Consider the following 56,454-nt stretch of genomic DNA (forward strand, 5'->3'; position numbering starts at 1 on the left):
ACGCCACCGCGCTTCACCTTGCTGTCGACGCGGCGGGCCCGCGCCGCGCGGCTCGGCTTTGTGGCGACGCGCTTCTTCGGGACATGCAGCGCGCTGCGCACCAGTTCCGCGAGGCGCTCGCGGGCGTCGTCCCGGTTGCGCTCCTGGGTGCGAAAGCGGTCGGCCTTGATCACGAGCACACCGTCGTCGGTGATGCGGCGGCCGGCGAGGCGCACGAGGCGATCGCGTACGGCGAGCGGCAGGCTGCCCGAGTGGCGCACATCGAAACGCAGTTCGACCGCCGTCGAGACCTTGTTTACGTTCTGCCCACCGGGGCCGGAGGCGCGGACGAAGCGCTCTTCCAGCTCGCGGTCGTCGATCGACAGGTCGTCGGTTATTTCCAGCATGGTGAGATGGCTTCTCAAAGGGAGCGGTGCCAAAACCGGCCGCTTCGGTCTACCAGAGTTTCTGCTGCTGTGCAGGGGGAACGTCATGCCGGTCACATGCGGGCCTGGGTTGGGCCGCCTGTTCCAGCCGAAACTGACAAGCGGCCGCGGGTGGCTTTGTCATGAACGAACGACATTGGCACCCTTCGCACGGAGCTTTCCCCATGCTCGACACGTTCGATCTCATCATTAACGGCTTCGTGGCCGTGGTTCTGCTGCCCATCGTTCTGGGCTCGCTGTTCACCGGCTCGAAGCCTCCGGAGCACAGCTTTTTCAGCAAGTACTACCGCGCGGACAAGCATCTCATGCTGGTCAGCAACGTGTTCCTGCTCGCCCTTTGCGCGACCGCCGCCGTGAAACTGGCGCTGCATTTCGGCGTGATCGATGCCTCGCAAGAGGTGACGATTTCCAATTGGCTCAGCATTCCGTTCCTGAGCCTCCTGGTCCTCTTCCTAGCCATGCTGATCCGCGCCGTGCTGCGCGTGCGCCGTGGCGAAGCACGGTAGAGCGGGCCTGTTCTTCACTGAATGATCTAGGACACCAGGATCGTTTCAACGCAGGCGTCGGCGCCCTCCTGCCAAGGCGGCAAAGCAAGGCCGAATGCGCGCTCGAACTTCGCGCAATCGAGCGCTGAGTTGTGGGGGCGCGGCGCGGGGGTCGGATAGGCGGCGGTGGCGATGGGCTCGACCGGTGCGCTAGCCCGACCGAGCTTGCTGGCTTTCTCCAGGATCTCGCAGGCAAACCGATGCCAGGACGTGACGCCCGCGCCCGCCGCATGATAGGTGCCCCACATGCCATCTCCGAAGCGCCGTGACGTAATCTGGTGCGCAACGTCAAGGATGGCGGAGGCAAGATGCGGCGCGAAGGTCGGGTTGCCGTGCTGATCGCTGACGACGCGCAACGCTTCGCCTGACGCGGCCGCCCCCAGGATCTTGGTCGCAAAGTTCCGTCCGGTAGCGCTGAACACCCAGCCGGTGCGAATGATAACGTGGTGCGGATTGGCTTCGATCACCGCGCGTTCGCCCTCGAGCTTCGAGCGCCCATAGACGGTTTGCGGGTTCGGCGCATCGCTCTCGGAATAGGGCGCCTCCTTCGCGCCATCGAATACGTAGTGGGTCGAGAGATGGATGACCGGCACGTTGCGGCGCGCGGCGGCGCGCGCGAGAAGCCTCGCGCCATCCTGATTGAGCGCGAACGCGCCGTCAGGGTCGGTCTCGGCCTGGTCAACGGCCGTATAGGCGGCGGTGTTGATGACGATATCCGGCGAGAGATCGCCGAACGCACGCTCAACCGAGCGGGGGTCGCGCACGTCGAGCGCCGGGCGCCCGGCGGCGAGCGCCTTGACATGGGGCGAGGACGGCGCGGCTTCGATCAAGGCGCGGGCAACCTGTCCGTGCCATCCGGCAATCAATAGTCGCATGACTTCCAGAAGCCTCAGCATGACGGCGACGTGATGGCATTCTAGAGCGTTTGCAGATCCGATTGAAACTCGGGTTGCACTTCTATCGAATTTTCTTAAGTCGAACCGGCGTCCGAAAGGCGAAGCTCGAGCGCCGCGAGCGTCGAACGCGCGCCGTCGATATCTTTCCGGGCGAGGCCCTTGGCGATCTTCTCCGCCCACGGGCGCTGCCGCCTCATCGCGGACGCGTAGGCCGCTTTTCCGTGCGGCGTCAGCAGTACCAGCTTGGCGCGCTGATGGTGAGGATTGCTGCCGAACGCGACGAACCCGTCGTTCGCCATCTCATTCACCAGCCTTTGCACCGCTTGCCGCGTGAGGCCCATATTGCGGGCGATGTGGGCGACGGGAAGCGGCGCAGGCGACATGGCGATCGCGCCGAGCACCTGCCATCGCGCGCTCGTCAACCCGAGGTCTGAAACCAAGCCGTCGCCGACCGCGAGCAAGCTGCCGTTCACGCGAAAAATCTGGAGGATCAGCGCGGTCATCGCATCCGCGGTGGAGATGTCTGGCTCTGATGTCATTTGACAAACAGTAGTCGTCTCGACAATATATTGTCAATATTGCAATGCGTGGAGATGCGTATCATGTTGATCGGTCAGCTTGCGCTGGTGCTCGCCGCCGCGTTTGCAGATGCAGCGTTCTACATCAACTTTTCCGAGCAGCCGGCCCGGCTCAAGCTCGACGACAGGGGCCTGCTCGCACAATGGAAACCGAGCTATGCGCGCGGTTTCGCGATGCAGGCGAGCCTCGCGGTTGTTTCAGGTGTTCTTGGAGCGCTTGCGGCCTGGCAGAGCGGCGATTGGCGCTGGATGGTCGGGGCCGTGCTGATCCTGGCGAACTGGCCCTATACGCTCATCGGCATCATGCCGACGAATGGCGTGCTGAATGGCATCCCAGAAAACGAGGCTGGCAGCGCCTCACGCGGCCTGATCGAGAAATGGGGACGGCTGCATGCTGTGCGCACCGCACTCGGCGTGGCCGCTACGATCGCCTATCTCTGGGCGATGAACTGAGGTCCGCTCGTTCTCATGCCGCTGCCGGCATGACCGACGTTTGCCGACCTGCTTCAGCCGTAGACAGCCAGTCTGACAGTGTTGTTGCCGTCAGAAACCATGCCCGGAGCGGCTTGCGGCTCGCGTACGATGCGCGGCTGCATCTGGAGCGTGCCGGCAAGTGCGCTCCCGATGACGCTCTGGTCGATCCCATATTCCAGGCTCTCGTGTGCGAGATCGTGGGCATACTTCAAAAGTGCCTCGTGGATCACGCCGTTGAAAGCCTCAACGAATGCGGCGCGGGCGCGGCTGCTCGCGACAAAGCTGTCCGAGGCTGAAAGATCGATCGTGTACTCCGATCCGGAGAGGCGCGTGGTGCCAAGGATCAGATTGCGGACAGCGCGCAACTCACGCTCGTACTCGAACGCAAGGTCCTTTTTCATCGCCATAAAGACAGCAAGCTTGCCCATTGGAAGTCCCCGAGTTTTCTGCTCCCGTATGCAGAACCCTCAGGTTATTCGCTTTATAAGAGGTTAACGACGTGGGCGGATTAAACTTTTTCTCTTATGAATCCGCTGTTTATTAAACGATATCATTCATGGCGCAGCGCTTCGATGGGGTCCAGGCGGGCCGCCCGCCGAGCCGGGAAGTAGCCGAACACGACGCCGACGAGGGCCGCGAACGCGAATGCCAGGATAACAATCCCGGAACTGACGATGAACGGCACGCCCAGCGCCGTCGTCGCCAGAAACGCGAGGCCGAGCCCCAGCAACACGCCGATGATGCCGCCGAATATCGACAGCGAAACGGCCTCGATCAGGAATTGCATCAGCACCTGGCTTTCGAGCGCCCCGATCGCGAGGCGAATGCCGATCTCGCGCGTCCGCTCCGTGACAGAAACCAGCATGATGTTCATGATGCCGATGCCGCCGACCAGGAGCGAGACCGCGGCGACCGCGCCAAGGAGGCCGGTCAGCATGGCCGTCGTGCCCGCCGTCGCCTGCATGATCTGCTTCATGTCGTGAACCGAGAAATCATCCTCCTTGCCGGGGGCGATCTTACGGCGCTCGCGGAGCAGCCATTCGATGTCGCGCTGAATCTTTGCGGTTTCGCCGCCGTTGCGCGCGGATACGAAGATGCGGCTGATGTTGGTGTTGCCGGCCAGGCGACGGTGCAGCGTGCGGATCGGCATGACGATGGTATCGTCCTGGTCGCTGCCGAAGCTCGACTGCCCCTTGGCCTCGAGGATGCCGATCACCTCGCACGAGACGCTGCCGACGCGGATGCTTTTTCCGACCGAGGCCTCGCGGCCGAACAGCTTCGAGCGGACCGTCTCACCGATGATGCAAGCTGCGCGGCCACCGCGCATCTCGCTATCCAGGAAGGTGCGCCCGGCGCTCAGCCCCCAATCCTGAGTGATGAAATAGTCGTTGCTGGTGCCGAGGACAGTGGTGCTGCGGTTCTCGGTTCCGTAGATCACCGTCGCCGTCTTCTGCGCGAGAGGCGCGACGGCGCGGGCGCCGAGGAGCTGCGATTTCATCGCCTCCACGTCGCGATAGTTGAAGGGCTTGGCTTCCGAGCTGGCGCGGCCGGGTCCGAACTGGCCCGGATTGACCGACAGGAGGTTGGTGCCGAGCTTGGCGAGGTCGGCGGTTACTTTGGCGGTGGTGCCGTTGCCGATGGTCACCATGGCGATAACAGCCCCTACGCCGATGACGATGCCGAGAACGGTCAGGACAGAGCGCAGCGCATTGCGGCTGATGGCCTGAACGGCGAGCTTCACCGTTTCGAAAAACATCAAGCCGCCTCCCGGTTCAGGACGTCGCTTTCGATATTGCCGTCGACGAAGCGGATGACGCGACGTGCATAGGCTGCGATGTCCGCTTCGTGCGTGACCATGACGACGGATATGCCCTGATCGCGGTTGAGGCTGGTGATCAGCTCCATAATCTCGCGGCTGGTCTTGGTATCGAGGTTTCCGGTCGGCTCGTCGGCGAGCAGCACACGCGGGTTCGTCACGATGGCGCGCGCGATGGCGACGCGCTGCTGCTGACCGCCCGACAGCTCCGACGAGCCATGATCGACACGCCCGCCAAGCCCCACGCGCTCCAATGCCTTGATGGCGAGCTTGCGACGCTCGGCGGGCTGGAGGCCGCGATAGATCAGAGGCAACTCGACGTTCTCGACCGCCGTCGTGCGCGGCAGAAGGTTGAAGCCCTGGAACACGAAGCCGAGGAAGTGGCGTCTGAGCCGCGTGCGCTGGTTGCGCGACAAAGCGCCGGTATCAACGCCCTGAAACAGATATTGTCCGGACGTCGGGACATCGAGACACCCGACGATATTCATCGTCGTCGACTTGCCGGAACCGGACGGGCCCATGATCGCTACGAACTCGCCCTGCTCGATAACGAGATCAACCCCTGCCAACGCGTGCACAGTCGCGTCGCCCCGCCCGTAGCTCTTGGTGACGGCGCGAAACTCGATCAGCGGCGTGCGCGGCATGGCCTTTTGCATCGGAAGATCCCGTCACTGAGCCGCTGTCGTCTCGTCGACGACGATGGCATCGCCGTCCTTCAGCTCGCCGCCCACGATGGCGGTCAGCTTGCCGTCGCTCGCGCCAATCTCGACGGGAACCGATTGCGGCGCCCCGTCGCGCAGCAGCCAGATGGTGCGTTGCGAACCGGTTTCCTGGCGTGCACTCGGCGCGCGGAAACGCGGCGGACCCGGCATCAACCGGCGCAACAGGCTCGGCTGCTCGGCTGGCGCGGCGCTCGCCTGCGGCGCGTAGCGAAGGGCCGCATTCGGAACCAAAAGCGTGTCCTTGACCTCGGTCACCGTGATTTCCGCCGTGGCGGTCATACCGGGCCGAAGCAGCAGCTCCGAGTTGTCGACGCCGAGGATCGCCTTGTAGGTGACGACGCCGGAAACCACCTCGGACGCAAACCGCAAGTCCTGGATCGCGGCGGGGAACTTGCGCTCCGGGAACGCATCGACGCCGAATTCGGCAGTCTGGCCGATCTTGACCTTGCCGACATCCGCCTCGTCCACGTCGACCTGAAGCTCCATCTTGGTGAGGTCTTCGGCGATCGAGAATAGGACAGGGGCCTGAAGAGACGAGGCCACTGTCTGGCCCGGCTCGACGGCTCGCGACAGCACCACGCCGCGAATGGGCGAGACGATCTGCGCCTTCGAATAGTTGGTTTCGTTGAGCTTGAGATCGGCCTGGGATACGCCCAGATCGGCGCGCGCGCTGTCGGCGCCGGCCAACGCCCGATCATAAGCCGCCTGCGCGGTATCAAGATCCTGGAGAGAGGTGAAGCTTTTGGTGGCGAGCGCCTTCTTGCGTTCGAGATCGGCCTTCTTCTCGACAACCGTGGCTTCGGCGTCGCGGATCTTGGCTTCGCTGGCCACCACCTTGGCGCGCGAGCTGTCGAGCGTGGCCTTGAGCTTGTCTGGATCGAGCTCGACCAGAAGATCACCGACCTCGACCTTCGAGTTGTAGTCGACGAGGACGCGGCGCACCGTGCCGGACAGCTCGCTCGAGATATCGACCTGGTTTGTCGGCTGGACCGATCCCGTTGCTGTGACGAGCACCGTCAGGTTGCCGCGTGTCGCGGGCTGGGTGATGTAGCGCGTGTGCTCGCCCGAACCTGAAGACATCAGATACCAAGCGGCGAGCAGCACAACGAGAACGCCCGTGCCGCCCCAGATCCACGGTCCGCGCGATTTCGGTTCTGCTTCGAGCCCTAAGGCGTCCGAGAGGGCATCCCCGCCAGATTCCACGCTGCGTGACGGCGTCTTCGCCGCGGCGGTGTCTTGCCGTGAAATCGCGGCTGAAGCCGAGTTCATGCGTTTACCCTGATTTTCATGCCGGCACGTTGCGCGCGCCAGCAACCCCGTCGATCGGTGCGGCTTCGAAAGACGTTTCCGTTGGTCGAAACCCACGCCCCGATACATGCCTATTCAACGGCCGGGAGCCCCTTGATCCGTCGCGCGCGCGTGCTCATCACGAACGCGCATTTCTCCTGCTTCTACAGGCAAATGCGCCATCTTTTGTGATGCTGAAACACTTCTTTACACGATGCGACAAACCGTGACGGAAGCACCGCCCGATTCAGGCGCGACCTTTCCACCAAGCCGTCCTATCGCGGATGATCTCGCGGGCGGCATTGTGGCCCGGAACGCCAGTAACGCCCCCGCCAGGGTGGGCGCCTGACGCGCAAAGATAGAGGCCCGGTAGCGGCATCCGATAATCGGCATGGCCGAGCGTGGGACGCAGGGAGAACAGTTGGTCGAGGCTCAAGGCGCCGTGGAAGATGTCGCCGTCGATCAGCCCGAAGCGCTGTTCGAGATCAAGCGGCGAGAGGGTCTGACGGGCGAGCACGCTGGCCTTGAAGTTCGGAGCGCAGCGCGTCACCGTTTCGATGACGAGATCTGCGAATGCCTCCTTTTCCTTGGGGTCGGCCCAGGAGCGCGGCGCCGGCAAGTGCGGGGCCACGTGCTGCACGAAGAGGCTCGCCACGTGCCGGCCCTTCGGAGCCAGCGTTTCGTCCAGCATCGACGGAATCAGAATTTCGACGACCGGCTCTTTCGACCAGCCGTCGCTTCGCGCATCGAGGTAAGCGCGTTCGAGATAGTCGAGGGTGGGGCCGATCACGATGCCGGACGCCAGATGATCGGTGCCATCGCGGTTCGGCTTGGAGGTGAAGTCCGGCAATTCTGAAAGTGCCACATTCATGCGGAACGTGCCGGAGCCCGATTTCAAGTTTGCAAGCCGCGTGTGAAGGGCGCTGTCGATGGCGCCTGCAGGCACCAGGCTCGAGAACAGGAGCTTCGGCGGAACGGCTGCAGCGACCGCACGGGCCTGCACCACCTCGCCGGATGCGAGCACCACGCCGGACGCGCGCCCGTTCGCAACCGCAACCTCGCGTACCTCTACATTATTGCGAATCTCGACGCCCTTCTCGCGGGCCGCGCCGGCGATAGCGGCGGTGATCGCACCCATGCCGCCGATCGCGTGCCCCCAGACGCCCGGCTTTCCGTTCACCTCGCCGAAGCAGTGGTGGAGCAGCACGTAAGCGGTTCCGGGCGTGGACGGCGCCGCGTAGGTGCCGACGATGCCGTCGAACGCGAAGGCGGCCTTGACCGTCTCGTTCTCGAACCAGCGCGAGAGGAAGTCGGTGGCGCTTTCGGTGAAGAGCGCGGCGAGATCGCGCTGCGTTTCGAGCGGCAGCTTCATCACGGATCGCGAGAGGCGCGCGCCTTTCCAAAGTTCCAGCAGACCGCCGCCCGCATTCGGCGGGGTTTCGAGAATAAGCTGTTTCAGAACGGCGGCAGCGCGATCGAGCGCGGCGTCGTACTCTGGAAGACGCGCGGCGTCACGCTCGGAGAATGCCGCGATGGCGCGCTGGCGTGCGGGCAGGCCATACGGCATGACGAGGGCGCGTCTCTCGTCGACGGGCCAGAAGTTGGCGACGGGCCGCTCGACGATTTTCAGTCCGTGGCGATGCAGCTCCAGCTCACGGATGATCTTCGGGTTGAGCAGGCTCACCGTGTAGGCCGCGACCGAGTTGCGGAAGCCGGGGTGGAATTCCTCGGTGTAGGCTGCGCCGCCGACGTGCGCGTTCTTCTCCAGCACCACGACCTTGAGGCCTGCGGCTGCGAGATAGGCAGCGGCGGTGAGACCGTTATGCCCGGCCCCTATGATCGCGACGTCATACACGCTCGGCGGTCCTCTCGAAGGCAGATGTCGCCAAGAGGACTACAACCGGCTCAGCCCCACGTACAGCGCAGTTCGCTGCAAGTCCGGCTGCGCGTGCCGCCGATGCTGCAGTTGGTCCGCACGGTCCGGCAGACGCGGCACGTGTAGGACGAAAGGCAGCCCCGGTAGCTGCCGCCTTTCTGGAACTGACACGTGACGATGGTCTGGCAATCGCGGCCGGGGTTGATCGTACCGCCGGGTCCTTCCTGGGCCAGGCTTGAGCCGGCAAGCAGCAGGGTTGCGCCGATGAGGAGCGCCAAGCCCGTGGTGGCATTACGCATATTCGCCATGGCAGTTGCCTCATGGCTGTTTCATCCACGCCGCCAACTTTCTGCCACTTTTCCGGATCCGGCAACGAACTATCGGCGCAAGGTTAAGGACGGCCGCCGGAGTGCGCTTGCCTTGGACCTTAAACATATCCGATATATGCGTTTTTCCAGATTGCATCGCGGAGAGGCGCACATGAATTTTCCCCGTTTGCTTGGTTTGGCGATCGGCATCCTTGTCATGCCCGGGCTGCTCCTGACCGCCCCCGCGCAAGCCGAAGAAAGCTCCTCTCTCACCGAGAAAATGAATGCCTATGTCGGGTGCCTCAACCGCCTTTCGGAGCGGGCCTACGATTCCCGGGAGCGCTACTTCAGCTGGGTCGGCAAGAAAGGCCCGACCGGCAAAGAGCGGATCATCTACGGCACCTACACCATCTACGACACCGCCGATTGCAAGAGCGGCGTCGAGGCGGCGAATACGCTCGAGCCGCGCAACGCCGAACTCGAAGCGGCCGCTTCGGCGTATGTGGAAGCCGTGGTGGCGCTGGAGCCGCTCCTGAAGGATGCGGACGACTACTATTCCCAGGAGAATTACAAAGACGACAAGATGGCCAAGGGCAAAGCGCTGCATCCTCAGCTGGTGTCCGCCTGGACCGCGTTTGCGGACGCCGACACCAAACTTCGGGCCGGCATCGACGTCGTGCAGGACATGCTGGCCGCCGAAGCGCTTGCCGAGATCGAAAGCACCGAGGGCCGCAAGGGGCGCTATCATATCCAGGCGCTGATGATGCACGCCAAGCGTTTGATGCGGGCACAAAGCGCGGACAAGACCGATCTCGCCAAGATCACCCAGACGCTCGGAGAGTACGAGACCACGACCAAAGCAACCGAAGCGTACGCCGACGCCAACAAAGACAGCAAAATCGGATCAAGCTTTGTGAATGCCGCGAAGTCGTACCTGGTCACCGCGAAGCAGCTGATGCGCCGCGTGCGCGACAAGGTGCCTTACGACACCGGCGAACAGATGATCCTCAATTCCGGCGGCGGCGCATGGATGGTCGAGGGCTCACCGGCCCGGCTCATGCACGACTACAACCAGCTCGTCGAAAGCTACAATCGCGGCGCAAGCTTCTGACGCTGCGCCGCGGAGAGACATGACGAGGACCGTTGCTGCTGCCTACTCGGCTGCCAGCTTCTTGTCGGGCTGGACCAACGACATGTAGTCGTTGAGCAGCGTTTCCGTGATGTGGGCCGGCTTGAACTTGAAGTCGCCGATCTCGGAAACCGGCGTCACCTCGGCAGCGGTGCCGGTGATGAAGCATTCCGAGAACGAGGACAGCTCGTCCGGCAGGATCGCGCGCTCGCGGACCTCGAAGCCACGCTTCTTCGCAAGCGCGATGACGGTGCGGCGGGTGATGCCGTCCAGGAAGCAATCGGCTTCCGGCGTGTGGATGACGCCATCCTTGACGAAGAAGATGTTGGCGCCGGTGCACTCGGCAACGCGGCCGCGATAGTCGAGCATCAGCGCATCGGCGTACCCGGCGCGCTCGGCGCGGTGCTTCTCGACGGTGCAGATCATGTAGAGGCCGGCGGCCTTGGCCTTGGTCGGCGCGGTGGCCGGATCGGGGCGGCGATACTTGGCAAAGCCGATGCGGATACCCTTAAGGCGCTGCTCCATCGGGAAGTAGGAGCCCCAATCCCAGGCGGCGATCGCCAGGTGGATCTTGGTCTGCTGCGCCGAGACGCCCATTTGCTCGCTGCCGCGCCAGGCAATCGGGCGCACATAGCAATTGACGAGCTTGTTGGCGGCAATCGTATCACGGCAGGCCTGGTCGATCTCGGCCACGCTTTGGGTGATTTCGAACTCGAGGATGCGGGCGCTCTCGACGAGGCGCTCGGAATGCTCGGTCAGCTTGAAGATCTCGCCGCCGTAGGCGCGTTCGCCCTCGAACACCGCGCTGCCGTAATGGAGTGCGTGGGTGAGAATATGGATATTCGCTTCCCGCCAAGGGACAAGCTTGCCATCCAGCCAGATCAAACCGTCGCGATCGTGGTAGGGAACGATCTCAGCCATGGTGAGGTCCTATTCGGCTCCGCAGTTGGGGTCGGCAATCGGCTTGTTCCGGGCGCCCGTTCAACTTACGAGCTTGCCGGACAAGTCCTGTCACGTCTCGTTCGCAATCCGCGTCGAGGGTCGCAGAATACGGAGCCTTCAACCCCGTTCCGGCACGTGACGGCCGCTTGAAAATGCTTGCCAGGAGTAGCAATGAGCTTCAAATATGTCAACATGGCTGACATAACTCGCGCTCCCTCAGGAAACCGGCCCCAAGGTCCGACGCGTGACGAAACGCTCGGCGAGGCCGCCAACGAGAGCGAACGGCGCAATCTCATCGCCCACGTCGAGCTTTTTTTCTTCGCCTACCGCGATTTCACGGGCGACCCGGACGCCGTGCTGAGCCAATACGGCTTCGGGCGCGCGCACCATCGCGTTCTTCATTTCGTCCACCGCAACCCCGGCCTCAGAGTTGCCAACCTTCTCGAGATCCTAAAGATTACCAAGCAGTCGCTCGCGCGCGTGCTGAAGCAGCTCATCGGGGAGGGCTTCATCACGCAGAAGGCGGGAGCAGAAGACCGCAGAGAGAGATTGCTCTACGCTACACTCAAGGGGGCGCGGCTGGCCGACAGGCTGACTACCCTGCAGGTGGCCCGCATCGAGGCTGCGCTCGCGGCAGCAGGCCCCGAAGCGCAGGCCGCGACCAAGACGTTTTTGCTCGCCATGATTTCCGAAGAAGACCGCGCGCAAGTCGAAGCCTTGGTCCGCGTCGCGGAGGCAAGCGAAAAGCCCAGCGAGGAGGATCGCTCATGACCTCGTTATCCGATCGACGCGCGGAACCGCTGCCGGATGACGCGCCGCACGTGCTGATCGTCGACGACGACCACAAGATCCGGGATCTGCTCGCGCGCTATCTCTATACGCAGGGCTTTCGCGTGACGACGGCGCAGGATGCCGAAACGGCGCAGGCCTCGTTGCGGGGGCTCGATTTCGATATCGTGCTGCTCGACGTCATGATGCCCGGCATCAGCGGCCTCGACCTCGCGCGCCAAATCAAAAGCGAGCGCGACATTCCGATCTGCATGCTGACGGCGCGCGCCGAAGCCGAGCATCGCATCGAAGGGCTCGAGATCGGCGTTGACGATTACGTTCCGAAGCCGTTCGAGCCGCGCGAGCTGCTGCTCAGGCTGCGCAACATCCTGAAGCGCGGACAAAGCACACAGACGCCTGCGCCGCCGCAATCGGACGAGGTGCGGATGGGAACGCTGGTGTTCCACATCGCGCGCGGCGAGCTCAAGCGCAACAACGAGACCGTGAAACTCACCGAACGCGAGCGCGACCTGCTGCGCCAGTTCGCGCAGAAGCAGGGAACACCGATCCAGCGGTACGAGCTGGCTACCGACGAGACGACGGGCAACGATCGCGCAATCGACGTCCAGATCAACCGCCTGCGCCGCAAAATCGAAACCGATCCCTCGAACCCGGTCTATCTCCAGACCGTGCGCGGCAAGGGCTACATCCTTTATACGGACTAGGTCGTGGACCTTTCAGGCCCTTTCAACACGGCATCCGGCCACGCCAGCAAAGCGCTTCGATGGCTCACCGAGAGAAGCGCGCCGGCTCTTTCGTATCTCAAGGCCTTTCATCAAGGTTTTGTCGGCCTTCTCGCGGAGTTGATGCCGAAGGGCCTTTACGCACGTGCGCTCATCATCATCATTGCGCCGATCGTCGTGCTCGAAGGCGTGATCGCTTTCGTGTTCATGGAGCGGCACTGGCAGAACGTAACGCGGCGCCTCTCCGAGACCACGGCCCGGGACATCGCCGCGCTGATCGATATCTATGAGGGCTCGCCGCCCGGGAAGTACGACGACATCATCCGCATCGCCCGCGACCGGCTCAATCTTTCGATGCAGATCCTGCCACCCGGCGATCTGCCGGAAGCGCGGCAGAAGCCGTTCTTCGATCTGCTCGATCGCGCGCTTTCGAAAGAGATTTCGCGACAGGTCCAGCGGCCGTTCTGGATCGACACGGTCGGGCAATCTCGGCACGTGGAAATCCGCGTGCAACACGCCGATTCCATCCTTCGCTTCCTGGCGATTCGAACCCAGACCTACGCCTCCAACTCGCACATCTTCCTGCTGTGGATGGTGGGCTCGTCGGTGATCCTGCTCACGGTCGCGATCCTGTTCCTGCGCAACCAGATCCGGCCGATCCTGCGGTTGTCCGAAGCCGTGGACGCCTTCGGCAAGGGGCGTCCGGTGCCGGAAGATTTCCAGCCGCGCGGCGCCCGTGAAGTGCGCCAGGCCGCGGCGGCGTTCCTCGAAATGCGCAACCGCATTCGTCAGCACGTGGAGCAGCGCACGACGATGCTGGCCGGCGTCAGCCACGATCTCCGCACCGTGCTCACGCGCTTCAAGCTCGAGCTTGCGTTCATGGGCGAAGGCCCCGACGTGCAATCGCTCAAGGCCGACGTCGACGAGATGCAGCACATGCTCGAGGACTACCTCGCGTTTGCGCGCGGCGACGGCGGCGAGGAAGCAACTCCGACCAACCTTACCGAGCTGCTCGAAGATATTTTGGAGGAGTCGCAGGTCTACGGCACCTCCATCGAACTCAAGCTGCGCAAGCGCCGTGGCGACGTGATCCTGCCGCTCAAGCGGCAAGCCTTCAAACGGGCAATCACCAATCTGGTGTCGAACGCGGTGCGGTATGGCGACCAGATCGTGATCCGCGCCGCGACCGAAGGCCAATGGCTGCGGATCGAAGTGGACGACAACGGGCCCGGCATCCCGGCCTCCGAGCGCGCCAACGTATTCAAGCCGTTTTATCGGATTGATCGGTCGCGCAACCAGGATGACGGCAACAGCGGCCTTGGCCTCGCCATCGCGCGCGACATCGCGAAAAGCCACGGCGGCGACATCACGCTCGGCGAAAGCTCGATGGGCGGGCTTCGGGCGATCATCTCGGTTCCGCTCTAGGCGGCGCGTGCTTCACCAAAGCATGCAAGCGCTGTAGACTTGCGTGGCGGCCGTCGCCGCTCACGGACGCACGCCGGATGGACCAGGAAGACCTTTTTCGCCGCCTCGCCGTCGCGCTCGCCATCGGGTTGCTGGTCGGACTGGAGCGCGGCTGGCAAACCCGGACCGAGGCCGATCACCAGCGCACCGCTGGGCTGCGCACCTTCGCGCTGACGGGACTTATGGGCGGCATCTGCGGGCTGCTCTCGGTCGCAAGCTCGCCGATCGTGCTTGCGACCGGTTTGCTGGCCCTGACCGGCGCGCTCGCATCATTCAGCTTTCTCGAAGCGACCACGGAGAAAAACTTCAGCGTCACCGGCGTGGTGGCGGGCATGCTGACTTTCCTGCTCGGTGCCTACGCTGTGCTCGGCAATGAAACGGTGGCTGTGGCGGCTGCCGTCGCGATGGCCATCCTGCTGGCGTTGCGCGAGACGTTGCACACCTGGGTTCGAAACCTGACGTGGCCCGAAATGCGCAGCGTTCTGATGCTGCTCGCCATGTCGTTCCTGCTGCTGCCGATCCTTCCCAACCGGACGATCGATCCGTGGGAGGTGCTCAATCCCGCCGAAATCTGGCTGCTCGCGGTGTTGATCGCGGCGATTTCGTTTGCGGGCTACGTTGCCATCCGCATTCTCGGTGACCGCAAGGGCGTGGCGGTCGCCGCCGTCGCCGGGGGCCTCACTTCCTCGACCGCGACCACGCTCTCGTTCGCGCGCCTCGCCCGAGATCATCCGGAAAGCAGCAAACTGCTGGCGGGCGGCGTGCTGCTGGCCGGTGCCACGATGCTGGCGCGCATCCTGGTGCTGGCAGGCCTCATCAAACCGGCGCTGCTCGCGCATCTGCTCTGGCCTGTTGCGGCCGCCGGAGTTGTGCTGCTCGGAAGCGCCGCCTTCTTCCTGCGGGCAGAGACGAACGGCACCGCGCAGCAATCATCCTTGCAGCTTCGAAATCCGTTCGACCTCGGCACCGTGCTGAAGCTCGCGGGCCTGATTGCCGTGATCATGGTGGTGGCCAAGGTCATGGCGGATCAGGCCAGCACCGCTGGCCTCTATCTGCTCGCGGCCATCTCCGGGATCGCCGACGTCGATGCCTTGACGCTGTCGATGGCGCGCTTTGCCGGCGCGCAGGTTGGCCTCGCGGAAGCCGGCAACGCGATCCTCGTGGCTGCGGGCGTTAACACCCTGGTCAAGGCGGGGATGGCGGCCACGGTCGGCGGACGCCAGCTGGGCACCCTAGTCGGAGGCGTGAGCGCGGCGTCTCTTGCTGCGTTGGCTGCGCTTGTGGGCCTGCGCTAACGCGAAGCGGCCTTACCCGACGCGCCCGTCACTCCGTTGATTTGCCTCGGGGTTTGAGCCTTTACCCGCTCACGGGATGGTGAATTTCGTTACCGCGCGCTCTTCTGTAACGTTATTTCATGCCGTTCCCCAGCGCGGAGCGCTCCCCAATTCGACATTTCGAGAGGAGAGGTTTCATGACCTCAAAGACCGCCGTGAAAACCGCACTTATCGCCGCAATTCTCGGGGCATTTACGCTTCCGGCGATGGCCGCCGAGCCGGTTTCGCATGACGTGCCGGACGTCGCGCCCTGCACCAAGACCGTCAACGCGATGGGCGCCAGCATGGGCCATACGCCCGACGTCGCGCCAGACGGGCGCCCGATCTATCGCTTCGTGCTCCGGACCAACGGGCTCGACTACGACGTGGTTTGCGACGCGAAAACCGGCGTGGTTGGCGATGTGTCTCCGCGCACGACACATTGACGGCTGCCCGGCAACAGCGCGATCTCCACCTAAAATCCGATATATTTCAGCGCGCTACGGAAACGTGGCGCGCTTTCCTTTTGCTCAGTCCGGCCAAATCCGCGGCTACACAACTGCGTGATTGGGAAAAATGCCGCGTTGCACGAACTGTTACAGTATAGCATAACTTGCCTTGTGAGGCTGATGCTGCACTTGCAGCGGCGTCGATGCCCAAACACCCGGAAGGCGGGACCGCCACCCGCTTTACGGCTTGGCACTCAATGAGGGCGTGCGCGACCTGACAAGCTATCCTCCTTGCTCCGTTAGGTCCCCGCTACATCGATGCCAGAACGAAACCCGGTCGCCGGAGCGCTTTGCTCAACCGGGTCTCTAAGAGGTCACGTAGCCGCGGGCGTGTGCGATCTGACACGCCATGATCAGTTCGCCAGCTCGCGGCTGCGACCTTCTCCCGCCAAAACAGCCTTCGTCAAAAGCTCCGAGAGGCCATCCTCGCCCATCAGCACGGCTAGCGCCGCGGCTGTGGTTCCGCCCGGCGACGTCACGTTCTGGCGCAATACGCTCGCGTCCGCTTCCGACCTGTGAAGCAATTCTCCCGCGCCCGACACCGTCGCGCGCGCCAGCTGACGCGCGAGCGCAGCATCGAGCCCAGCCGCAACGGCGGCTTTCTCCAGGCATTCCGCGAGCAGGAACACATAGGCCGGTCCCGAGCCCGACACAGCTGTTACGGCGTCCATCAGGGCTTCGTCGTGCACCCAGGCAACCTCGCCGACCGCGGCCATCAAGGCCTCGCAAAGCGCACGCTGCACCGGCGTTACATGAGCATTTGCGGCGCAGACCGTGATGCCGCGCCCAATGGCGGCCGGCGTGTTCGGCATGGCGCGCACGACGGCGACGCCCTTGGCGAGATACTTCTCAAATCCCTTGAGGGTGCGGCCGGCGGCGATCGAGATGGTGAGCGTCTCAGGGCCCGCGAGGGCGGCGACAGGCGGGAACACCTTGTCCATCACCTGCGGCTTGACGGCGACCAGGATCACGCCGGGCGGTTCCGGGAGCGCGTCAATGCCGGGGACGGCTTCGATGCCGTGTCTGGCGAGAAGAGCGGCCACCTCGGCCGGCGGACCTGGATCCTGGACGCGAATGCGCTGCGGATCGAGACCACGCGCGATCAATCCCTCGATGAGGGCACCGCCCATTTTGCCTGCTCCGACAAGAAGGAGCGGGCCCTTGAATGTAAATGCCATTTTTTCCACCGGATCGCAGAGGTCCCCGCAGAGACCTGATGCGATTCCGGTCTGTGGCGGGTCAGGCCTGGCCCTCGGTCTGGAACATGGTCGAGACAAGAGCTTCCCGGCTCTCCTTACCCGCCCAGACGACGAACTGGAAGGCCTGATAGTAGCGTTCGCAGGCCTCGAGCGCGGCCTTCAGGATGGCTTCGCACTGCCCCGGCGTTACCGCAGCGCCATTGAGCAGCATCGCATGGCGGAACATCACCAAGCCTTCCTGCGTCCAGAGATCGAAATGGCCGAGCCAGAGCTGCTCGTTGATCTGTGCGATCAGGCGGTACATTTCGTTTAAGCGGTTCTCGGGCACGCGAAAATCGAAGGCGCAGGCCAGATGGAGGGCTTCGAGGTCGTCACGCCAGTTGAGCGAGACGTGATAGTCGGTCCAGTTGCCGCCGACGACCAGGGTGAGTTCGTCGTCGCCGGTGCGATCGGTCGCCCAATCATAAGTGACGGCTAGCTGCTCCACGAGATCGATCGGGTGGATCACACGCTGCTTGCCGTGTTCGGACGATGCCATTCTGGCTCCTTAAAACCTGCTCGGAGGTACCTTGCCTGCGACGAAGTCGCCTGCGGTACTTGTCGTTGTCGACACTCGATGCTGGGCGGATGACGGGATTGCGGCAAAACGAAACTTGTCCTCGGATGCTTCCGCTTTTCAACAAATGGCGGAAACGTCCTAAGCCCTGGTGATCCCCCTCCTCGATCATCCTCTTCGTCTGTCGGCGTGCGCCGGAACGAAGCACTTTTGTTGCCGCAGACGAAAACAGAGGGGAGCGCGAGTCGCAAGCCGATGGCTCGCTTGTCCACGAGCAATGTGGGCCAATTCGTGTCAAAACGATGCAAACGCAGCGTTTGCGCAACTCGCTGAAGACAAATGTCGAAAACGCCCGCTTCCGATGTGGAAACGTCTTCGTTGCACTCGACAAAAACACGCGAAGCAGGGGTGGAGAACGGACGAAGTCGCCTTAGGGTCCGTACTCCATTTGGATGAGCGTACGGACGCTAGCGCGGCGTGCCGCCTTCCAACGCGGCGATGCGCGCTTCGAGCGACGCGATGAGAGCGGCCAAGCGCTCGTTCTCGCCACGGGCCTTCTCGGCCATCGCCTTCGCCGCCTCGAACTCCTCGCGCTTCACGACGTCCATGTTTTCCAGAATGCGCTCGGCCTGGGCACGCATGACCCCCTCCACCTCGCGGCGGACCCCTTGGGCCGCTCCTGCGGCGTCCGTCATCAGCTTCGCGACTTCATCGAGCAGGCGGTTCGAGGTCTGGGTCATCCGTCATTCCTTTGTGCTTACCGCGCGCATCCGGACCAGGAGTGCTCTCGTTCCGCGCAGGCGGCGCGGCCTGGGCCACGCTTCTCTGTCATGTGGTGGAACTATGGTGGCTCGCCGGCCTCGGATCAAGCGGGGCACGGAGGCGCGGGGTCCGGCGCTTGACTTGCCTCATCTTACCCGGCAGCGTCCGCCCCGAAATGAGGCCGCCGGCAGGGGGCTGCGCGGCAATGGAGGCGAGTGTCACTGTCGCCTGCCAGTTGCCCGCTGCCTGTTGCCCCTAAATTCGTCCAGGCAAGAGCCATGATCCCTGTCGCCATTCCTTTTCCTGATTTCGATCCCGTCGCGCTGTCGGTCGGGCCGTTGAGCATCAAGTGGTATGGCCTCGCCTACCTGGTCGGGCTCATTCTCGGGTGGATCTATATCCGCCGTCTGCTGCGCCAGCCGCAGCTCTGGAAGAACGGCGTGCCGCCGTTCAGCGTGCAAAAGGTCGACGACCTGCTGCTCTATATCACCCTCGGCGTCGTGCTAGGCGGCAGGCTCGGGTACGTGTTTCTCTATGAACCGAGCGCCTATCTCGCGTCTCCACTCGACATCTTCGCGGTGTGGAAAGGTGGCATGAGCTTCCACGGCGCCTTCGTCGGATGTGCGCTCGCGATGTGGCTATTCGCGTACAACCACGGTGTCAGCCTGCTCAGCACGACCGATCTCGTGACGGCGGCGGTGCCAATCGGATTGTTCTTCGGGCGGCTCGCCAACTTCATCAACGGGGAGCTGTTCGGACGCATTACCGACGTGCCATGGGGCATGATCTTTCCGCACGCGCGCGCGCTTCACCCCGACGTCGAACCCGCCACACGCCATCCGAGCCAGCTCTATGAAGCCGCCCTCGAGGGGCTGGTGCTGTTCATAATCCTGCGCATTCTCACCCATTGGTTCGGTGCGCTGAAATCTCCTGGCCTGGTGACGGGCGTATTTCTCACGGGCTATGCGCTCGGGCGCTCGTTCTCGGAAGTGTTCCGCGAGCCGCACGCGGTGCACTTCTTCAATATCGGGCCGTTCACGGCGGGGCAGGTCTATTCGCTGCCGATGCTGCTCGGCGGGCTCTACCTCATCTGGCTCGCACGCCAGCAGGCCGCTGCCGCCAGACCATGACGACCGAAAGCGGGGGACGCCCCGCAGACACCCCCCTCGCGGCAAAACTCAAGGACCGCATTCGCCGCGACGGGCCGATCAGCGTCGCAGACTATATGTCGGCCTGCCTCGACGATCCCGAGCACGGCTACTATCGCCGGCAAACGGCTATCGGGGCGGCCGGGGATTTCGTGACGGCGCCGGAGATCAGCCAGACGTTCGGCGAATTGATCGGGCTCTGGTGCGCCGTCGTCTGGCAGCAAATGGGCTCGCCGGCCGCGCTCAACTTGGTGGAGCTCGGGCCGGGGCGCGGAACGCTGATGCACGACGCGCTGCGCGCAAGCCGTATCGTGCCGGGCTTTCGCGAGGCGCTCACCATCCATCTGGTCGACAGCAACGCGACGCTGCGAGATCTCCAGCGGACGACGCTAGCCGACTGTGGCGTGCCGGTTCAGTTTCGCGACCACGTGCCGGATGCGCTGCCGCCCCATCCGACGATCGTGATCGCCAACGAGTTTCTCGATACGCTGCCGATCGAGCAGTTCGAATTTTCAGGCTCGGCGTGGCACCGCCGACTGGTCGGGCTTGTCGACGGAGATCAGCTGCGCTTCGAAACCGACAGTACGCCGAGCGCCGCGCCACCTTCTCTGCCCCTGGCCCTTGCGGCGCGCTCGGGAGACATTCTCGAAACCTGCGGCGGGCATCGAGCCCTCGCGGACACGCTTCTGAAGCTGCGCGCGGAGCCGGCTCCACTCGCGGCGCTCTTCATCGACTACGGTCATGCGGCAACCGGCTTCGGCGACACCCTGCAGGGCGTTGCGGACCAGAAGCACGTCTCGCCATTCCACAGGCCGGGAGAAACGGATCTCTCGGCGCAGGTCGACTTTCAGAGCTTCACGGAAGCCTGCCGAGCTTCGGGGCTCGCAACCGACGGCCCGCTGCCGCAGGGCGAATTCCTCGGGCGGCTCGGCATCATCGAACGCGCCTCGCGGCTGATGGCGGCCAATCCGGCCAAAGCAGGCGCAATCGAGGCGGGCGTCGCGCGGCTGCTGGCTCCGAACGGCATGGGCTCCCGCTTCCTGGCGCTCGGCGTGCGTTCGGCGGACGTTGCGCCATTGCCGGGTTTTGCTTGAGGCTGGACGCCAGGCTCACCGGTAGGCTGTTCATGTTCAATGTTCTAAGGTCACGCGTCCGCAACCTTCCAAGCAAAGCGAGCCCATGCTGAGCCCTCTCGAAGCCGATAGCCTCTCCATCCTGCCCGGTATCCGCCATGGCTTCTTCACCCGGCAAGGGGGCACGTCGCGCGGGCTCTATGCGAGCCTCAACTGCGGCGCGGGATCGAAAGACAATGCGGTGTCTGTGATCGAGAACCGCACGCGCGTCGCCGAGCGTCTCGGCAGCTTTCAAGACGATGTTCAGACGATTTACCAAATCCATAGCGCGGAGGCTCTTGCCGTCGACCAACTGGTCGATCGCGAGGCCCTGCCGAAGGGCGATGCCCTGGTCACCAAGACACGCGGGCTCGCGATCGGCATCCTTACGGCCGACTGCGCCCCGGTCCTGTTCGCGGATGCGGAAGCAAAGGTGGTGGGGGCGGCGCACGCCGGATGGCGGGGCGCGCTCGGTGGTGTGCTCGAAGCGACGATAACCGCCATGGAAGGGCTCGGCGCGGAGCGATCACGGATTTTCGCGGCGCTCGGACCGACAATCGGCCCCAAGTCCTACGAAGTAGGCCCTGAGTTCGTCGCCGCATTCGAGGCCGTCGATGCCGGCAACGCACGCTTCTTTACCATACCCAAGGGGCGGTCCACGCCGCACTTCGATCTGCCGTCCTATGTCATGCACCGACTCGGGCAGCTCAACCTCAGGCATACCGAGCGGCAAGCCCCCTGCACCTATGAGAACGAATCGATGTTCTTTAGCTTTCGGCGTGCAACGCATCGAAAAGAAGCCGATTACGGACGCCAAATCTCCGCCATTGTTGTGGCCTAACTGCAAAATCCACAATCTCGTTGTGGATGTTGCGGATAGAATTAGCCACGACGCGCTTTTGCTCTCGATTACGTCTGGACGCGTGGCTGACGGGTAGCTACAGGACTCAGGGTGGGTACCGGCAGCGTTAGGGAGAAGATGGCCGCAAAGTCTGTACGTCGGCCGCCGGAGGACAGCGGATCATTCATAGGGGGACGTCATCGTGACGACCATTGATGCTGCTGCGGCACGGCGTGCGAACAGATCAGTTGTGCTCGCAGTTTTCGCAGCTTTTGTGGGCTTCGGCCTGGGCGGATGCGAGACGGGCGCAAGCCTGTTTGCCAACAACGGCTCCGACCCCAATACCTCGCTGATCGCAGGACAGCCGTCGGTGGCTCCTGCTTCACAAACGGCGAAGATCGCCATCGCGCCGGTGATCGGCGCGCCCGATGCCGTCGCCAAGCAGCTTCAGACGCAGCTCACCGGCGCCATCGAAGCGCAGAAAATCACCGTCGCAAAAGACGGAAGCGACAAAGCGGAGTTCACGCTTCGCGGTTATGTCGTTTCGGCCCGCGAAAAGGGCCGCACGAAAGTTTCCTACATCTGGGATGTTACCGATCCTTCGGGCAAGCGCGTGAACCGCATCACCGGCGAAGAGGTGCTGTCGGGCGCGCAGACCAAAGATCCCTGGGCTGCCGTGACGCCGCAGGTTGTTGATACGATTTCGAGCAAGACGGCGGGCTCGCTCGCAACCTGGTTGCCGACGCAGAGCGCGGTCGCCATGGGCGCGGGCGGAACGCATCCGGCGTCTACCGCGGTCGTCAACCCTGTGCAGACGGCTGCGACCCCAATGACGCCGCCGCCCGCACAGACGCCTGCAAGCTATCCTGCCGCCGCTGGTGGTCCGACCACCGGCAGCATCGGACGCGAAGGCGCCGTTACGGCCATGGTGCCGAGCGTAACGGGTGCTCCCGGCGACGGCAGCGTTGCGTTGACGAGCGCGATCCAGCGGGAACTGACCCGGAGCGGTCTGGCTCTCACGGAAACCGCCTCGGCGCAGACTTACCGGGTCGAAGGCAAGGTCATCGTCGGCGAAGGCCAGAACGGCAAGCAGCCGATCCAGATCGACTGGAACGTTAAGGATCCGCAGGGCAAGAAACTGGGCACGGTCTCGCAAAAGAACGAGATCCCTCAAGGGTCTCTCGACGGAGCCTGGGGCAAGACGGCCGATGCGGCCGCTTCGGCTGCCGCACAGGGCATCCTCAAGCTCTTGCCTCCTCAGTCGAAGGTCAATTGACCCCCTTGGCCGGGGAAACCTGAAAGATGGTCACCCGGCCGGCCTGAGTGTTCTCCTGGGTGTCTCTGGCCACACATCAACAGAGTCTGCTAAACATGCCGGGCCCGGGTGGTTTACACACCCGGGCCCGCGCGTTAGAAGGCGCGTCATCGAAGTGTCGCATCAGGAGCGTGCATGCCTTTCGATGCGCGTGCAGACAGTGGCAAGGGCGGCCAGACCATGAAGATCGTTGCCGGAAACAGTAACCGGCCGCTGGCTGAGGCCATTGCCCAGTATCTCAAGATCTCGCCTGCGAAGTCCCAGGTTAAGCGCTTCGCGGACATGGAAGTGTTCGTCGAGATCCAGGAGAACGTTCGCGGACAGGACGCGTTCGTCGTTCAGTCCACCTCGTTCCCCGCCAACGACAACCTGATGGAACTGCTGATCCTGATCGATGCGCTGAAGCGCTCGTCGGCGCGGCGCATCACGGCGGTGATCCCCTACTACGGCTATGCACGCCAGGATCGGAAACCCGGTCCGCGCACGCCGATCTCGGCGAAGCTCGTCGCCAACCTCATCGAGCGCGCCGGCGCCGATCGCGTTCTGACGCTTGATCTGCACGCCGGCCAGATCCAGGGCTTCTTCGACATCCCGACCGACAACCTGTTCGCGGCACCCGTGATGGTGCGCGACATCGAGGATCGCTACGGCAGCAAGAACGTCGTCGTGGTCTCGCCGGACGTCGGCGGCGTGGTGCGCGCGCGCGCGCTTGCCAAGCGCATCGATGTTCCGATCGCGATCTGCGACAAGCGCCGTGAGCGCCCGGGCGAATCCGAGGTCATGAACGTCATCGGCGACGTCAAAGGCAAGCAGTGCATCCTGATCGACGACATCGTCGACAGCGGCGGTACGCTCGTGAACGCGGCGGAAGCGCTGCTGTCCAAAGGCGCGACCGAGGTCAGCGCCTACATCACGCACGGCGTGCTCTCGGGCGGCGCTGTGTCCCGCATCCAGAATTCACGGCTCAAGTCGCTGGTCATCACGGATTCGATCCTGCCGACCGCTGCCGTGCTGGCCGCCCGCAACATCCACGTGCTTTCGATCGCCCCGCTGCTCGGCGAAGCCATCCAGCGTACGTCGCGCGAGGAAAGCGTCTCCAGCCTGTTCTACTGATTTTGCCGCATCGCTAAGATTATTGGAGCCGGCTCCAATCGGGGCGGAGCCGTGGATTCGCGTCGCGATCGGTTTCGAGCCAAACGGGAAACGCGTTCGGCATGGTCGGATCGACCAGGAGCTGATTATCCTTGCCGTCGTCCTCGACCTGCTCGAGCAGGTCCGCGCCGATCACCCACATCAGAACGTCGGAAAGCGTGCCGCAGCGCCCTTGCGAATTCGAGACCGGGTGCGGGTCTCCGATGGTGTCCTGGTGGATCTTCCAATATGCCGCGGCGCCGTTGCAATGGTCAGGGGGTTTCGGAGCGTGGATCATGGCGCCGTAGCCATCTCCAACCTCGACCCAGATCATGGTCGAGGCTCGATAGAGAGCGAGAGCGTCGCCGGATACGTTCTCCTCGTTGCCCCAGAGGCGCATGAACTGCCGCTCCGTCGTGACCAGATCCTTGGCTTCCACCATTCCGGAATCGCCGTATTTGACAGGCCCCAATGTTGTCAGCACCCCTGCGAGTTCGGGATCCAGCTTGTAGCCCAAACGCGCCTCGGCCTCGGCGATTGCGGTTTGGCTCTGCTTCGGTCCGAAGGAGAGCCCGATATCGTTTGAAGAATATTCGGACCCGATCTCTCGCAGCAACGCGTCGGTCTCCGCGACGAGGCCACCGAGCGCCACCACCGGGCGCTCTTCGCGCAGGGGCTTTGTGATCCCGGCAACCGATATCAGGTCGAAGGTCTTGGACCGGCGTCCCACTTTGGTGCCGACGACGGGCAGCGACGTGCTGCGCTCCACCGTCAGGCGTTTGCTGCCGGCCGGTACGGACAGGCGGTGCTCAGCAACGCCTGTCTCTTTACCTTCTATCCTGAACCGGCCGATCTCGCGGCCATCGGCCGAGACCGTGTAGTCGCCCTTGTCCGCCACGTTCACATTGATCAGAACCACGAGCGCAAATGCTGCTATCGACATCGCGAACAGACACTCTTTGCTGAAAAGACGGCCTGTTCTATGCGGCTCGCGGTGCTCGCACTGTTACCTGGGTGACGCCCTCAATTGAGTTTGACCGAACCGAACAAGCGAACGGATGCGCCGGGTTCAAGAACGCCTTCGCGGCGCTTGAATGAGGCGTGGTTCAGCACCTCTTCATCGGCGAGGTTTTCGCCCTTCAGGCCCACGGTAAAGACCGGAGCGATCCCGTTCTCTGTGCGTCCTTCAACGGTATAGCTGATCTCGGCCGAGACGAGCGTGTAGCCCGGCGTCGCGATCTCCTCCTCGCCGAAGCGGTTCTGGTCGAAGGCGTGGAGCACGCCCGCGCGGGCAAACCAGTTGGCATCCCGATAGTAAAGACCGCCACCAAGGCGATGCGGGGGAATGCGCGGCACGTAGCTGCCGTCGTCGAACTTCGCGTTGACGAAGTCGTACTGCCCGTCGATGCCCCAGACGCCGCGCCAGATGGGGGCGACGTCATACTGGGCCGCCGCCTCGAAGCCGTAGAAATTGGCATCGCGCTGCTGGAAATAGACGAGATCGAAAGCTTCATGAGAGTGGCCACCGCCACCTCCGCCGCCGTGCCCTTCTTCCTCGCAATGGAATTCACCGACCGACGATGCGCCGTCGCATTCGAAGCCCTGGAGCTGGCGATAGATGAAGCCGTTGTAGCGCGTGTAGTACGCCGAGGCGTCGAAGCGCAGAGCGCCCGTCGATTTCTTCAAGCCGGCTTCAATCGTCGTTGCCTTCTCGACATCGAGGAACGGATTGCCGACCTCGAAGGTGCCGGTTGCCTCGTGCATGCCTTTCGAGAACAGCTCAGCCGCATCGGGCGCGCGCTCGACATACTGGCCGGTCAGGCGGGCAACGGTCGCGAACGGAAGCTGGTAGAGGGCGCCGAGGCTGGCGCTAACGGGCGTGAAGCTCTTTTCGCCGCTGATTTCGTGAGCATGGAAGTGCCATTCGCCGGGGCTCCCAACTTCTTCCTCGCCGTGGAAGTCCTCCCAACCGGTACCGTCGACAGCGGTATGCTCGATACGCGCAGCGGCCTGCAGCCTCGTTTTCCGGGTCAGCGCCAATTCTTCGAACCAGAACGCGGCGATGCTGTCCGTCTCGACGGGTTCGAGCAACGACTCGCCCTCGAACGACTGGCCGCGTGTCTTGCGATGCCCCCAGTGCGCGCCGATCGCGCCGGTGAACTCGCCAAGAACGGTGCCTACGGGAAGATGCTGTATCTCTACGCGGGCTTCCTGCTCCTTGTTGGTGAAGGTGGAGCCGACCTCGAACTCGTTGTCGACACCGGGATCGTGGATCGCAAGCTCGTCGTGCTTGTAGTCGGAGGCGCCAAACCAGAAGCGCACCGCTTCCAGACCGAAGTCGCGCACGCGCCACTCACCCTTGGCCAGAACCTTGTCCTGGACCATATCGATGCGCGGGTTGACGCCCTCCTCGGCTTCCTCGCCGGGAATGCCGTAGACGCTTTCGATGCGCGCGAACGAAACGCCGAAGAAGCCATCGGTGCCGACGAGAGACGCGCCAAGCGCGCCACCCTTGCTGTCGACGAACGTGTTCGCGACCTTTCCGTTGGGGGAGTCATAGTCCTCGGTTTCGCGCCGGAAGCCATCGGCGTGCACCACGATGCCGTTGGCGCCGGCGGTGACCTTGAACGCGCCATCGACGCCTTCGTCGACGGACGTGCCACCGCCGCTCACCGCACCGCTGAAACCGCCTTTTGGCATGTAAGTCGGAATTCTCTGGTTCTCGACCGAGACGACCCCACCGATGGCCTGCGAACCATAGCGAAGCGTGGCCGGGCCGCGCACGACCTCGACACGATCGGCCGCGTTGGGATCGACGGGGATGGCGTGATCCTCGGAAATGGCGGCGACGTCATGCGTGCCGATCCCGTTCTCCTGGGTGCGGACGCGGTAGCTGTCGAGGCCGCGAATGATCGGCCGGTTGGCGCCGGGCGCGAATGTGCTGCCGACGATGCCGGGCTTGTTTTCAAGCGTGTCGGTGAGGGTTGGGCCGTTGGTGGCCGCGATCTCGCGATCGGAGGCGGTCGTGACGGCCACGAAGGCATGATCGTCGAAGTCGAGGGCAGTGCCGGGGGGGATGGCGGCCCCTTCCGCCGTCGCAGGCGGGGCGGTTTGTGGGACGCCTTGGCCGGAAGACGCGGCTTTGGCGCGCTTCGGCTTCACGATCGGACTCGGGGTCGTCACCTCGATGGCAGGAAGCTCGGTGGGGGTGGCTTCCTGTGCGTGCGCCGGGCCGGAGGGAGACAGCACGGCTGCGACGGCCGTCATGGGCATTGCCAGCGCCATCGAGCGTCGAACCGTCAAACGTCGAACAGGGGCGGACACACGCATAAATCCCTCACATCGGATGTTATAAGATAATATCCGATGTTTAGAGCGTGGCCGCCGCCGAGGCAAAGAGAATTTGTGATATTATCCGTTTTGAGGGCGCGAGGCGGCGCAGGCGTGGCGCGGAGGTCACAGGCGGGGAGGCGCGCAGGGGGGGTGATCGCTGGACACGATACGCGCTACATTCAGCGCGCATGTCGCGTCGGCTTTAAATAGCGCTCGACGCTCGCCAACAGTATCACGAGGCGAGAGCTCGTGGGTCCGAAACGCGCGCTCCCCTCGGGAGCCGTTTCGCCTTGCGGCACCCTTGCTTCGCGGGCAAAGCTAGGCTCGCGACAAGGGGCCCTATGCTGACATTCTCAACCGACGATCTGCCGGCGAAGGACCGCTTCGACCATTGGGTCGAGGTGCGGGGCAAGCAGCTTTTCGGCGTCACGATCGAGCTCGAACGAGCCAAGCGACACGACTTTCGCGGCCACTTTTCCGCCACCGCCTTGGGCGGCGCGACACTCGCCGAGATGTACGCATCGACCTATCACGTCAGCCGCACGCGTGCCGATATCGCGCGAATGCCGGGCGACAGCCTTTGTATCTCTCAACAGGTGCGCGGCCCGGGATGGATGGATATCGGCCGAGGCCGCGTTCATTCCGTCACCAACTCGACGCTGGTGGTCAGCCATTCGGATATGCCGTATGCGGGGATCCCGAAACGAACCGATGGGTTTCATTTCCGCGCCCTCAAGATTCCACTCGCCGGACGGGAGCAGCTTGCCGGCGCCGCGCGCAATCTCGAGCACGAACCGCTCGTCCAGGGTTTACGACTGACGAAGTTGATCGCCGCCGGTTTTGCGGCGCTCTTCGAGCAGGGAGCGCGCTTCGCCGATCCCGCGGCGGCGGTGACCAACCTGGGCCAGCTTGCGCTGCTGGCGCGCGGGCAAGTGACGCCGGGCTCTCCGGAAAGCCGAGCTGCGCTCCACTTCGGTCAATTTCACGCCGCGCAACAAGCGCTCGTCCAAAACCTTCACCGCTCCGATCTCTCGCCTGCGCTGGTGGCGAACGTGCTCGGCCTCTCGGTGCGGCAGATCCATATTCTGTTCGAGCCTTCCGGCGAAAGCTTCTCCCGCACGGTGACGCGCCTCAGGCTTGCGGAAGCGCACAAGCAATTGCGGATGGACCCCAACCGGCCGGTTGCCGATATCGCGTTTTCGTGCGGCTTCGACAGCCTCGCGACGTTCTATCGCGTGTTCCGGCGCGCCTATGGGCTCACGCCCCGCGACGTGCGAGAGGGCGATAGCTGACACTCTCTGGGCAAGGGGCGGACTGTGAGCTGGCCGGCGTCAGCTGGTCGGCAGATAAACCGTAACCGGGTCGCTATCGGAATAGCGCGTGCCCGTAGTCTTCAGTTCGAGACGAACGCGACGCGTTGTGGAGCCGGGTTCCTCGCTCGGCAGCACGGCGCGGATACGTGCCGGCTCGCGCTTGCCTCCGCCGATCGAGACGTCGAGTTCGCGTCCGACCGCCAAGCCCGACAGCTGCGCGATGGGCACTTCCGTCTCGATCTCCGGTGATGTGTTGTCGACCATCAAGAGAATATGCGGCGTCTCGATCGAGACGAGGCCACCGACTGTCAGGAGGTGGCGAACGATGATGCCATCGAACGGAGCCGGGATGGTGGCCAGACGCACGTCCAGCTCGCGCTTGGCAACTTCCGCCTGCCGGGTTCCGATCGTGGAGCGCGCTCTTTCGAGATCGGCGCGCGCGATCGACGTCCGATTGCTCGAATCCTGGAACCTTGCGCCGGAGAAGGCCGGAGACTCCTTCAGGTTGGCTTGCCGCTCATACTCGGTCTGCTCGAGAACGAGCCGTGCTTCCGCACTTGCCAGATCACGTTTCGCAAACTCAAGGGCGCCTTCCGCGATCGCGAGATCAGCCTTGAGCTGGCGGGTATCGATCTCTGCCAGAACATCGCCCTGCTTGACCTGATCGCCAACTCTGGCCGGAATCGATGCGATGACGCCCATCACCGGCGTCGAGATCTTGCTGGTGCGCCAGAAAATCAGCCGTCCGCCGACACTGCTATCGGCGGCATGAGCGGAGATTGAGGGAGGCAGGACAGCGACGAACAGCGCCGCGACAAGCGCCAAGCCGTGGAGCCTGCGACTTCCAGACCTGAGTTTTGCCTGGGTCATGATACGCGCTCACCTGTCCGATGCCATTTTGTACCGGACCGGCGCGCGAGGGGCAATGCAATCCTTGCCAAGAGCCTTAAGAACAGGGCTCATCGGGCCTCGTGATTACGACCGCCCGCCCCCCAGCTCAGCGCGACAGGCCCTTGGTTTTCAGCTCGGCCAGATACTCGCCCCAGCGCTTGTCCTTCTGCAGCGACAGCATGTGCAGATAGGACCAGGTGAAGAGCCCGGTATCGTGTCCATCGTCGAAGACGATGCGAACGGCATAGTTGCCGACGCCGCGTAGCTCGCGGATCTTGACGTTCTTCTTGCCGCCGACCGTGACGCGCTGCTCCTTCGAGTGGCCCTGGACCTCGGCCGACGGGCTCAACACGCGCAGGAACTCAGCCGGCAGCTCGTGCTCGTCCTTGGTGGCGAACGAGACGCGCAGCGCCTCGCCGCCATGCACCACCTCGAGCTTCGGCGGCTTCATGCCCCGGCCCGAAGCCTTTTCGAGTTCGGCCCAGGCCTTGGCGGCGATCTCGCGGAATACCTGTGCGCTCGGGCTATCGGGCGCGGTCGCCGTGATCGGCCGTCCCGCGTCCGAGGTTTCGCGCACCTCGATCGTCAGCGGAACCTCGCCCAGGAACGGCACGCCGATCTTCTCGGCCTCGGCCTTGGCGCCGCCGTGGCCAAAGATGTCGTAACGCGCGCCGGTGTCGGGGGCGATGAAGTAACTCATGTTCTCGACGATGCCGAGCAGCGGCACGTTGACCTTCTTGAACATCGCGAGGCCCTTGCGGGCATCGATCAACGCGAGATCCTGCGGGGTCGAGACGATCACGGCGCCGGCGAGCGGCACCTGCTGGGCAATGGTGAGCTGCACGTCGCCCGTGCCGGGCGGCATGTCGATCACCAGGACATCGAGATCGCCCCAGAGCACCTCACGCAGCATCTGGTTCAACGCTCCGACCACCATCGGGCCACGCCAGACGATGGGCGTGCCCTCGTCGACCATAAAGCCCATCGACATCGCCTTGAGGCCGTAGCCCTCCATCGGCACGAGCTTCTTGCCGGACGACTGCTCGGGCTTGCCGGTGATGCCGAGCAGGCGTGGCTGGGAGGGCCCATAGATATCGGCGTCCATAATGCCGGCCTTGAGACCGATGGCCTGGAAACCGAGGGCAAGGTTCACCGCGACCGTCGACTTGCCGACGCCGCCTTTGCCGGAGGCAACGGCTACGATGTGCTTCACGCCGGGAACGCCCTGGGTCTGACGTACGGGGGCAGCAGCAGCCTGCGGCGGGGCCTGCCGCGGAGGACCATCACCGGCGGCGCCGCGTGCGCGGGCTTCCGTCACCCTCGCGTGCTCGCGCGGATGCTCACGGCCGTTTCCTGAGGGGGCGGCGGGCTTGGCAGATCCCGAGGGTGCGGCGCGTCCGGGGCCGGCCTCTGCGGTCAGCACCGCGACCACACCGGCGACGCCCTCGATCTCGCGCACGACCTTCTCTGCTGCACCGCGCAACGGCTCGAGCTCATCGGCGCGCGCGGCGGGAACCGTGATCGAGAAATAAACGCGGCCATCCTTGACGAGGATATCCGAGACAAGGCCAAGATCTACGATATTGCCGTCGAGATCCGGTCCCTTGACGCGACGCAGCCGGTCGAGAACCTGCGCCTTCAAATCGGACATGGGATGCTCCTGGTTTCTTCGTTGGTGGCGGCACGCAGCGGGGCCAGCTTTTCAGGGCTTGCCCTACGTCATGCGCGAGAAACTCGCAATGGTGGAGTTCTCCCCTGCCGGCCTTTCGGATATAGGAACTCAATCGTTGCTCCGCCAGCGGATGCCAAGGCGCCCTGGCCCGCCAGACCGGAGCCCGGGGATGAACAGTTAAGGCGCGAAATTTGGGGAGCCCCGCATGGAGGGACTGCTGGCCTTGAGCCGCCTGATCGACCGAGCGAATGCCGCGATCGGGCGATCGGCCGCGTGGCTGATCGTGGCCGCTGCGGTGATCAGCGCAGGCAACGCCGTGATGCGGAAAATCTTCGACTGGAGCGCGAACTCGCTGCTTGAAGTTCAATGGTGGTTGTTCGCCTTGGTGTTTCTGCTGGCTGCACCATGGACACTGGCCGACAACGAGCACATTCGTATCGATATCGTGAACAATCGGCTCTCGAAGCGCACGCGAAATATCATCGAGCTTGTCGGGCACATCTTTTTCCTGCTGCCGACCGCGGCGCTGGTCGTCTACACATCATGGATCTTCTTCGGCACATCCTTCGCCCAGAATGAGCAGTCTCCGAACGCCGGGGGCCTCGCGCTGTGGCCGATCAAGGGGCTGATCCCGATCGCGTTCATGTTTCTGTTCGCGCAGGGTATCTCCGAGCTCATCAAACGCATCGCGATCATGCGCGGCGAACTGCCCGAACGCGCCCATCATGACGGCTACCACGAAGCCGCACTCGCGGCCGGCGCCGACCATTCACACCCACACGGCGACGGGCCATCGAGGCCCTGATCCCAACGAGACAACACAACACTTCGCACGTGGGGCCTCAACGAAGGTCCGAAACCGGGGGAACGACGCCGCATGACAGCTTTCCTGGCCCAGAACCTGGCGCCGATCATGTTCGCGTCGCTGGTGGTCTTTTTGCTGCTCGGCTATCCCGTCGCGTTCTCGCTAGGGGCCGTCGGGCTCATGTTCTTCGTGGTCGGAGTCGAGCTTGCGCCTTACTCGGACGGCGCGATCACCCTTTCGTGGCATCTTCTGCAATCGATGCCCGGCCGCATCTTCGACGTGATGCGTAACGACACGCTGCTCGCCATCCCGTTCTTCACGTTCATGGGGCTGATCCTCGAACGAAGCGGCATGGCGGAGGATCTGCTCGAAACGGTTGGGCAGTTGTTCGGCACGCTGCGTGGCGGACTTGCTTACGCGGTGATCTTCGTTGGTGCACTGCTGGCCGCGACAACCGGCGTGGTGGCCGCGAGCGTCATTTCGATGGGGTTGATCTCACTGCCGATCATGCTGCGCTACGGCTACGACCGGCGACTTACCTCAGGCGTGATCGCGGCGTCCGGAACGCTCGCGCAGATCATCCCACCGTCGCTGGTTCTCATCGTGCTCGCCGACCAGCTCGGTCGCTCCGTCGACGACATGTACAAGGCCGCGATCCTGCCGGGACTGATGCTGGCCGGCCTCTATGCCGTCTACGTGTTCGTCGTCTCGCTGATTTTCCCGGGGTCGGCGCCCGGGCTTCCTTCCGACGAGATCGGGCATCGCGAAGCCGACGGCTCGCGCGGGCTCGCCTCGCTCGGCATCCTGGCGGCGCTTTCCAGCCTGTTCGCGAGCTGGATGATGCACGGGTCGTCCTATTCGGGCATCGATGCCTCCATCCTCGGCATGGCATGGGGCATCAGCTTCGCACTCGTTGCAGCGCTCCTCAACCGGGGCCTGATGATGGCTACGGGCCGCAGTCTGCTCTCGGCCATTGCCGAGCGGGTGACGTTCGTCATGGTGCCGCCGCTGCTTTTGATCTTCCTGGTGCTCGGCACCATCCTGGTCGGCATTGCAACTCCCACCGAAGGCGGTGCGATGGGCGCCGTCGGCGCGCTGCTGCTGGCTGCCGCCAAGCGCTACAGCGACAAGGATGAACGTCGTTTCAATGTTCAGATCGTGCGGCAGGCCGCAGAGGCGACGGCCAAGCTCGCGGCGTTCGTGATGTTCATCCTGATCGGGGCCAGGATTTTCTCGCTCACCTTCTACGGCGTCAACGGGCACCTCTGGGTCGAGCACCTGATGACCTCGCTGCCCGGCGGAATGTACGGCTTCCTGATCGCGGTGATGGTGCTGATCTTCCTGCTCGCGTTCTTTCTCGACTTCTTCGAGTTGTGCTTCATCCTCGTGCCGCTGCTGAAGCCCGCCGCCGAAGCCATCTTCCGTACTTCCCCCGAGGCAGTCGCCATCGCAAAGAGCTTCGGCTTCGCCGTGCTCAGTACGACGAACAGCGCAGGCGTGGTGACGGAGATGGTTGCAGACGTTACACCGTTCGTGATCTGGTTTGGCGTGCTGCTGGCGGTCAACATGCAAACCAGCTTCATGCATCCACCGTTCGGATTTGCGCTGTTCTACCTCCGGAGCGTCGCGCCGCGGGAGCCGTACCAGGACAAGGTGACGGGGCGGATCATGGCGCCGGTCACGACGAGCGATATCTATTGGGGCGCCGTCCCGTTCGTTTGCATCCAACTCGTGATGGTGGGCCTGTTGATGGCGATGCCGACGCTCGTGATGAGCAAGCCAGAAACTGCCGCAAAGCGCCACACACCCGCAGCGATTTCCGTGCCTCTTGCGCCGAGCGGCGATCATGGTTTTGCACTGCCGCCCGAACCGCCAACGATCGAAGGCGCACCCGAAGTGCAATCGAGCGGCCCCGGTGCACCAACGCTTGACATGCGCGAGCTTCCAAGCTTCACGGCGCCGGAACGCACGTTGCCACATAACACACCCTGACAGGCTTGCGACCAGAGCCCGCGCGAAGCGGCGCAAAGCTACAACGTTCCTCATTGGCGCTTTGCAAATTTCAAGCTATGGATTTCGTGTGCGCAGAATGAACGCGCCGAGATGCGCGTCGAATCTCGCGCACATGCTCTCGCGCGGCATACGTCCCTCGCAACTCACGCTCAGATCTTTTTTGTGTGAACGACGCGCGGTTGGCTTTGTGTGTTTTAAGCGTTGCGCAGGATGGGGCGATTGCGCAACAGTTCTGCAATCGGTTGCTCGACGTCACAATTTCACACTGGAGATGCGGTTCACTCTGTTGCTAAGTGGAGAACAGGGTCGGGCGTGGCGCGATGCGCGCCACTGGGATTTCCGCAGAAGGGGATCTCCAAAGCGGACACTCGATCGCTGCATCCATCACAACGTCTTGCGTCCCCGAAATCATCGCGCGTTCGAAAGTCATTCATGCGGAAGAGAAGAAGCTTCGCGTCTCCGACGCTCAAGAGCGAGAAGATCGGTGGCCTCGATGCACCCGTGGAAGTGCGCCGACATCCCGGCGCGCGCCGCCTGACGCTGCGCGTCAGCCGTACGCGCCGCACGGTGATCGTCACGCTTCCGGTTCAGTGCGACATCGGCGAGGCCGGCTCGTTCATCACGCGCAACATCGATTGGGTGCGCGAGCGGCTCGACAGCCTGCCGACCGCGGTTCCGTTCCGCAACGACGTGTTCATTCCGCTGCGCGGTGACGCCCATCGCGTGGTGTTCGTCGGATCCGGCCGCCGGGCGCCCGTTGAACGCGTCTCCACGTCGACCTATCCGGAGCTGCATGTCTCCGGCCACGAAGAACACGCACCGCGGCGGCTCAGGGACTGGCTCTCGAAGGAAGCCCACCGCGATCTCGAGCAGCGCGTCGCTTTTCATGCCGACCGCCTTCGCGTCGACCCGAAGAAAATCGCCGTCCGCGACCAGTCGAGCCGCTGGGGCTCGTGCTCCACGACCGGCGTTCTGTCGTTCTCGTGGCGCCTCATCATGGCGCCGCCCGCCATCCTCGATTACGTGGCCGCGCATGAAGTGGCCCACCTCAAGGAAATGAACCACGGGCCGCGTTTCTGGGCGCTGGTGCGCAAGACCATGCCGGACCTCGAGGAAGCCAAGCGCTGGCTCCAGATCTACGGCATGGACCTGCATCGCTACGGCACAGTCTACGACGAAGCGTAAAGCTTAGCCGGCCTTCGGGCCTCGGCCTCCCCGAACGGCTGTTACCAACGGAACATCGAAGCCCGCGCCGGTCCTCCATAAGGGGCCCGTCAGCGGGCTTTCGCGCAAGCGTTTGGCCGCCCCTCCAGACAATCCCCTCCCAACAATGGCCCGACAGGGCACCTGCATTCCCCCAATCCGAAGGCTGAATACGATGACGCCCGACACGAAGACGATGCGCGGTCTCACACTGGCACTCATGATGGCGGTAGCCGCTGGCGCGCTCACTGCCGTGAGCGGCAATTTCGCATCGGCGCCTGCCGCTGCCGACTACACACTCGACACCAGCAAGCTCGCGCGCGTCGAAGGCGCCAAGGAAACCTATGCGAGCCCTGCAACCACAATCTTCACGGCGCCGGATTCGGTCGCGGCGACAGCAGTTGCGGCCGCCAAGCTGCTCGCGGCCGATGGCTGGCAGCACTATGAGGATCCGTTCTCGGCCAGCGCCAAGACGCCCGACCTCTCGATCATGACCTTCAAGAAGGGCCGCCAGGGCCTTTCCGTATTCATCACCCTCGCGCCCGCGCAGGGCAACGCCACCAGCGTGTCCTACACCGCCAATGCGATCGTCGACGATCTGCCGTTCCCCAAGGACGCGACAGAGATCAAGTACGCACCAGACCGGCCGCATCTCTCGGTCATCACCGAAACACCGCTCGACACCTCGCTCGCCTTCTTCCGCGACGAACTCGCCGCGCGAGGCTGGGCGCCGTGGTCACGCAAAGATAATCGCAAGCTCGCAGCTGGCGAAGACGCTTCTGAAGTCAACGAACGGGGCAAGTTTGCGTTCTTCGTCCGCGACGACCATCGCCCCCTCATGCTGATGCTTCAGAACCGCGACGATGGCCGGCTCAATGCCAGCCTCGAACGCGTGCCCGAGAAGTTGCTGACGGCCCTCAACAAGAAAGAGGAGGAGCCCGCGCCGCAGCCTGCTGCTCCCGAGAGTGCACCGCGCGCGGAAGCCCCCGATGCGTTCGACGCGCTGGCCGGCAATATTCTGAAGGAGGTCGAAAAAGCGACCAACCAGGCGCTTTCCGACATCAACAAGCCCGCTGCCAAGGCCGCGACCGAAGCGCCGGCAGCGTCAGGTGAACCGCTCAAGGCGATGGCGGACAGCACTACGCCGATCCTGCTGCCCGAGACGGCCGAAGATATCGACTTCGATGGAGGGCGTGGCAGCCTCGAGTTCAAGAGCCGCTCGGACGTGAAGTCCGTCGCAGCCTTCTATCGCGAAGCGATGACGCGCGAAGGCTGGAAGCCGGAAACCTCCCCCATCAACAAGGCGAACATGGTCGTGCTGCGCTTCGCCAAGGGCGAGCAGGACCTCGCCTTCACGATCATGACGTTCGGCGACAAGACCAGCACCAGCGTTTCCGGCTCAGGGCTGGTGACGGAAGCAGCGGCGAGCGAGGCCGATGCGGCGGATGCGGCTCCCGTCTCCGCAGGATTGGCGCTCGCCGATCTCACCGTCGAGGAAAAATATGGGCTGCCGGTGCCGGGGCCGGCTTCTCTCAGCGGCAGCGAAAAGAGCCTCTACCGCTATTCCGCACATGCCAGCGTAAAGGCCTCCGTCGATACGATGCTCGCGTTCTACCGGCGCGAGATCGGCAAGCTCGATTGGAAGGAGCAGCCGGGCGCCAACGTCACGGCCAATCAAGCCGAGATCGCCTACACCACGCCGCAAGGTCCGGCCGTGCTCAAGATCGTCCGGAAGGACGGCGAAACCTTCAGCACGCTGCTCGTGCGCAAGCAGGAAGAGGCGCGCAAGGATGGCATGCTGCCGCGCGCCGGACAGACCAAGATCCTGTTCGGAAACATCCTGGAAAAGGAAGTCGTGCTCACGGTCGACAAGACAAAGGTCAAGATTGCAGCCGGTCTCGGCGGCAAGAAGCCGGATGGGCCGATGCTTGAGCTTTCACCCGGCAAGCACAAATACTCCGTCAAGCTCCCCGGCCAGCCCGCACTTACGGAGGAGTTCGAGGTGGCCGACGGCGACATCTGGGCGCTGATGGTCGGACCCGGCGGCGTGCTTCCGGTGCAGATGTACTGATGAGGTCCGAAGTGATCAACGAGTGGGAGGGCGCACGATGATGCGCCCTCCCGACGTTATGGTCGTTTCGCCTTGAAGCTGATCGCCGCGGACCTGCACGACATCGCGGCGTTCAAGCGTTCCGCGCGCAAGCTCTTTCGCGATCAAATCTTCTTCCTGGCGCGGCGCCTTGCGATCCGGAACGCCAGATATCGGCGGGGCGCGCCGTGTCGAGGCATCGGGCAACGCAAGCGGAACCTTGCCCTGGTGGGCTGCCAGCATGACGTCGTGCCAGATCTCGGCCGGCAGTGCGCCGCCAACGACCTTGTTCATCGTGCGGCCGTCGTCGTTGCCGACCCAAACGCCGCCGGTGAAGTAGGCCGTGTAGCCGATGAACCAGGCATCCCGGAAATCCTGCGACGTGCCGGTCTTGCCGGCTGCGGTGTGACCGGGGATCGCCGCGCGCCGCCCGGTGCCGGAGGCCACGGTCGTCGCAAGCATGTCGTTCATGGCGGCAACCGAGCGCTGCGGAATGGCGGGATCCGATTTCGCGTCGATCCGCTTGTAGAGGAGCTTGCCGGCCCCCGTCGTCACGCGGCGGACGGCATAGGGCTCGTTGACGTAACCGCCGTTGCCGAAGGCGCCGTAGGCTCCCGCGAGATCCAGCAGGGACACTTCAGAGGTGCCGAGGGCGAGAGATGCATCGCGCCGGAGTGGCGATTTCATGCCGAGGCGGCGCGCGGTGGCGGCGACCTTCTCCACACCCGCATCCAGCAGCAGTCGAACGGCGACGGAATTGATCGACTGGGCCAGCGCGTTGCGCAGCGTCGTCTCGCCGAGGTAGCGATTGTTCTCGTTCTTCGGCGACCAGCGACCAGCCTTGACCGGCGCGTCCTCGACGAGGCTGTCCGGTGACATGCCCTGCTCGACCGCTGTCAAATAGACGACCGGCTTGAAGGCCGAGCCCGGCTGGCGATGCGCCTTGACCGCGCGGTTGAACTGGCTGTCGGCATAGGAACGTCCGCCGACGAGCGCGCGAATGCCGCCATCCGGTGCAAGCACAACGACGGCGGCCTGGCTCGCTTCGAGCAGCTGTCCCTTGGCAGCAAGCGCGTTTTCGACCACCTCTCCGGCGCGGCGCTGCAAATCGGCATCCAAAGTCGTTTCGATGACGATCTCGTCGCGGTCGGCATCCTCGAAGCGGGCCGCAACGTCGAGCACGTAGTCGACCGCATAGGCCATGTCGGCCTGATCGGGGACGCGCATCATCGACGAGAAGCGGATCTCGACCGCGCGTGCTTCGTCGGCCTCCTCCTGACTGATGAGGCCAGCATCCAGCATCTTGCCTATGACGACCCGGCCACGCGCGATGGCCTGCACCGGGCTTGCGCTCGGCGCATATTTCGATGGCGCCTTGAGAAGGCCCGCGATCACGGCAGCTTCAGCGACATTCAAATCACGCGCGGATTTGCCGAAGTAGCGGCGAGAGGCGGCTTCGATGCCGTGGGCCCCGCCGCCGAAATAGACGCGGTTGAGATAGAGCTCCAGGATATCCTGTTTCGACAGCCGGAGCTCGAGCCACAGCGCCAGCACTAGCTCCTCGGCCTTGCGGGCGAAGGTGCGATCGGACGAGAGAAACAGGTTCTTGGCGAGCTGCTGGGTGATGGTGGAGCCGCCTTGCGTCAGGCGCCCGTTCTTCAGATTGACCAGCGCGGCACGCAGCATGCCCATCGGATCCAAGCCGCGATGCTCGAAGAAGCGGCGATCCTCGGTCGCCACGACGGCATCGGCGACGCGCGGCGGCAGCATATCGAGCGGGATGTAGGCGCGCGAGACACCGCGCTCCGCGATCGGGTTGCCGTCGATGCCCAAGATGCGGATCACGGGCCCGGTTGCCTTGGGGCGCATGGACAGCGGATCGGGGAAGACCAGCGTGTAGTAGATGAAGAGCGCGCCGACGGCGATTGCGCACGCGGAGAAAACCGCCACTGGCGCGAGCAGTAGAGCGCGGAAGCGGAACGGAAGCTCGGAATACCGCCCAGACCAACCGGCAGGCGCGCGTGCGCTTTCCGGCATCGGCGGCGATTGCCAGTGCGGATCGAGAGGCGCCGGATGATGTGGCCCTCTTTCGTGTTGGTGGTGGTCGTAGCCCATGAACGCTTGGGTCCCGCAGCCCGGCGAAACGCGGCCTCGAAACGGGAATTATGGGCGCATGTTGGCTAACGGCGCGTTAACCCACGGCCACACGCGCTACTACGCGCGGGGGCCGATGTCCGCTTTGCCAGGCCGCTTATCTCGTGAACGGGTAAGCGATGATGGCGAGGACAATGCGCGCGGCGATGGTGAAGAACATGAACAGAAGCTGGCGCTCCTCGAGCAGCAACTCGACCCAGATGTTGTATTTGGGATCGATGCCCGAGCTGGTAATGATGCTCTTCAAGTCGCGCGCCCAGCCGAGCATCATCGACAGCGTCTCGGGCGAATTGTAGCCGACGAGCGCAAGCGCAAACGCGCCAAGGATCAACGACAGAAAAATCGTGCTGGTGCCGACCAGAAGACGCAGGAACATGCTCGCTCTTCCCTTCCCGCTCAGTTTTGTTTCGTCGCACTCTCTGACGACGAGCCGCGATGGACTTCGTCTTAAAATGCTCCAGTCGCGGACTTGACCCCGGCGCCCACCATCACGACATGTGTTTCAACATGACGAGGGCCGTTAAACGTAATTGTTGAGGGGTTCCGGCACAAGCTCCTGTTTTGGTGGGCGCGCTACGCGTGCGGATCGGCATCCTGAAAGAGAGTGATGAAGCAAGACACAGTCGAGCGTTATTCCGACCCCGATATCGAGGCCTGCGTCGCCCGCATCGAGGCGATCTCGCGGCTGATGGATGACATGTTCGAGATCCCCGGAACCAACGTGCGAGTGGGGCTCGATGCGATCATCGGACTCGTGCCGGTGGTCGGCGACCTGCTCTCTCAGGTCATGTCGAGCTACATCATCTGGGAAGCGCGCCAGCTCGGCGTCTCGCGGTTCACGATGGGGCGGATGATCGCCAATTCGGCTGTCGATACCGTCGTCGGCCTGGTGCCGTTCGCGGGCGACGCTTTCGACGTCGCGTTCCGCGCCAACAGAAAAAACCTCGCGCTGCTCAAAGGGCATCTCGCAAAGCACGGGCATGTCCGTCGTACCGAAAGCGCGGGACCTATCATTGACGTCAGGGCTCGCCGCGTGGGCTAGAGGCGGGATGGTCACCAGCTTATCCAGGTGATGCCAACAGGCGACACTTGCAGTCGCAAGTTACGAAAACCCCTGTGTATTCATGCCCGTGCCCTGGTTCTCTGCCCCCGACTCAGAGAACAAGTTAATTTCTTATTAACAAGCATAACTGTCGCTGGTGTTGCGTAGGCAAATAGAGCCCAACAGGATCGCAATGCCTAGTCTTATCAAAGCTGTCGCTCTCGTCGTCACCCTCGTCTTTCTCGGCGGTTGCTGCCGCGACACGATCCGGGAGATGGCCTCGCTCAAGGACGTGACGCAGCGTCCTCAGAAGCAGCGGAGCGCCAAGATCGATCATGATCGGGACCGCGATACCAAGGCGGCGCGCGTCGAACGCGATGACGATGATGATCATCATCGGGCCAAGATCGAAACGGGCTCGGTCAACAAGCCGGATTGCCAGGGCCAGCACATGGCCTATCAGGCGACCAAGGAATACCTGAAGAACTTCGGTCCCAAGCCGCCGGATGAGCCGGGCGACAAGGGACCCTGCCGGTAAGGCGCCTAGTCTCAGCAAAGAATTCAAAACCGATAGCTGCCGCGTGCCGCTATCGGTTTTTTGTTTGGCAAGAAGGTCGACGGCCTCAGCCGGCTTCGCGAAGCTCGCGTGCGGCGACGGTGGCGAGCAACGCGCGCCAGATCTCGACCATGGCCAAGCTGTCGAGCCCGCAATAGGTGAGCAGGTTCTTGCGCGCTTCCGCCGCTTCGGCAGGCTCCAGTTCCCCTGTAACGATGGAGTTCCAGGTTTCACTCGCGGTCGCGCCTTCCTGGATCGCGAGCCCCTTGTAGGAAAGGCCTGGCACAAGCGCGGGTAGCACCCACTTGATCGACGTTTTTCCGCGGAAACCGGGATGCACGAGCATCTGCTCGGTGAAGACATCCATGAGGTCGATCACGCGGTCGTTGATGGCCGCGAGAGCCGATTGCTCGGCGGGCAGACGCTCGGCGAGCTTGGCGTTGATGCCTTTCTCGAACGGCTTGTTCCAGACGATGATTGAGCCCTCGGCCGGCAGCGCCGCCTTCAGCGCCGCGACGAACGGCGCGTCGGGGCACGTGGCTTCGGTGAACAGAAACTCGTGGTGGACCGCGTCTCCGCCGGGCGCCTTCACCACGTGGAGCGAGAACTGGAACGGCACGTGGTTGAACGGCCCATAGCCGGCAAAGCGCGGCAGCGCACACGGGTAGGTTTCATAATCCAGGAACGCGATCGGATAGTGGATCTCATCAAGGAAGGCCGCGAGCGGATCCAGTTCCACGGACGGGCGGCGGCGTTTCGCGGCCGCGACCTGATTGCGCTGAGGAACGGTCAACTCGAACTCGTCCGGTACGTCGGTAATGGCGAGAATGCCGTCGTCGACGAGCGCTTTCAGCTTCTTCGGCGAGGCGCCGATGCGGGTCAGGTCGTGGACGCTGTAATCGGGGACGTTGGTGTTGATGTAGCTGAAGGTCGTGCACTGGCTGCTGCGACCTTTGTAGATGCAGGTGCAGGGCGCCGCAGGTCGCGACGGAAGCTGCATAAGATCATGGGCGGCGTCCATCTCGGCACGCACTGCCGCCAGCAGCGGCGTCACGCGGTCGGTGAAGTCTTCGCGCGTGAACAGGAGATTGAGGTCGAGCTTTCCGTCCGACACATATTCGCCGTTGAGACGTACCAGATGCAGCCCACCGAGCGGAACGCCATTTTCCTGCAGCACCAGCGCCTGGAAAGCGATGTCGTGGGCGTAGAGGTCATCCTTGGCTTTTCGGTCTTCGCCGCTGGTCGACGCCTTGACCTCGTAGAGATCGTAAGCGCCGGTTGCGGCATTCCACGCCAGGATGTCACAGGCGGTGGTGTAGCGATCGGTTTCGAAGACGGGCTGATAGATGACCGGTGCGCGCGCCGCGACCAGCTCCGCCGTGCCGACCGCATCGCCACGCCGGACGAGAATGCCGTCGGGAAACAGCTCACGCGCGCGCACGTCGACATCGTTGCCGACCTCGATGATGGCCTGCTCGAACACAGAGAGCGACACGGCGTGATAGATTTCGGGCTTATGGACCTTCACCCAGGCGTTGTGAGCACAGTCCCGATAGACGAGGTAGTTCGTCTTGCTGAGCTTTTTCATGTCGCTACCGGCCGCAGTACCGCAGCCGCCCCCCATCTTGCTGCACTCTCGCGGCCCCTGGCTCGTCGCAACTCGCCCGCCCGCGCTTCGGCTGATAGGCTCGCATTAGGCCGTATGTCTGCCAGTTCAGAGACTGGTTTCATGCGCCAAAACGTAGGGTGGCTGAAACCGAACCACCGCGTGGAACGTACAAAATGCCGAAAGGTCCGCCAAACCCAGATTGAGGTTTCTCCCGTGCTTATCCGCAAACCGCCCGACATTCCGGCCTCAGAGATCACGCCGCTCAACACCTATCTGCGGCGCCGGGATCTGCTCGCGAGAGGGGCTGCGCTGGCAGCCCTCGCCGCCGTTTCTTCGCGATCAACCCGCGCCGCGCTGCTCGAAGCTAAGAAGAGCCCGTTCTCGACCAACGAGACGCAGACCCGGCAGGCCGACGCCACCAGCTACAACAACTTCTATGAGTTCGGCACCGACAAGGCGGATCCAGCGGCCAATGCCGGCTCGCTCAAGATCGCGCCGTGGTCGGTCAAGATCGACGGGCTCGTCGCGAAGCCTGCAACGTATACGCTCGAAGACATTCTAAAACCCGTCGCGCTCGAGGAACGCATATACCGGCTGCGTTGCGTCGAAGGCTGGTCGATGGTCATTCCGTGGATCGGCTTTCCGCTCGCGGAGCTTTTGGCCCGCGTGGAACCGCTCGGCAGCGCGAAGTACGTCGCGTTCGAAACACTCGTGCGCCCCGACGAGATGCCTGGACAGCGCGGCCTGTTCCAGCCGCTGCCGTGGCCGTATCGCGAAGGGCTTCGTCTCGACGAAGCCATGCATCCGCTGACGATCCTCGCCACAGGCATGTACGGCGCGACGCTTCCGAACCAGAACGGCGCGCCGCTGCGGCTCGTCGTGCCGTGGAAGTACGGCTTCAAGAGCATCAAATCGATCGTGCGGATCTCGCTTGTCGAAAAGCAGCCGCCGACGACGTGGCAGGCGCTGCAGGATGAAGAATACGGCTTCTACTCGAACGTGAACCCGGAGGTCGATCATCCGCGCTGGAGCCAAGCCACGGAGCGGCGTATTGGCGAGGGCAGCGGGCTATTCGCCAAGCGGCGGCCTACACTGATGTTCAACGGTTACGGAGACCAGGTCGCGCAGCTCTATGCCGGTCTCGATCTTCGTGCGAATTTTTGAGACGATGAGCTAACTCTCATGGACATGAGCGTTCAAAATCGCAGGCCGGTTCTGGCATGGCCAGCGTGGCTCGGGCCAGGAAGCTGGGGGCTTTATGCGCTCGGCTTCATCCCAGCCGTCTGGACGTTCTATCTGGCCGTCTCGGATCAGCTCGGCGCCGATCCGCTGAAAGTGCTGGAGCGGTCGCTCGGGCTTTGGGCGCTGCGGTTTCTTATCGTCGGCCTTGCCATCACGCCACTGCGACGCCTCGGCGGGCCTAACCTCATCCGTTACCGGCGGACAGTCGGATTGCTCGCGTTCTTCTATGCGATGCTGCACGTCGCCGTGTATGCAGGGCTCGATCAGGGGCTCGACCTCACGCTCATCTTGAAGGATATCCTCAAGCGTCCCTACATTACGGTCGGGCTCGTGAGCTTCCTGATCCTTGTTCCGCTGGCGGTAACGTCGAACGCGACCATGATCAAGCGGCTGGGAGGGGCGGCTTGGCAGAGGCTGCACCGATGGGTGTATCTGGCGGCTGCCGCAGCGGCGGTCCACTTCATCATGCTGGTCAAGGCGTGGCCGGCCGAACCCTTGATTTACGCAGCGATTGTCGCGGGGCTTTTACTCTTCCGGGTCGCGGATCGCTTCCGCAAGCCGGCATTCAACAGGACTTCCACTTCCAAACGAGGACAATCATGACCGAAACAGAGGAGTACTGGCGTAAGAAGCTCTCTCCGGAGCAATATCGCGTGCTGAGAGAAAAGGGCACCGAGCGGCCGTTTACCGGCGAGCATCTCGACAGTTATGGGAAGGGCAAGTTCGCGTGCGCGGCTTGCGGCAATCAGCTTTTCGCTTCGGACACGAAATTCGATTCCGGAACCGGCTGGCCCTCATTCGACCAGGCTTTGCCGGGCGCTGTCGCCTATCACGACGACTCTTCGCATGGGATGGTGCGGACGGAAGTGACGTGCGCCAAGTGCGGCTCGCATCTCGGACACGTGTTCGACGACGGCCCGACCGGCACCGGCAAGCGCTATTGCATCAATTCGGTGTGCCTCAACCTCGATAAAGATTGAGGCGAGCTAATTTTCTTCGAGGATCATACGAACGAGGCAGACCCCGCCGTGGTGCATGTTTCAGCGCCAGGGCGGGGCAGCACCTTTCGGCGCCTAACGTCCGCCAGGGTGGTGGCGGCCATCTGGTTGCTGAACGCATCAAAGCGGGACGGGTTCCGTCGAGAAATGCGAAAAAATTAACTAGCTTCGCCAATGATGTAGCGCGCGATTTCTTCTTCCGGAATGCCTTCCTCGCTCTCGACCCAGCCGCGCACCGAAACACCGGCTTGATGGATGGTGTCGGGATCACCCGATATCAACGGGTGCCACCAGGCGAGCCCACGCCCCTCGTCCAGACGCCGATAGGCGCAGCTTTCGGGAAGCCATTTGAGGCTTCGCACCTTCTTGAGGTCGATTTTCAGGCAGTCCGGCATCTTGGCGAAGCGGTTCTCATAGTCCTTGCAGCGGCACGACGTCGTGTCGAGCAGGCTGCAGGAGAGGCGCGTGAAGAAGATGCTGCCGGTGTCCTCGTCCTCGATTTTCACGAGGCAGCACTGGCCGCATCCATCGCAGATGGAATCCCATTCCTCGGGAGACATCTGATCGAGGCGCTTGGTTTCCCAGAACGGACGAACCTCATCCTCGGACCAAACGCCTGGATCGTTGCCGGCTCCGGGCATCTTCTTTTTCAGCTTGCGAGCGGCCGGCTTCGGGCGCGCCGTGCCGCGCTTGCGCGTGCTCGTGACGCCCGGCTCAGCCTTGCTTTTAGCGCCTCTGCTCACTGCGTGGCCTCTCGCCCGTATTTCGTTCTGTAGCTCACGGCTTCACCCAGATCTTCCGCCGCGTACACCGCGCGCCCCACCGAACGCGCGACGCAGTCTGCCGCGATGGAACCGATGCGCATGAGCGCCGTCAAGCGCTGGATCGCATCGGACGGCAGCTCAACCTTGCCGGTGGCGAGAGCGAAGATCGCGTCCCCATCGACATGAGAATGGATGGGGCGAACAGCGCGCGCGAGGCCATCCTGCGCCATGATTGCAATGCGCTTGGCCTCGGCCTTGGTCAGCGCGGCGTTGGTGGCTATCAGGCCGATGGTCGTATTGCCGCCAGGGGTCATCGGCGCGATGTCGAAGCGGCTTCCGGCGAACGGCTCGGTGGTCGAAACCGTCGCGGTGGCCGGCCATCCGCGTCCGCCGAACTCGCCGTCGATCTCATAGGGCGCCGCCCAAAGATGCGCGGTGCCGGGAATCAGCGCCGAGCCGAACGCGTTGAGTGCGAGCAGCGCACCGACCTGAAGCGCGCCGTCGATCGCGCTGGCCGATCCGAGCCCGCCTTTCAAATTGCCGACCATGGCGCCCATGCCGGCGCCGGCGTTGCCGAGCGCGAACTCCTTCGCGGCCCGTTCACAGGCTTGCATTCCCCATTCACGGTAGGGCGGCGTTTCGCCCCAGTCTTTGTCTCCGCCGTTGGGGAGGTCAAAGAGAATGGCGCCGGGAACGACCGGAGACACGCGCGGCGTGTCGGCCATGCGGAAACCGCGATCGCGCGCGCCGAGCCATGCGACGGCACCGGACATCGCCTCGAGCCCGTAGACCGAGCCGCCGGACAGCACGATGCCCTCCACGGCGTCGACGAGGCACGACGGATCGAGCGAATCGGTTTCGCGGGTACCGGGCGCGCCGCCACGCACGTCGCAGGCGGCCACGCAGCGCGTTTCGGGCAGCACGACGGTCGTGCCGCTGCGCACCGTCGTGCACTCGGCATTTCCTACGGTAATGCCGTCAACGTCGGTGATGAGGTTCAATCGCCCAGGTCGGAGCGTCATGCGCACAGATCCTTGTTTGGGCTCTGGCGGATTGAATTGGTGCCCCTGGCCCGACTCGAACGGGCACGTCATTGCTGACAACAGATTTTGAGTCTGCCGCGTCTACCGATTCCGCCACAGAGGCTTGGGGCATTTCAGCCGTTTCGCCCACAGCGTCTACCCGGGCTCAGGCTAGCTTGCAAGCCTCGCGTTCGCGCCCTCACAGCCGAGATCGCGGGGCTCGCTGTGGCTGCCCGGCTACAGGACTGCGACATGAACGGCAGTTCCAAGCCGTGAACATCGCCCACGCGATGGCGCTTCGGGTTCGACTAGGGTACGAATCATTACTATCCGTACGGGGAAGAGTTCGAACTCGAAGCTTGCCTTGGGGAGGCACCGTGGTTTCTCGATCCGCCCGCACCGAGAGCCCGCTTTCCAGGCCTCTCTTTGCCGTCGCCCTGACAGTGAGCCTTTCCGTGGGTTTTGCGGCCTTGAGCGGGGGCATTGCGTCTGCGATCGAGGTGAAGGGCACCGTCGAGGTCAACAACCCGGCCACGCTCGGCAGCGACGACATCATCTTCGACGGCGGAACACTGCTGTTCAAAGGCAGCGGAACTCTCGAGAACAACGTCGGCTTTTTCGGCGGCAAAACCAATACCATCGCAGCGGCAGCCGGGCAGATCATCGAATTCGGCCCGAGCTTCAGCGGATCATTCGTCGGTATCGACGACGGACGCACCACGATCTTCGGCTCGACGACGGCGACCGGCACGGTACTCATCAACACCGACTACGCCTCCGCGCATCCGGAGGCTCACATCATCGTGGCCGGCGGCACACTTGGCGGCGGGTTTGCGCTGACCTCTTTGCTGGCCAGTGCCGCTTCGACGACCGTCAACGCCGGCGCCACGCTCGATTTCGGCAGCGACCCCGGCTACGTACACAACCTCAAGGGCAGCGGCTCTGTCGTCACCGGCGGCGACCTTGGATTGCTGGTGGATGAGGAATCGATCTCGGAGTTTTCCGGCACGATCAGCGGATCCGGCAGCGTCTCAGTGCTCAACATGGGCTGGTCAAATGCCATGATGATCCTGTCGGGCAGCAACACTTACACCGGCGGAACCTACATCTGCTCGTGCACCACGTTGCAACTCGGCAATGGCGGCACATCAGGCTCCATCATCGGGAACGTGACGAACGGCGGAACGCTGGCGTTCAATCGCTCCGACATTTACGTGTTCACCGGCGCCATCGAGGATGATTTTTCGGATGCCGGTAACGTCGTGCAGATGGGAACCGGCACGACGGTGCTGACGGCCAACCACACCTATACCGGTGCGACGCTCGTGGCCGCGGGCAAGCTCGTCGTGAACGGCTCGATCGCGGATTCGACCACCACGGTATTCAAGGGCGCAACACTCGGCGGCACAGGCACGCTCGGCGATACCGACATCTTCGCCGGCGGCACGCACGCGCCTGGCAACTCCATCGGAACGCAGACCGTTATCGGCCCCTATCTTCTGGCTTCGGGCGCGAACCTCGAAATCGAGATTGATCCGAGCTCGAGCGATCGCGTCGTCGTGCAAGGCACGGTCGGCCTCACCGGATCGGTGCTGCATGTAATCGCGGGCGGCGGCAACTACGGGGCCGGCACGAGCTATCTGATCATCGACAACGACGGCGTGGACTCCGTGACCGGCGCGTTCGGCACGATCCGCACCAACTTCGCCTTCTATACGCCGAGCGTTTCCTATACCGGCGGCGACGGCAACGACGTGGCGCTGAGCTTTGCGCGCAACGGGCTGACATTCACGGACGTTGCGCGCGGGCCAAACCAGACCGGCGTCGCGACCGCGCTCGATCAATTGCCGGATAGCGATCCGCTCTATCTTGCGCTGCTCAACCAGAGCGCGGCGGGGGCGCAAAGCGCCTACGACACGCTTTCCGGCGATGTGCACGCGAGCCTCTCAGGCCTCCTCATTCAGGACAGCCATCAGCTTCGCAACGCGCTGCTGTCGCGGCTCGGGCAGGCGTTTCACGCCGGCGGGGCTGCAGGGTCGGCACTCGGAAATGGCGGTCCGGTCACGGTGGCGGAGCTGAGCAGCGGGCGGATGGCGCTCGGCGCAGGAAGCGGCGCCGAGGAGCACACGTCGGTCGCGCCGGTGCGCGGCAGCGGGCTTGCGTTCTGGACGCTCGGCTATGGATCATGGGGTGATTTCGCAAGCGACGGCGATGCCGGCGGCTTCGAGCGGAAGCTCGGCGGATTCGTCTCGGGCATGGACGTGGCCCTCGGCGGCTCGTGGCGCGCCGGCCTAGCGACCGGATACGCGCAGTCCGATGCGTCGTTCGGCTCACGGGCGGCCTCGGCCGATGTCGATGGCGTGCACCTCGCCGCCTACACCGGCGGCGCATGGGGTGGCGTTTCGCTCAAAGCAGGTGCAGCCTGGACCTGGAACGAGATCGACACCGTTCGCGCCATCTCCACGCTCGGCCTCAGCGAGCGGGCGGAAGCGAGCTACGACGGCAACACCGGGCAGGTCTTCGGCGAAGCGGCCATTCCGCTCGCTGCCGGCCGGCTCGCCTACGAGCCGTTCGCCGGCCTCGCCTACGTTCACACCGACACCGACGGGTTCACCGAGACAGGCTCCACGGTGGCTCTCCGCTCGGGCGGAGCCGACGAGAGCGTTACCTTTTCGACGCTTGGCGTCAGGACGGCACTTGCGCTGGACGACGGGCCTTATCCGGTGACCGCGCGCGCTACCTTTGCATGGCGCCATGCGTTCGATGCAACTGCGCCGGGTCTCGCGCTTTCGTTCGCCGCGACGGGGGCTAGCTTCGGCGTACATGGTCTGCCGATCGCAGAAGACAGCGCGCTCATCGAAGCCGGGCTCGATATCGGCCTTGGCGGGGGCGCGTCGCTCGGCGTTTCCTACACGGGGCAGATTTCAAGTGACGTTGACGATCACGGCCTGACCGGCAGCCTGCTCTGGCAGTTCTGACGCGGTCGCGCTCGGCGCCTACTTCCAGGTGAAGGTCACACGGCCGGTGCCGTGGATGTGCTCGGCGACCTCGACGCGGTCTCCGACCTTAGGATCGGTCTTCTTCAGCGCCATGACGTGGGCCATGCGCCCGTCGGCCAGCTTCACGTCGACGGCGAGGCCTTCCTCGATGGCGATGCTCTTGGCCCCCACCAGCGGCCCCACGGCTTCGACGACGCCCGCAACGTGGCGCGTCTCGACATTAGCGTCGAGGCCGGTCACCCAGAGCCCGGCTGCAACGCAGCCCAGGACGCCAACGCCGGCCGCGATCCACTTCAACCGCTCGACAAACAGTTGCCGATTGAGCCGGCGCCTTGTTTCGTCACGCATTTTTCTTGGTCCCTAGACGATCCAGCAGCGCAATCTGCACCGCCCCCGGCGCGAGGTCTTTGAAAAGACCGGCAATTCACGCTCCAGGCCGATAGGGCCTGAAGCGATCGTGGTCTATATAGCGCCGGAGGGGCCGAATGCGAAGGCCGTTTGCGGGCTGCGGCGTTCCTCAAGATCCGTCGCGGGCGCTCAGGCTGCCTTTTCCTGGCCTTCGACGAGGCGGACGATGTCGGCCATGATGTCGTTCAGCTGGAAGTCCTTGGGCGTGTAGACGGCGGCAACGCCGAAGCTCTTGAGCTTCACCTCGTCCTCCGGCGGGATGATGCCGCCGACGACGACCGGGATATCGCCCAGGCCTTCCTTGCGCATCCGCTCCATCAGCTCCGAGACGAGCGGCACGTGCGAACCGGACAGGATCGACAGGCCGACGACGTGGGCGCTTTCGTCCACGGCCGCGCGCACGATCTGCGCGGGCGTCAGGCGGATGCCCTCGTAGACCACTTCCATACCGACGTCGCGGGCGCGAACGGCGATCTGCTCGGCGCCGTTCGAATGACCGTCGAGGCCGGGCTTGCCGACCAGGAACTTGATGCGCCGGCCGAGCTTCACCGACAGGGCGTCAACGGCGGCGCGGATGCCGTCCAGCTGCCCGCTTGCCCGCTCGGGCGCGGCCTGGGCCACGCCGGTCGGCGCACGATACTCGCCGAACACGCGGCGCAGAGTGGTGCCCCACTCGCCGGTGGTGATGCCGGCCTTGGCGCAGGCAATCGAGCTTTCCATGATGTTGCGGCCTTCCTTGGCCGCGGATTCGAGCTCGGCCAAAGCTTTCGCCACCTCTTTGGCGTCGCGCTGCTCCCGCCATGCCTTGAGGCGGCCGATCTGCTCAGCCTCTACGGCCGGATCGACAATCATGATCGCGCCTTCACCGGCCGTGAGCGGAGATGGCTCGGTCTCGGTCCACTTGTTGACGCCGACGACGATAAGGTCCGCCGTCTCGATCTGGCCCACACGCGATGAGTTGCTCTCGACGAGGCGGCGCTTCATGTAGTCGATGGCAGCCACTGCGCCGCCCATGCGCTCGATGGTGGCGAGCTCGGCACGGGCCTCTTCTTTCAGGGACTCGACCTTGCGCTTGATCTCCTCTGAGCCATCGAAGATATCGCCGTATTCCAGCAGATCCGTCTCGTAGGCCACAATCTGCTGCATGCGCAGCGACCACTGCTGATCCCACGGACGCGGCAGACCCAGCGCCTCGTTCCAGGCCGGGAGCTGCACGGCGCGCGCGCGCGCCTTCTTCGACAGCGTCACCGCCATCATTTCGAGCAGGATGCGATAGACGTTGTTCTCGGGCTGCGGCTCGGTGAGACCGAGGCTGTTGACCTGCACGCCGTAACGGAACATGCGGTTCTTTGCATCCGTCACGCCATAGCGTTCGCGGGTGATCTCGTCCCACAGTTCACCGAATGCCCGCATTTTGCAGATCTCGGTGATGAAGCGCATGCCGGCGTTGACGAAGAACGAGACGCGGCCCACGACGGTGCCGAAATCCTTGTCCGGCACCTCGCCCGAGGCCTTCACCGTGTCGAGGACGGCGATGGCGGTGGCCAGCGCGTAAGACAGCTCCTGCACCGGTGTCGCGCCGGCTTCCTGCAGGTGGTACGAGCACACGTTGGTCGGGTTCCACTTCGGCACCTCCTTGTAGGAGAAGACGATGGTGTCCTTGATCAGCCGCAACGACGGCTCGGGCGGGAACACGTAGGTGCCGCGCGACAGGTATTCCTTGATGATGTCGTTCTGGATGGTACCGGTGAGCTTGGTGCGCGGGGCGCCCGTCGCATCGGCGGTCGCGATGTAAAGAGACAGCAGCCACGCCGCCGTGGCGTTGATGGTCATCGACGTGTTCATCTGGTCGAGCGGAATGCCGTCGAGCAGAGTCATCATGTCGCCCAGGTGCGAGACCGGCACGCCGACCTTGCCCACTTCGCCGCGCGCCAGCTCGTTGTCGCTGTCATAGCCCGTTTGCGTCGGCAGATCGAAGGCGATCGAAAGGCCGGTCTGCCCCTTGGCCAGGTTGTTCCGGTAGAGCTCGTTCGACTTGGCGACGTTCGAGTGGCCCGCATAGGTGCGAAACAGCCAGGGTTTATCCCGAACCGCCGCCTTGCCAGCCGATCCACTGCCCGCTTTGTCCGACATTCTCAAACCCTCGCCCGCATTCACAATTCCCCATAGCGTACCGGCCGCCGTGTGCAAGGCAAAAGTCTAATTCGTCACGGGGACGGGTGGTTCTCAGGCGCGGACGCGGCCAGGATCGTTGGTCAAGGGCTTGCGAATTCGGGTGACGGCCTCGACGAGGCGGGTCAGGAACAGCATGACGAACAGCATCACCACCATGCCGGCCACGGATGCGGCCACCGTGTGGGCGCTCTTTTCCGAGCTCACGACAAAGCCCAGCTCTCTCAAGGTGTAGATGCCGACAAGGCCGCCCCAAAACATGGCCGGGGCGAAAACCCACGACAGGCCTTTCATCGGCAACATCGCGCGCATGACGGCAAAAACCAGCGCAGTGAGGCCCGCGACGATCCAGTAGCTCATGCTGTCGGCCGCGGCGATGTCGGACAACACCTTGAAAATTGCCTCATGGCTCATGAAATGACCCGCTCACTCCGAAAATAAACACCCGTCAAAATCTGGAATCCAGGCCCGTTAGTCTTAGCGATTGCTGATTAACTCTTCGTTTGAGGGAGATAACGGCCTCAGTGGGGACGGGGCATCTTTTTGGGGGCCGGGAGGTCATTATTAAGGGGGGATGCGAATGTCGCTCTGACAAACCCTTTATTGCGGCGCCAAAAAGTGCTTGAAACGAGGCGAACGGCACGGGAGGGCGCCTACGCGCAGTATCCTCCGGCCTATTCAGGACCATGCACAGCACGCCGGATCGACGGGACGGCGCGTGAATGGTCTGCGGGACATTACCTTCTGCGTCAGGGAGAGACGAGAGCATGTCGAGCCAAAGCGCCGCGACCAAAGCCAGCACCGAAGCTGCTTCGGTTGGGGTGAAAAAAGACCTCTATGAGATCGGCGAGATTCCGCCGCTCGGTCACGTTCCGAAGAACATGTACGCGTGGGCCATCCGCAAGGAGCGCCAAGGCGAGCCCGACAAGGCCATGCAGGTCGAGGTCGTGCCGACCTGGGAGCTCGACAGCCACGACGTGCTCGTCCTCGTGATGGCCGCTGGCGTCAACTACAATGGCGTCTGGGCCTCGCTCGGCACGCCTATCTCCATGTTCGACGTCCACAAGCAGCCGTACCACATCGCAGGTTCGGACGCGTCCGGCATCGTGTGGGCCGTCGGCTCCAAGGTGAAGCGCTGGAAGGTCGGCGACGAAGTCGTCATCCATTGCAACCAGGATGACGGCGACGACGAGGAGTGCAACGGCGGCGATCCCATGTTCTCGCCCTCGCAGCGCATCTGGGGCTACGAGACGCCGGACGGCAGCTTCGCTCAGTTCTGCCGCGTGCAGGATCGTCAGCTGCTCGAGCGCCCGAAGCATCTCACGTGGGAAGAGGCGGCCTGCTACACGCTGACCCTCGCCACCGCTTACCGCATGCTGTTCGGTCATCGTCCGCACGTGCTTCGCCCCGGCCACAACGTGCTCGTCTGGGGCGCCGCGGGCGGCCTCGGCGCTTTCGCCGTGCAGCTCTGCGCCACGTCCGGCGCCAACGCCATCGGCGTCGTGTCGGATGACGACAAGCGCGATTTCGTCATGCAGCTGGGTGCCAAGGGCGTCATCAACCGCAAGGGCTTCAAGTGCTGGGGCCAGCTGCCGAAGGTGAACTCGCCGGAATACAACACCTGGCTGAAGGAGATGCGCAACTTCGGCAAGGCGATCTGGGACATCACCGGTAAGGGTGTCAACGTCGACTGCGTGTTCGAGCATCCTGGCGAAACGACGATCCCGGTCTCGGTGCAGGTGGTCAAGCGCGGTGGCATGGTCGTCATTTGCGCCGGCACCACCGGTTACAACCTGACCATGGACGCGCGGTATCTCTGGATGCACCAGAAGCGCGTGCAGGGCTCTCACTTCGCAAACCTGCAGCAGGCGAGCCAAGCCAACAAGCTCGTCGTCGAGCGACGTATCGATCCTTGCATGTCGGAAGTGTTTTCGTGGGCGCAGATCCCGAAGGCGCACATGCGCATGTTGAGAAACGAGCACAAGCCGGGCAACATGGCGGTGCTGGTTTCGGCGCCGACTACGGGCTTGCGCACGGTCGAAGACGTGATCGAGGCCAGCCAGGCACGCCACGGCTAGCGCGCCGGCAGGTATCAAGTTTGGGGCGCGGCAGTTTCTGTCGCGCCCTTTTCTTTTTTATGCCGCGGTCGGAACCGGTGCTGACGAGGACAGGCCGTCGCGCGTCTCGGGCATGGCGACGGCATAAACCGCGAGCCCGAGAGCAGCCACGAACGCGAGCGCAAGAAACGCGGCGTCATAGCCTGCGTTCACGACGATCAATCCCGCAAACGACGTGCTGAGGGCCGCGCCAATGCCAGTTGCCGTTCCAATCGCACCGAGGCTGACGTTGAAGTGTCCCGTGCCGCGCGTGAGGTCGGCCACGACGATGGGGAACAATGCGCCGAAGATGCCGGCGCCCACGCCATCAAGAAGCTGCACGCCGACAATCCAGTACGGGCTGTCGGAAAGCGGGTAAAGCATGCCTCGCAACGCCAAAACAGCAAATGCCGTCAGGAACAGCGGTTTGCTGCCCCACGTGTTCGCCTTCGCGCCCGCGATTAGTGCGACAGGGACCATGATGAGCTGCGCAGCGACGATGCACGCAGACATCAACGATGTGCCGAGTGCCGCGTTGCCGAGCGCGAGCTTCTGGCCGGCGAGCGGCAGCATCGCCGCATTGGAGAAATGAAATAGCACGATACAGGCCGAAAAAATAAGCAAAGGCCGGCATTCAAGCAGCACCCGCCATCCCGACGGAGGCGCACGCTCATGCTCGTTCTGGCCGTCTTTCTGCAATCCACGCGCGACGTCATGATCGATCGCGGCTTCGGGAATGCTCCAGGTCGCGACAACGCTGGCAACTGCCATAAACGCCATGAGCCAGAACACGACGACCGGGCCGTACCAATAAGCTAATACCGCGGCGAGCGTGGCCGCAAACGCGTTGCCGGCGTGGTTGAAACTTTCATTGCGTCCGACACGCGCGGCGAACGCCTTCGGCCCCACGATGCCAAGCGTGATGGCAGAGGTGGCGGGCGCGAAAATCGCGCCTGCGGCGCCCGCGATCGCTTGCGTACCAGCAATCAGAATCTGATTTGAAAGAAATGGCAGCGCTACGCAGGTTGCAGTGACGAGGACAGCAGCGACAATGACGAGCGCGCGCTTTGCTTTGGTCCGGTCGACCAGGGCTCCCGCGGGCGTTTGGGTGGCAATCCCGGCGATGCCGGCAATCGTCATGACCACGCCGATCGAGGCTTCGTCCCACTTCTGGACCGTGAGGAGATAAATCGCGAGGTAAGGTCCCAGCCCGTCTCGCACGTCGGCCAGGAAGAAATTCAACGCATCGAGAGGCCGACCGGATGACGCAGCTTGTCTCGATGTGGTCACCATCGCTAGCTCAGTGGTCCCTTAAAAATAAAGAACGCGCCCGTCGCGATCAGCAGGAAGCCGACGGCATGGTTCAGTGTGAGAGGCTCTTTCAAATAGAGCACCGAGAACCCTGCAAATACGATGAGGGTGATGACCTCCTGCATCGTCTTGAGTTCAGCGGCAGAATAAACTTGGTGACCCAGCCGATTGGCGGGGACCGCGAAGCAGTATTCCGCGAGCGCGATGAACCAGCTCGCGAGGATGACGATCCAAAGGGGCTTATCGGTAAATTTCAGGTGCCCGTACCAGGCGAACGTCATGAACACGTTCGACACTGCGAGCAGCACGATCGGCGTAACAGATGGATTCATGGTTGAGCGGGCGACTGTTGGACCTCAGAGCCTCGGACATCGCCCGATCGCCAGCCCAACCCGCAGACCGCAAACGGGTTCCGTAGATCACTACGAATTAAAGAAGTGGCGGCTCCAGCAAACCCGCCGCGCTTTTTATTTCGGCACGGTGAGCAGCCGGTCCCAGCGGATGTTGTCGAACGCATGCGCCGGGGAGCTGGTGTCGCGCAGCTCGGCGTTGGAGAAATAAATGATCGAGGCGCGCGCAAAAATGTTCTCGGCGGGGATCAACCCGACCTGCTCGACCGACCGGCTGTCCATGGAGTTGTCACGGTTATCGCCCATCACGAAGTAATGGCCCGGCGCCACCTTGAACGGACCTACGTTGTCGAAGGGGCCGTCCGGTTCCATCTCGAGGACGACGATTTTCCTACCTTCGGGCAACGTTTCCTCAAAAGATGGGATCGTGTAAGCGCGACCGTCCCCGGTCTCTACGGTGACGTCCCCGATCGGGCGCTTCGGCACCGGCGTGCCGTTGATGTGCAGCACGCCGTGTTGCACGAGAATTTCGTCACCCGGCAACCCGATGACG

Annotated in this window: 53 protein-coding genes and 1 tRNA gene (2 of these 54 cut by a window edge); 25 read left to right on the forward strand and 29 right to left on the reverse strand. The window is 63.5% G+C overall.

Translation table 11 applies throughout. From position 1 onward, the window contains the following. On the reverse strand, positions 1–386 hold the 5' portion of the coding sequence (gene arfB / locus RCO24_RS06190) for an alternative ribosome rescue aminoacyl-tRNA hydrolase ArfB (protein ID WP_308960694.1). Its footprint begins 37 nt before the window's first position; only the first 386 of its 423 coding nucleotides appear in the window; its start codon is at positions 384–386; its stop codon lies beyond the left edge, outside the window. Between the two features lie 203 nt (positions 387–589). On the opposite strand from arfB, the gene RCO24_RS06195 reads away from it, so the two are divergent. After that, positions 590–931 (forward strand): hypothetical protein, encoded by a 342-nt coding sequence (locus RCO24_RS06195; protein WP_308960696.1) that lies wholly within the window; start codon positions 590–592, stop codon positions 929–931. Between the two features lie 26 nt (positions 932–957). On the opposite strand, the gene rfbD is transcribed toward RCO24_RS06195, so the two are convergent. Then, complete coding sequence (rfbD, locus tag RCO24_RS06200; protein ID WP_308960698.1) at positions 958–1,845, reverse strand: dTDP-4-dehydrorhamnose reductase; 888 nt, start codon at positions 1,843–1,845, stop codon at positions 958–960. Between the two features lie 95 nt (positions 1,846–1,940). Beyond that, positions 1,941–2,405 carry a MarR family transcriptional regulator gene (locus RCO24_RS06205; RefSeq protein ID WP_308960700.1) on the reverse strand — a complete coding sequence of 155 codons (465 nt, stop codon included), beginning with the start codon at positions 2,403–2,405 and terminating at the stop codon, positions 1,941–1,943. A 63-nt stretch (positions 2,406–2,468) separates the two neighbouring features. On the opposite strand from RCO24_RS06205, the gene RCO24_RS06210 reads away from it, so the two are divergent. Then, complete coding sequence (locus tag RCO24_RS06210) at positions 2,469–2,897, forward strand: DUF1772 domain-containing protein (RefSeq protein ID WP_308960702.1); 429 nt, start codon at positions 2,469–2,471, stop codon at positions 2,895–2,897. A 53-nt stretch (positions 2,898–2,950) separates the two neighbouring features. Here RCO24_RS06210 and RCO24_RS06215 read toward each other — a convergent pair whose 3' ends face one another. From RCO24_RS06215 to RCO24_RS06240, 6 genes are all read right to left on the reverse strand, one after another. Next, on the reverse strand, positions 2,951–3,346 hold the full coding sequence (locus RCO24_RS06215; protein WP_308960703.1) for a hypothetical protein: 396 nt from the start codon (positions 3,344–3,346) through the stop codon (positions 2,951–2,953). Between the two features lie 122 nt (positions 3,347–3,468). Continuing rightward, positions 3,469–4,674 carry an ABC transporter permease gene (locus RCO24_RS06220; protein ID WP_308960704.1) on the reverse strand — a complete coding sequence of 402 codons (1,206 nt, stop codon included), beginning with the start codon at positions 4,672–4,674 and terminating at the stop codon, positions 3,469–3,471. Beyond that, the gene (locus tag RCO24_RS06225) at positions 4,674–5,378 is read right to left on the reverse strand and encodes an ABC transporter ATP-binding protein (RefSeq protein ID WP_308960908.1); all 705 of its coding nucleotides are present in this window, start codon (positions 5,376–5,378) and stop codon (positions 4,674–4,676) included. Before RCO24_RS06225 ends, RCO24_RS06220 begins: the two co-directional genes overlap by 1 nt. A 24-nt stretch (positions 5,379–5,402) precedes the next feature. Further along, entirely contained in the window at positions 5,403–6,725 is a 1,323-nt protein-coding gene (locus RCO24_RS06230; protein WP_308960706.1) for an efflux RND transporter periplasmic adaptor subunit, read from the reverse strand. A gap of 265 nt (positions 6,726–6,990) precedes the next feature. Beyond that, on the reverse strand, positions 6,991–8,598 hold the full coding sequence (locus tag RCO24_RS06235; protein WP_308960708.1) for an NAD(P)/FAD-dependent oxidoreductase: 1,608 nt from the start codon (positions 8,596–8,598) through the stop codon (positions 6,991–6,993). A 50-nt stretch (positions 8,599–8,648) separates the two neighbouring features. After that, a complete protein-coding gene (locus RCO24_RS06240) occupies positions 8,649–8,927 on the reverse strand; it encodes a hypothetical protein (protein WP_308960710.1) in 279 nt (92 codons plus the stop codon). 172 nt (positions 8,928–9,099) lie between these two features. Here RCO24_RS06240 and RCO24_RS06245 point away from each other — a divergent pair, with 172 nt between their 5' ends. Then, positions 9,100–10,038 (forward strand): YiiG family protein, encoded by a 939-nt coding sequence (locus RCO24_RS06245; protein WP_374990914.1) that lies wholly within the window; start codon positions 9,100–9,102, stop codon positions 10,036–10,038. 42 nt (positions 10,039–10,080) lie between these two features. On the opposite strand, the gene RCO24_RS06250 is transcribed toward RCO24_RS06245, so the two are convergent. Next, positions 10,081–10,977: a branched-chain amino acid aminotransferase gene (locus RCO24_RS06250; protein WP_308960711.1), complete on the reverse strand. Its 897-nt coding sequence runs from the start codon at positions 10,975–10,977 to the stop codon at positions 10,081–10,083. Between the two features lie 192 nt (positions 10,978–11,169). Between RCO24_RS06250 and RCO24_RS06255 the strand changes: the two genes are divergently transcribed. The 5 genes from RCO24_RS06255 (at position 11,170) to RCO24_RS06275 (ending at position 15,732) form a co-directional block, all read left to right on the forward strand. Continuing rightward, positions 11,170–11,769, forward strand: coding sequence for a MarR family transcriptional regulator (locus RCO24_RS06255; RefSeq protein WP_308960713.1), 600 nt, complete (start codon positions 11,170–11,172; stop codon positions 11,767–11,769). Then, the gene (locus RCO24_RS06260) at positions 11,766–12,491 is read left to right on the forward strand and encodes a response regulator transcription factor (protein ID WP_308960714.1); all 726 of its coding nucleotides are present in this window, start codon (positions 11,766–11,768) and stop codon (positions 12,489–12,491) included. The genes RCO24_RS06255 and RCO24_RS06260 overlap by 4 nt, the downstream gene beginning before the upstream one ends. 3 nt (positions 12,492–12,494) lie before the next feature. Then, positions 12,495–13,934 carry an ATP-binding protein gene (locus tag RCO24_RS06265; protein WP_308960715.1) on the forward strand — a complete coding sequence of 480 codons (1,440 nt, stop codon included), beginning with the start codon at positions 12,495–12,497 and terminating at the stop codon, positions 13,932–13,934. A 77-nt stretch (positions 13,935–14,011) separates the two neighbouring features. Further along, positions 14,012–15,268 carry a DUF4010 domain-containing protein gene (locus tag RCO24_RS06270; RefSeq protein WP_308960717.1) on the forward strand — a complete coding sequence of 419 codons (1,257 nt, stop codon included), beginning with the start codon at positions 14,012–14,014 and terminating at the stop codon, positions 15,266–15,268. Between the two features lie 176 nt (positions 15,269–15,444). Next, positions 15,445–15,732, forward strand: coding sequence for a hypothetical protein (locus RCO24_RS06275; RefSeq protein ID WP_308960718.1), 288 nt, complete (start codon positions 15,445–15,447; stop codon positions 15,730–15,732). 416 nt (positions 15,733–16,148) lie between these two features. On the opposite strand, the gene proC is transcribed toward RCO24_RS06275, so the two are convergent. The 3 genes from proC to RCO24_RS06290 all read right to left on the reverse strand — a co-directional run bounded on the left by proC (position 16,149) and on the right by RCO24_RS06290 (position 18,290). After that, positions 16,149–16,973, reverse strand: a complete 825-nt coding sequence (gene proC / locus RCO24_RS06280; RefSeq protein ID WP_308960720.1) for a pyrroline-5-carboxylate reductase — start codon at positions 16,971–16,973, stop codon at positions 16,149–16,151. 61 nt (positions 16,974–17,034) lie between these two features. Further along, positions 17,035–17,532 (reverse strand): YbjN domain-containing protein, encoded by a 498-nt coding sequence (locus RCO24_RS06285; protein ID WP_308960721.1) that lies wholly within the window; start codon positions 17,530–17,532, stop codon positions 17,035–17,037. 485 nt (positions 17,533–18,017) lie between these two features. Next, positions 18,018–18,290: an accessory factor UbiK family protein gene (locus RCO24_RS06290; protein ID WP_308960722.1), complete on the reverse strand. Its 273-nt coding sequence runs from the start codon at positions 18,288–18,290 to the stop codon at positions 18,018–18,020. Positions 18,291–18,590: 300 nt separating this feature from the next. On the opposite strand from RCO24_RS06290, the gene lgt reads away from it, so the two are divergent. The 5 genes from lgt (at position 18,591) to RCO24_RS06315 (ending at position 23,841) form a co-directional block, all read left to right on the forward strand. After that, a complete protein-coding gene (lgt, locus tag RCO24_RS06295) occupies positions 18,591–19,442 on the forward strand; it encodes a prolipoprotein diacylglyceryl transferase (protein ID WP_308960724.1) in 852 nt (283 codons plus the stop codon). Continuing rightward, positions 19,439–20,554 carry an SAM-dependent methyltransferase gene (locus tag RCO24_RS06300; RefSeq protein WP_308960725.1) on the forward strand — a complete coding sequence of 372 codons (1,116 nt, stop codon included), beginning with the start codon at positions 19,439–19,441 and terminating at the stop codon, positions 20,552–20,554. The genes lgt and RCO24_RS06300 overlap by 4 nt, the downstream gene beginning before the upstream one ends. Positions 20,555–20,639: 85 nt before the next feature. Then, complete coding sequence (pgeF, locus tag RCO24_RS06305) at positions 20,640–21,413, forward strand: peptidoglycan editing factor PgeF (protein ID WP_308960726.1); 774 nt, start codon at positions 20,640–20,642, stop codon at positions 21,411–21,413. A 202-nt stretch (positions 21,414–21,615) separates the two neighbouring features. After that, positions 21,616–22,689: a hypothetical protein gene (locus RCO24_RS06310; RefSeq protein WP_308960727.1), complete on the forward strand. Its 1,074-nt coding sequence runs from the start codon at positions 21,616–21,618 to the stop codon at positions 22,687–22,689. Between the two features lie 219 nt (positions 22,690–22,908). After that, positions 22,909–23,841, forward strand: coding sequence for a ribose-phosphate pyrophosphokinase (locus RCO24_RS06315; protein WP_308960912.1), 933 nt, complete (start codon positions 22,909–22,911; stop codon positions 23,839–23,841). A gap of 19 nt (positions 23,842–23,860) precedes the next feature. On the opposite strand, the gene RCO24_RS06320 is transcribed toward RCO24_RS06315, so the two are convergent. Together RCO24_RS06320 and RCO24_RS06325 are read right to left on the reverse strand one after the other, a co-directional pair. Next, a complete protein-coding gene (locus tag RCO24_RS06320; RefSeq protein WP_308960729.1) occupies positions 23,861–24,802 on the reverse strand; it encodes a hypothetical protein in 942 nt (313 codons plus the stop codon). 80 nt (positions 24,803–24,882) lie between these two features. Then, positions 24,883–27,126 carry a TonB-dependent receptor domain-containing protein gene (locus tag RCO24_RS06325; protein WP_308960731.1) on the reverse strand — a complete coding sequence of 748 codons (2,244 nt, stop codon included), beginning with the start codon at positions 27,124–27,126 and terminating at the stop codon, positions 24,883–24,885. A 407-nt stretch (positions 27,127–27,533) separates the two neighbouring features. Here RCO24_RS06325 and RCO24_RS06330 point away from each other — a divergent pair, with 407 nt between their 5' ends. Beyond that, positions 27,534–28,484: an AraC family transcriptional regulator gene (locus RCO24_RS06330; RefSeq protein WP_308960732.1), complete on the forward strand. Its 951-nt coding sequence runs from the start codon at positions 27,534–27,536 to the stop codon at positions 28,482–28,484. Between the two features lie 39 nt (positions 28,485–28,523). Here RCO24_RS06330 and RCO24_RS06335 read toward each other — a convergent pair whose 3' ends face one another. Both RCO24_RS06335 and RCO24_RS06340 read right to left on the reverse strand, forming a co-directional pair. Further along, the gene (locus RCO24_RS06335; RefSeq protein WP_308960733.1) at positions 28,524–29,375 is read right to left on the reverse strand and encodes an HlyD family efflux transporter periplasmic adaptor subunit; all 852 of its coding nucleotides are present in this window, start codon (positions 29,373–29,375) and stop codon (positions 28,524–28,526) included. 127 nt (positions 29,376–29,502) lie between these two features. Further along, a complete protein-coding gene (locus RCO24_RS06340; protein WP_308960735.1) occupies positions 29,503–31,047 on the reverse strand; it encodes a P-loop NTPase in 1,545 nt (514 codons plus the stop codon). A gap of 226 nt (positions 31,048–31,273) precedes the next feature. Here RCO24_RS06340 and RCO24_RS06345 point away from each other — a divergent pair, with 226 nt between their 5' ends. The 4 genes from RCO24_RS06345 (at position 31,274) to RCO24_RS06360 (ending at position 37,160) form a co-directional block, all read left to right on the forward strand. Next, the gene (locus RCO24_RS06345; RefSeq protein WP_308960737.1) at positions 31,274–31,873 is read left to right on the forward strand and encodes a TRAP transporter small permease subunit; all 600 of its coding nucleotides are present in this window, start codon (positions 31,274–31,276) and stop codon (positions 31,871–31,873) included. Between the two features lie 72 nt (positions 31,874–31,945). Then, positions 31,946–33,865 (forward strand): TRAP transporter large permease subunit, encoded by a 1,920-nt coding sequence (locus RCO24_RS06350; protein ID WP_308960739.1) that lies wholly within the window; start codon positions 31,946–31,948, stop codon positions 33,863–33,865. A 453-nt stretch (positions 33,866–34,318) separates the two neighbouring features. Continuing rightward, positions 34,319–35,071, forward strand: coding sequence for a SprT family zinc-dependent metalloprotease (locus RCO24_RS06355; protein WP_308960740.1), 753 nt, complete (start codon positions 34,319–34,321; stop codon positions 35,069–35,071). A 193-nt stretch (positions 35,072–35,264) separates the two neighbouring features. Beyond that, on the forward strand, positions 35,265–37,160 hold the full coding sequence (locus tag RCO24_RS06360) for a hypothetical protein (protein WP_308960741.1): 1,896 nt from the start codon (positions 35,265–35,267) through the stop codon (positions 37,158–37,160). 15 nt (positions 37,161–37,175) lie between these two features. Here RCO24_RS06360 and RCO24_RS06365 read toward each other — a convergent pair whose 3' ends face one another. Together RCO24_RS06365 and RCO24_RS06370 are read right to left on the reverse strand one after the other, a co-directional pair. Beyond that, complete coding sequence (locus RCO24_RS06365; protein WP_308960742.1) at positions 37,176–39,293, reverse strand: PBP1A family penicillin-binding protein; 2,118 nt, start codon at positions 39,291–39,293, stop codon at positions 37,176–37,178. Positions 39,294–39,429: 136 nt separating this feature from the next. Next, positions 39,430–39,708 (reverse strand): hypothetical protein, encoded by a 279-nt coding sequence (locus tag RCO24_RS06370; protein ID WP_308960743.1) that lies wholly within the window; start codon positions 39,706–39,708, stop codon positions 39,430–39,432. Positions 39,709–39,939: 231 nt separating this feature from the next. Here RCO24_RS06370 and RCO24_RS06375 point away from each other — a divergent pair, with 231 nt between their 5' ends. Together RCO24_RS06375 and RCO24_RS06380 are read left to right on the forward strand one after the other, a co-directional pair. Next, positions 39,940–40,374: a DUF4112 domain-containing protein gene (locus RCO24_RS06375; protein WP_308960744.1), complete on the forward strand. Its 435-nt coding sequence runs from the start codon at positions 39,940–39,942 to the stop codon at positions 40,372–40,374. A gap of 193 nt (positions 40,375–40,567) precedes the next feature. Then, the gene (locus RCO24_RS06380; protein ID WP_308960745.1) at positions 40,568–40,912 is read left to right on the forward strand and encodes a hypothetical protein; all 345 of its coding nucleotides are present in this window, start codon (positions 40,568–40,570) and stop codon (positions 40,910–40,912) included. 85 nt (positions 40,913–40,997) lie between these two features. On the opposite strand, the gene RCO24_RS06385 is transcribed toward RCO24_RS06380, so the two are convergent. Continuing rightward, positions 40,998–42,518, reverse strand: a complete 1,521-nt coding sequence (locus RCO24_RS06385; RefSeq protein WP_308960747.1) for a DUF2779 domain-containing protein — start codon at positions 42,516–42,518, stop codon at positions 40,998–41,000. A gap of 234 nt (positions 42,519–42,752) precedes the next feature. Here RCO24_RS06385 and msrP point away from each other — a divergent pair, with 234 nt between their 5' ends. The 3 genes from msrP to msrB are packed head-to-tail and all read left to right on the forward strand — an operon-like array spanning position 42,753 to position 44,761. Beyond that, positions 42,753–43,703 carry a protein-methionine-sulfoxide reductase catalytic subunit MsrP gene (gene msrP, locus RCO24_RS06390; RefSeq protein ID WP_308960750.1) on the forward strand — a complete coding sequence of 317 codons (951 nt, stop codon included), beginning with the start codon at positions 42,753–42,755 and terminating at the stop codon, positions 43,701–43,703. A gap of 24 nt (positions 43,704–43,727) precedes the next feature. Further along, positions 43,728–44,384, forward strand: coding sequence for a protein-methionine-sulfoxide reductase heme-binding subunit MsrQ (gene msrQ / locus RCO24_RS06395; protein WP_308960914.1), 657 nt, complete (start codon positions 43,728–43,730; stop codon positions 44,382–44,384). Beyond that, a complete protein-coding gene (msrB, locus tag RCO24_RS06400) occupies positions 44,381–44,761 on the forward strand; it encodes a peptide-methionine (R)-S-oxide reductase MsrB (protein ID WP_308960752.1) in 381 nt (126 codons plus the stop codon). Before msrQ ends, msrB begins: the two co-directional genes overlap by 4 nt. Before the next feature lie 176 nt (positions 44,762–44,937). Here msrB and RCO24_RS06405 read toward each other — a convergent pair whose 3' ends face one another. The 3 genes from RCO24_RS06405 to RCO24_RS06415 form a co-directional block, all read right to left on the reverse strand. Next, positions 44,938–45,420, reverse strand: a complete 483-nt coding sequence (locus RCO24_RS06405; protein WP_308960916.1) for a YcgN family cysteine cluster protein — start codon at positions 45,418–45,420, stop codon at positions 44,938–44,940. 98 nt (positions 45,421–45,518) lie between these two features. Then, complete coding sequence (locus tag RCO24_RS06410) at positions 45,519–46,565, reverse strand: P1 family peptidase (RefSeq protein ID WP_308960754.1); 1,047 nt, start codon at positions 46,563–46,565, stop codon at positions 45,519–45,521. A 37-nt stretch (positions 46,566–46,602) separates the two neighbouring features. Then, positions 46,603–46,689 (reverse strand) — tRNA-Leu (locus RCO24_RS06415). Between the two features lie 253 nt (positions 46,690–46,942). Between RCO24_RS06415 and RCO24_RS06420 the strand changes: the two genes are divergently transcribed. Further along, positions 46,943–49,543, forward strand: a complete 2,601-nt coding sequence (locus RCO24_RS06420; protein WP_308960757.1) for an autotransporter domain-containing protein — start codon at positions 46,943–46,945, stop codon at positions 49,541–49,543. 18 nt (positions 49,544–49,561) lie between these two features. On the opposite strand, the gene RCO24_RS06425 is transcribed toward RCO24_RS06420, so the two are convergent. The 3 genes from RCO24_RS06425 to RCO24_RS06435 all read right to left on the reverse strand — a co-directional run bounded on the left by RCO24_RS06425 (position 49,562) and on the right by RCO24_RS06435 (position 52,558). Further along, entirely contained in the window at positions 49,562–49,912 is a 351-nt protein-coding gene (locus tag RCO24_RS06425; protein WP_308960759.1) for a hypothetical protein, read from the reverse strand. 189 nt (positions 49,913–50,101) lie between these two features. Beyond that, positions 50,102–52,105, reverse strand: a complete 2,004-nt coding sequence (locus RCO24_RS06430; RefSeq protein WP_308960761.1) for a protein meaA — start codon at positions 52,103–52,105, stop codon at positions 50,102–50,104. Between the two features lie 93 nt (positions 52,106–52,198). Further along, a complete protein-coding gene (locus tag RCO24_RS06435; RefSeq protein ID WP_308960762.1) occupies positions 52,199–52,558 on the reverse strand; it encodes a hypothetical protein in 360 nt (119 codons plus the stop codon). A gap of 353 nt (positions 52,559–52,911) precedes the next feature. Between RCO24_RS06435 and ccrA the strand changes: the two genes are divergently transcribed. Then, complete coding sequence (gene ccrA, locus RCO24_RS06440) at positions 52,912–54,222, forward strand: crotonyl-CoA carboxylase/reductase (RefSeq protein ID WP_308960764.1); 1,311 nt, start codon at positions 52,912–52,914, stop codon at positions 54,220–54,222. Between the two features lie 57 nt (positions 54,223–54,279). On the opposite strand, the gene RCO24_RS06445 is transcribed toward ccrA, so the two are convergent. The 3 genes from RCO24_RS06445 to lepB all read right to left on the reverse strand — a co-directional run. Beyond that, on the reverse strand, positions 54,280–55,533 hold the full coding sequence (locus tag RCO24_RS06445; RefSeq protein WP_308960766.1) for an MFS transporter: 1,254 nt from the start codon (positions 55,531–55,533) through the stop codon (positions 54,280–54,282). 2 nt (positions 55,534–55,535) lie between these two features. After that, positions 55,536–55,883 (reverse strand): DMT family protein, encoded by a 348-nt coding sequence (locus RCO24_RS06450; RefSeq protein WP_308960768.1) that lies wholly within the window; start codon positions 55,881–55,883, stop codon positions 55,536–55,538. Positions 55,884–56,018: 135 nt separating this feature from the next. Next, a protein-coding gene (gene lepB, locus RCO24_RS06455) for a signal peptidase I (RefSeq protein WP_374990915.1) crosses the window boundary here: on the reverse strand, positions 56,019–56,454 show its 3' portion. The gene runs 818 nt beyond the window's last position; the window shows 436 of its 1,254 coding nt (coding positions 819–1,254); the start codon falls outside the window, past its right edge; the stop codon is at positions 56,019–56,021.

The organism is Hyphomicrobium sp. LHD-15 (assembly GCF_031157355.1).
GTDB lineage: Bacteria > Pseudomonadota > Alphaproteobacteria > Rhizobiales > Hyphomicrobiaceae > Hyphomicrobium_C.

Bases quoted from the DNA above. Each gene is read 5' to 3' on its own strand.
- RCO24_RS06195 (WP_308960696.1), top strand. From the start codon at position 590: ATGCTCGACACGTTCGATCTCATCATTAACGGCTTCGTGGCCGTGGTT.
- rfbD (WP_308960698.1), bottom strand. From the start codon at position 1,845: ATGCGACTATTGATTGCCGGATGGCACGGACAGGTTGCCCGCGCCTTG.
- RCO24_RS06205 (WP_308960700.1), bottom strand. From the start codon at position 2,405: ATGACATCAGAGCCAGACATCTCCACCGCGGATGCGATGACCGCGCTG.
- RCO24_RS06210 (WP_308960702.1), top strand. From the start codon at position 2,469: ATGTTGATCGGTCAGCTTGCGCTGGTGCTCGCCGCCGCGTTTGCAGAT.
- RCO24_RS06215 (WP_308960703.1), bottom strand. From the start codon at position 3,346: ATGGGCAAGCTTGCTGTCTTTATGGCGATGAAAAAGGACCTTGCGTTC.
- RCO24_RS06220 (WP_308960704.1), bottom strand. From the start codon at position 4,674: ATGTTTTTCGAAACGGTGAAGCTCGCCGTTCAGGCCATCAGCCGCAAT.
- RCO24_RS06225 (WP_308960908.1), bottom strand. From the start codon at position 5,378: ATGCCGCGCACGCCGCTGATCGAGTTTCGCGCCGTCACCAAGAGCTAC.
- RCO24_RS06230 (WP_308960706.1), bottom strand. From the start codon at position 6,725: ATGAACTCGGCTTCAGCCGCGATTTCACGGCAAGACACCGCCGCGGCG.
- RCO24_RS06240 (WP_308960710.1), bottom strand. From the start codon at position 8,927: ATGGCGAATATGCGTAATGCCACCACGGGCTTGGCGCTCCTCATCGGC.
- RCO24_RS06245 (WP_374990914.1), top strand. From the start codon at position 9,100: ATGAATTTTCCCCGTTTGCTTGGTTTGGCGATCGGCATCCTTGTCATG.
- RCO24_RS06250 (WP_308960711.1), bottom strand. From the start codon at position 10,977: ATGGCTGAGATCGTTCCCTACCACGATCGCGACGGTTTGATCTGGCTG.
- RCO24_RS06255 (WP_308960713.1), top strand. From the start codon at position 11,170: ATGAGCTTCAAATATGTCAACATGGCTGACATAACTCGCGCTCCCTCA.
- RCO24_RS06260 (WP_308960714.1), top strand. From the start codon at position 11,766: ATGACCTCGTTATCCGATCGACGCGCGGAACCGCTGCCGGATGACGCG.
- RCO24_RS06270 (WP_308960717.1), top strand. From the start codon at position 14,012: ATGGACCAGGAAGACCTTTTTCGCCGCCTCGCCGTCGCGCTCGCCATC.
- RCO24_RS06275 (WP_308960718.1), top strand. From the start codon at position 15,445: ATGACCTCAAAGACCGCCGTGAAAACCGCACTTATCGCCGCAATTCTC.
- proC (WP_308960720.1), bottom strand. From the start codon at position 16,973: ATGGCATTTACATTCAAGGGCCCGCTCCTTCTTGTCGGAGCAGGCAAA.
- RCO24_RS06285 (WP_308960721.1), bottom strand. From the start codon at position 17,532: ATGGCATCGTCCGAACACGGCAAGCAGCGTGTGATCCACCCGATCGAT.
- RCO24_RS06290 (WP_308960722.1), bottom strand. From the start codon at position 18,290: ATGACCCAGACCTCGAACCGCCTGCTCGATGAAGTCGCGAAGCTGATG.
- lgt (WP_308960724.1), top strand. From the start codon at position 18,591: ATGATCCCTGTCGCCATTCCTTTTCCTGATTTCGATCCCGTCGCGCTG.
- RCO24_RS06300 (WP_308960725.1), top strand. From the start codon at position 19,439: ATGACGACCGAAAGCGGGGGACGCCCCGCAGACACCCCCCTCGCGGCA.
- pgeF (WP_308960726.1), top strand. From the start codon at position 20,640: ATGCTGAGCCCTCTCGAAGCCGATAGCCTCTCCATCCTGCCCGGTATC.
- RCO24_RS06315 (WP_308960912.1), top strand. From the start codon at position 22,909: ATGAAGATCGTTGCCGGAAACAGTAACCGGCCGCTGGCTGAGGCCATT.
- RCO24_RS06320 (WP_308960729.1), bottom strand. From the start codon at position 24,802: ATGTCGATAGCAGCATTTGCGCTCGTGGTTCTGATCAATGTGAACGTG.
- RCO24_RS06325 (WP_308960731.1), bottom strand. From the start codon at position 27,126: ATGACGGCCGTCGCAGCCGTGCTGTCTCCCTCCGGCCCGGCGCACGCA.
- RCO24_RS06330 (WP_308960732.1), top strand. From the start codon at position 27,534: ATGCTGACATTCTCAACCGACGATCTGCCGGCGAAGGACCGCTTCGAC.
- RCO24_RS06335 (WP_308960733.1), bottom strand. From the start codon at position 29,375: ATGACCCAGGCAAAACTCAGGTCTGGAAGTCGCAGGCTCCACGGCTTG.
- RCO24_RS06340 (WP_308960735.1), bottom strand. From the start codon at position 31,047: ATGTCCGATTTGAAGGCGCAGGTTCTCGACCGGCTGCGTCGCGTCAAG.
- RCO24_RS06345 (WP_308960737.1), top strand. From the start codon at position 31,274: ATGGAGGGACTGCTGGCCTTGAGCCGCCTGATCGACCGAGCGAATGCC.
- RCO24_RS06350 (WP_308960739.1), top strand. From the start codon at position 31,946: ATGACAGCTTTCCTGGCCCAGAACCTGGCGCCGATCATGTTCGCGTCG.
- RCO24_RS06355 (WP_308960740.1), top strand. From the start codon at position 34,319: ATGCGGAAGAGAAGAAGCTTCGCGTCTCCGACGCTCAAGAGCGAGAAG.
- RCO24_RS06360 (WP_308960741.1), top strand. From the start codon at position 35,265: ATGACGCCCGACACGAAGACGATGCGCGGTCTCACACTGGCACTCATG.
- RCO24_RS06365 (WP_308960742.1), bottom strand. From the start codon at position 39,293: ATGGGCTACGACCACCACCAACACGAAAGAGGGCCACATCATCCGGCG.
- RCO24_RS06370 (WP_308960743.1), bottom strand. From the start codon at position 39,708: ATGTTCCTGCGTCTTCTGGTCGGCACCAGCACGATTTTTCTGTCGTTG.
- RCO24_RS06375 (WP_308960744.1), top strand. From the start codon at position 39,940: ATGAAGCAAGACACAGTCGAGCGTTATTCCGACCCCGATATCGAGGCC.
- RCO24_RS06380 (WP_308960745.1), top strand. From the start codon at position 40,568: ATGCCTAGTCTTATCAAAGCTGTCGCTCTCGTCGTCACCCTCGTCTTT.
- RCO24_RS06385 (WP_308960747.1), bottom strand. From the start codon at position 42,518: ATGAAAAAGCTCAGCAAGACGAACTACCTCGTCTATCGGGACTGTGCT.
- msrQ (WP_308960914.1), top strand. From the start codon at position 43,728: ATGAGCGTTCAAAATCGCAGGCCGGTTCTGGCATGGCCAGCGTGGCTC.
- msrB (WP_308960752.1), top strand. From the start codon at position 44,381: ATGACCGAAACAGAGGAGTACTGGCGTAAGAAGCTCTCTCCGGAGCAA.
- RCO24_RS06405 (WP_308960916.1), bottom strand. From the start codon at position 45,420: ATGCCCGGAGCCGGCAACGATCCAGGCGTTTGGTCCGAGGATGAGGTT.
- RCO24_RS06410 (WP_308960754.1), bottom strand. From the start codon at position 46,565: ATGACGCTCCGACCTGGGCGATTGAACCTCATCACCGACGTTGACGGC.
- RCO24_RS06425 (WP_308960759.1), bottom strand. From the start codon at position 49,912: ATGCGTGACGAAACAAGGCGCCGGCTCAATCGGCAACTGTTTGTCGAG.
- RCO24_RS06430 (WP_308960761.1), bottom strand. From the start codon at position 52,105: ATGTCGGACAAAGCGGGCAGTGGATCGGCTGGCAAGGCGGCGGTTCGG.
- RCO24_RS06435 (WP_308960762.1), bottom strand. From the start codon at position 52,558: ATGAGCCATGAGGCAATTTTCAAGGTGTTGTCCGACATCGCCGCGGCC.
- ccrA (WP_308960764.1), top strand. From the start codon at position 52,912: ATGTCGAGCCAAAGCGCCGCGACCAAAGCCAGCACCGAAGCTGCTTCG.
- RCO24_RS06445 (WP_308960766.1), bottom strand. From the start codon at position 55,533: ATGGTGACCACATCGAGACAAGCTGCGTCATCCGGTCGGCCTCTCGAT.
- RCO24_RS06450 (WP_308960768.1), bottom strand. From the start codon at position 55,883: ATGAATCCATCTGTTACGCCGATCGTGCTGCTCGCAGTGTCGAACGTG.